Here is a 57,671-nt window from a genome sequence, read left to right as displayed (position 1 = left end):
ATCACCGGGATCATCGACTCGCTGTCCGAGCTCGGGATCGGTGAGACGGCCGCGGCGGGTAGGGGTTTCGCGATGCTGGCGCTGTCGCCGATGGAGGCGGGATCCGAGGCGGTTCAGAAGAGTCTCGAGGAGTACGCGGAGCGGTGGTCGTGGGGCGTGCGCAACCTCGTCCGGTCGGCGAACGAGATTGCCGAGCTGCTCGATCTCCAGGCCGGGCGCTATCACATGATGGACCAGCAGCTCTCCGACACCGTCAAGACCGCATGGACCCATGTCGCGGGAAATCCGCACCTCGGTGAGGAGGAGATCAGCGAGCGGTCCTGGTGCGAGACGTTGGCGGACAACCCGGTCAACAACGTGCTCCATCCCGACTACAGCGGGGAGTCGTTCGACGCCGCGATGGACACGATCCGGACCAACAACGAAGTGATCTCGGCGGTCGGCCCGCAGGCGTTTGCCAACGTGTCGCCGGTGGTCGCGGACGTTGTCGGTGTGGACGTTGCAAGCGGTTACCACACCGGCGCTGCCGAGCAGGCGGCGTCGGTCATGCATGACCAGACCTGACCGACGGCCAGGGCTGGGGCAGGGCGGGGGGGAGAACTGATGGGGCTATGGGTGGGACGACGTCATCGGAGGCCTGGACAAGGTCGGCGACTTCGTCGAGGACGCGGCCGAAGGAGTTGTCGAAAAGGCCGGCCAGGTGGCCGATGCCGGTCTCGACGCCCTGGCGGGTGTCGCCCGCGGCCTGGGCGCGGACGGGGTTGCCGACGTCCTCACGGACCTCGGCGACCGGGTTGCCAGCAGCACCGGTGGTGCGGTCGACGAGGTCGAACTCGGCCAGACCACCGATCCGCGGGAACTGATCCGTGGCGACGCCGGTGCGGTCAACGAGGCCGTCACCACGCTGACCGAGCTGGGCACGAACATCGGGTCCACCGGGACCTCCCTGCGCACGGTCGACGCCGCCGGCTGGACCGGCGACGCGGCCGATGCATTCCAGGCCGTCTACGACAGGCAGCCGGCGCTGTGGCAGGACGCTGCCGATGCGATGACGTCCGCCGCGCAGTCGCTGACCTGGTGGGCGAACACGATCGAGTCGGCGCAGGCGCGCGCAGCCGACGCGATCGCGCGATGGGAGCAGGCCGCGACAACGCCGCGTCACAGATCGCCGGTCAGTTGGCGGCCCTGACCGACTCGGCGCCCGAGGAACCGCCGTTCACGCAGCGGATGGCCGCGAACTTCGGAGACCTGACCGACGTGATCGAGCACGGCAGCGTCAACTTCACGTCCGGTCTCGTCACCGGCGTCACCGGAATCGTGCAGTTCGTCCGACAGGTCAACCCCGTCGATCCGTACAACCTCAGCCACCCGGCGGAGTACGTCGAAGGACTCAGCGACCTGACGACCGGCCTCGTGGTGGCGGCGGCGGATCCCGGGGCCGTGGTGGAGGCGTTCCTCGCCGACGCACGGGCCAACCCGTTCGAGTTCGCGGGAGCGCTCACCGGAGACGCGCTGCTGACGGCGGCGACGGGTGGCGCCGGCGCCGGAGTGGCCGGTGCGCGGACATCCATGCACGCGGTCGAGTTGGCGAGTGACCTGGGGAGCGGCCTGCGGACCGCCGACCATGTGGCCGACGCGACCCGCCACGTCCCGACGCCCGACGTCCCACGCATGGAGGCCCCAGGGCTCGACTCTCCGAGAATCGATGCGCCGGAAATCGATTCACCATCGTCGCTGCACGACACGGACCCAGGCACCCCGGACCAGTCCACCCCCGCGCACGACCAGGGCTCGACCGGCGCCGGCCACGACCCCGACTTCACCCGTCCACCCGAGGGCGAAAACCCGAACCCACAGCATCTCGCCGAATCCGACTCCGGCGCGGCGCGGACCGCGGAGGACAACGGCCCGGCGAGCGACCAGACGAGCAACCAGGTCACCGAGTGCCAGGACCCCGTCGATGCCGCCACCGGCGAGTTCCTGCTGCCCGAAACCGATCTGACGCTGCCCGGCGTGCTGCCGCTCGTGTTCGGGCGGCGACACCGCTCGAGCTACGGATTCGGCCGGTGGTTCGGCCCGAGTTGGTCGTCGACGATCGACATGCGGGTCGTGGTCGAGGAATCCGGTGTCACATTGCTCGCCGAGGACGGCGTGATGGTGGTCTATCCGCACCCGGCGGTGGGCGAACCCGTCCGTCCGAGACAGTCCCTGCAGCGCTGGACGCTCTCGCGGACCGAGACCGGCGGCTACGCGGTGCACGACCCGGACCGGTCGCTGACCTGGCACTTCGCCCCCAAAGCCGAACTCGGCGGGGTCGATTCGGCGCTGGGCAACATCGCCATCAGCGCGATCACGGACGGGTTCCGCAACCGCATCCGGTTCCACTACGGCCCGGACGGTGCACCGGTCGAGGTGTCCCACACGGGCGGTTACCGCGTGCTCGTCGACGCGCGCGGCGGACGGATCGGCGCGCTGTCGGTGATCGACCCGGAGACCGGTGCCGCCGTCGTGGTCCGCCGTTTCGGCTACGACGGCGGGCATCTGACCGCGGTCACCAACGGTTTCGGCGGTACGACCCGCTACGCGTACGACGCCGACGGTCGGATGCTGTCGTGGCAGGACACCAACGGCAACCGGATGGTCAACACCTACGACGCCGACGGACGGGTAGTGGTCCAGAACGGCACCGACGGCATCATGTCGGCCCGCTTCGACTACGTGCCGACGGCCGACGGGCCGGGGTCGGTCACGGTTGTCACCGACTCGCTCGGGGCCCAGACCGCGCACGGGTTCGACAGTGACCTGCGTCAACGGGACCTGATGTCGCCGAACGGCTCTCGCACGCACACGGACTACAACGAGCGCCGCGAGCCGCTGCGCGTGATCGGCCCGGACGGCGCCGTGACCCGGTATCGCTACACCGCCGACGGCGACGTCTCGCAGATCACCCGGCCGGACGGTCACTCGATCACCGTCGACTACGCCGGGCCGCGCAGGCCGGTCGCCGTCCACCAGGTCGACGGCACGGTCGTCCGCCAGGACTGGGATACCGCGAACAACCTGGTGGCCGTCACCGACGCCGGGGGAGCGCGGACCGAGTACACCTACCACTCGACCGGGGCGGTGTCCTCTGTCACCGAGCCGACCGGCGCCCGCACCATCGTGGAGTGTGACGACGCCGGACTGCCCGTCGCCGTCACCGACCCGATGGGGGCGACGACGCGCATCACGCGCGACGCGTTCGGGCGCACCGCCTCGGTGACCGACCCGACGGGTGCGGTGACGCGACTGCGGTGGTCGCCCGACGGCAGGCTCCTGGAGCGGACGCATCCGGACGCCGCAGTCGAGTCGTGGGAGTACGACGGCGAGGGAAACCTCGTGCGGCACACCGACCCCGTCGGCGCGACGACGTCGTACACGTACGGATCCTTCGATCTGATGGCCTCGCGGACCGACCCGGACGGCTCGGTCACCGCGTACACGTGGGACACCGAGCGGCGCCTGACGGCGGTCACGAACCCGCTGGGGCAGACCTGGTGGTACGAGTACGACGCGGACGGGCGTCTGGTCGCCGAATCCGATTTCAACGGTGCGCGAACCGCATACACGCACGATGTCGCGGGACGAGTCGCAACGGTGACGTCCGCGACCGGCGTGACGCGCCACCACTCGCACGACATCCTGGGCCGCCTGCTCGACGTCACCGCCGACACCGGCGAGTTCCGGCGCTACACCCACGATCTGGCCGGACGGACGCTGTCGGCAGTCAGTGGCATCGGCGGGGATCCGATCCATACGGTCGAGTTCGAGTACACGGCTGCGGGGCAGTTGGCGCGGCAGAGCGTCGACGGAGCGGGCGAACTGCGCTTCGACCACGATCCGTTCGGGCGGCGCGTCGAGCGGCGTTCGCACACCGGAGGTGTCACCGGGTGGCGCTGGAATGCGGCGGGCCTCGTCGCCTCGGTGGCGGTCGACGGGCACTCGATCGGTCTCACCTACGACGCGCGCGGCGCGGTCACCGGGTGGAGAGCGGGAGAGTTGGGGATTACCCGCGGCCACGATTCGCGCGGGCGGCTGACCATGCAGGAGGCGGTGGCGCATCCGGCGTCGTCGCTGAGCTTGAGTTTCGATTCCGGTCCGGCCTCCGCTTCGCGGGTGTTGCGGTCCGACGTGTTCGACTACCGTCCGGACGGCTATCTGGCCGGGCAGACGACGACGACCGATCGGGTGCTGCGCCGGCAGTTCGAGCTGGATGCGGCGGGCCGCATCACATCCGTGGTCGACGACGGCACCGCGGTGGAGCGGTACGCGTACGACGCGCTGAGCAACATAGTGACGCAGACGGCCACGGCGGATCTCGATGACGACGGCGGGCGCGAGTATCGCGGAACGCTGCTGGTGCGCGACGGCCGCACGCGGTACAGCTACGACGACGCCGGCAGGCTGATCCGCAAGGTCACGACCAGACTGTCGCGGAAACCGGATGTGTGGCAGTACCGGTACGACGCGTTCGACCAGATGGTCGAGGTGACGACGCCGGACGGGGTGCGGTGGAGGTACAGCTACGACGCCCTGGGCCGGCGCACCGTCAAGTCCCGTCTGGCCGAGGACGGGTCGGTGGCGGAGCGGACGGTGTTCACGTGGGATGCGACGACGTTGGTGGAGCAGTCCACGTCCCATCGCGTCACCCGGTGGACCTATCAGCCGGGGACGCACACGCCCCTGACGCAGGCCTCGGTGCCGGCGGTGGGCCCGGCGGATCAGGCCTCGGTGGATGCCGAGTTCTACGCGATCGTGTCCGACCTCGTCGGCACGCCGACCGAACTGGTCGATCCGGTGACGGCCGACGTCGCGGGGCGGTCGGCGATGTCGTTGTGGGGGAGCACGTCCTGGACCGGCGCTGCCGACACCCCGATCCGGTTCCCCGGCCAGTACTTCGACGACGAGACCGGCCTGCACTACAACCTGCATCGCTACTACGACCCCGTCACTGCGCGTTACGCGACGACGGATCCGCTCGGACTCGCGCCGTCGCCGAATCCGAACAGCTACCCGCACAACCCGACGGTGTGGTCGGATCCGCTGGGGTTGGTACCGTGCCCGGACAACCGTGAGTTCGAGAGTAGGGAATCTGCCCGTGATGCTGCCTTTGATCGGGCGGGAATTGCCCAGGGTGCGACGCCGGACGCCGCTTGGGAAGTTGGTGGAGATGTAACACGCCGCGGGTTCCCTGGGTACCTATACTCTGAGAACCAGGGTTCGTGGGGGAATTACGCACAGTTTGAAACTGCGAATGGTTCGAGGGTGGTAGTGGAGCACACATCCGATCCGATTCAACGTCCACATTTCCATGCGGGTCAACCAAAGCTGGATTCAGGGCGAAACTTCGTGAACTTCGGATGGGACTCCGGCTCCGAGTTGGAGCGGTATGCGCCAGTCGATAGGAAGCATCACTTCTACTATTAGGTGGGTCTGTTTTGAATCTGGAGCAACGCCAGAAGATTCGAAATTCTGGGCTGGAGATCGTCGCGGAAGGGGGAACGCCGGGTAGCCTGGATCCAGTGAAGGCGTGGAAGATGTCGATCAATCTGGACTCGAAGCCAGTCGCCATCGTTTCTGACGATAAGTCGGACGCTGCAGCCTTGGTTGATAGGGCCTGGCAGGGGGCAGCTAAAGATCATGGTCTCTTCAGTGGCGACGGTACTTTTCTGCTGAGCATTCCCGGTGATCCTTTTCATTCCACTAGATGGTATCGAGTCCGCATTAGAGGAGCCGTGAAGATGGCGGAGTTCTTTGTTGACGGAAACGGTTATCCGGAATTTGTCACAGCGTCCGTCGATGGGTATCCAGTCGTCGGTGTTTCTTCAGAAGAGGATGGAACATGGATTCTTGCATTCGATGGGCCAGATCGTTGAACTCCGCAACTTGGCATCTCTATCCATCTGACTCTTCTGGGATTAGATAACATCCTGGCGGGGGAAGGTGAGCGTTGCCCCGGGTATTCTGATACTGACCCCTGCGGTCTGTTCCTCGTGATGGCTGGACGGTGCTTCCAACGAGCCCGAACAACGAATTCGCGATTACCTGGCACCGATTCCCGCGGCACCGCCCGATCAGTCGGTCGCGCGCAGGCACGGATCCGATCCGGTGCATGTGCGCTGGAAGAGTGGCGGGTCCGCCGCACCCAGTGCTCACGGACGCATCTTGTCGACGACCCTCGCGGACCCACGCGCCACATCTCAACACACCGAACGGCGATCATTATGGCTATTAGCGAGAGAATCTCACTGAATCGGGAATCGGCCGAATCCGTCCCTATTCTCGCGGATCTCGCTCGTCGCGGTCCACGGATCGGTATTGTTGGTGTCGAGATTCGTCGCGAGGGAGCTCTGTCGATATCTCTGCCAACGCATTGAGCCACGTTGCTCCCTCTGTCTTGGCCGGTCGACTGGTCCTCGTCGGAGTGTCCCCGCCACTTGCTCCGCTCAATCGACGCGGCGCTCTCACGATGAAACGTGAATCTCTATGGAAGCGTTGGGAGAACGATCGAGCAGTGCTGCCGCCCGGAGATCGGCACGACTTCCAGTTCGATCGGAACGACGACCTGCTGCAGTTCGGTGGCTGGTTGACGACCGATACGGCCAACTTCGTTGCTGCCGTTGAAGTCAGTCGTGACCGCTCAGCCGTGTGTCTTCTCCTACCCCCAGAGTGCGCAATCGATGAACTCGAGCGCGTGATCGAAGGATTTCGCCGGGTGTCTGTCGACGGGAACTCGTTGGTCAGGCATTTCGTTCCGCTTGTTCTCGAGGGCGCGATGCTTGTTCGGGGGTTCGGGGGTTCGGGTCGTTCGACGACCGGGTCGTCGGCACGGATGTCTTTGCGGAGGAGGAGGTTCTCGACGCTATTCAATCGGGTGTCGAACACTGGATGTCCGACGGAGGGACGGCACCCTAGGTTGATCCGACGCCCGAGCGCCGGCACCGATCGGATCCGGTGCCGGCGCTCGGTTGACGATGTGCCGCTGGTCAGTTGAAGTCGCGGGGCGTTTCGCGACCTTGTTCGCCGCGTCCGTCAGCTGCGGGGTGAGCTGGTCGATAACCCACGGGGTTGCGAGGACGCTGGTCTGGCTCAGGCTGGCGATGATCTTGATAGGGCCACTGCGGTGCCGGGCTTGACCGCGCCGAGGGAGGTGCACAATGGGCGATTCGATGACTTCAAGTTCGCGCATGACCCATTGTTTCGATACGGAAGATGCTAGATTCTAATGCTCGAAAAGTGTGTCAACGTCGATACCGTCAAGATAGTGGACAACAGCATGGCGAACTGCAACGACCAATACAGGAGCATTATCCAATGGACAGGCTAGATCCTGCTGCAAGTATGACATCAAACGCGCGACCGTGGGTTTTTGCGGGTGAGTCAGACGAGCTCGACCCGTATGTCCAAGCTATTTCGGCGCTACCGGATTGTTTGGTCGTGCGTTTCGATGGCAAAGATATGCAAACCCTTGATGACCTCTTCGAAGTCTATGGGCGGGCCTTCGGTTTTCCGGCCTACTTCGGGAAGAACTGGCCAGCATTTGATGAGTGTATGTCAGATCTGAATGACACGCCATCGCCGGTGTATCTCGTGGTCGTCGAAGAGGCGGAGAGGTTGCTGGATGATGATTCTGATGAATTGTCAACATTCCTGAAGGTCTGTTCGGCGATTGGCCGATATTGGTCCAGCAGAATTGGACTGGGCTCGCTTTGGGGTGGCGGAGAAGTTGCATTCAATACGCTGATTCTATTCAGCCGACCGTCAGGTCCAGTGCTCGACACCATTAGATCAGATCATGAAATTCTGACACTACGTGATGGTTGAAGGCTCTCTGGTTGATCCTTCGCGAAAGTTGCGAAGGAAGTCTAATTTCTTTGGTTTATTGCCCGGTCGGACGCTTCGGAAGTGAGTGACAAATGGTTGGGTCGAAACTGGCGCTAAGTACAGGATACAGGATGTGGTGGTCGGCGCGTTGATGTGTTTGAGGCTCTCTGTGGACTGCATTGCTTCCGTTGTCACCATGATCGGGTAAGGGTCGGCCAGTCTCACCTCACTGAACATCTCGGATTGTCTCGCTCGAGATCTGAATGCTTGGAACGGTAGGCATCAGTCGAATGCCTAGTTGTCGATGGAGGCTAGGCGCGAACCCGATGTCGTCACTTCGATCCAGCGGTTGGCGGGGAAGGATCCTTTCCCCAAGGATCGCTGAAGAGTGGTCGGATGTATCAAAAGTTGAATACTGTAGCGAAGGATTCCTTCGGTTGATTCCGTGATTGATGACAGGCGCCCCGTCATAGCAATAGCGGGAGATTCTTACTGAATCGGGAATCGGCCGAACCCGTTCCTGTTCTCGAAGATCTCGCTCACCGTCGTGCATGAGTCGGTATTGAGGTTCGTGGAGAGGGGGCGCAGTCGATACCTGGTGCGGTTGCTGTCGCCGCTGACACGCTGAGCGTCGCCGACGACCTGTTGCGTAACCACCGACTCACCGTTTCGGAGGTCGCCCGGCGGGTCGGGTACACCAATACCGGAGCGTTTTCGGACGCATACCTCCGTGCCTGGGGTAGGCGTCCGAGCGCCATACGTACCTCGGCCAAAGGAGGAAACCGCGCAGGCGACAGATGATCCGGGGCAGCGAGGACCTTCCCCGCCGCCCCCTGATAGGCCGCCAGGTCGGGCGTGTGTCCTGGATTCCGGCAGCTCGGATCACTGCCGGCAAGCGTTCTGATTTCTGGAAAAGAGAACGCCGACGGGTTTCCTCGAGATTGATCAATGATGTGCGTGACGGTGATCGAATGGGGTCGCCGGGGGTGCGATGTTCTGAAATGGGGTAGTCATCCCATTTGTCGCTATCCAGGAGTTTTGGTGGGTCGTATCGACGATTTCCGATGATTCGAACCGGTCGGTAAGTATTGTCTGCGTAGATCGAGCATGTCGGGGTGGCCATTTCCGAGTGAGCCCTGGGGGGCGACATGAGTGCTGGATTGAAGGGGCGCTGGACCCTGCGCGCGTCCGTCGCGGGCGTGGTCGGGGTCCTGGTCGCGACGACCGTGGCGGTCGGGGGCGTGGCGTCGACACCGGCGGCGGCGTCCGAAACGGACGTCGACCACTATCTGAATCTGTCGATGAGCAATCGGGACGCGGCGCACGGCCCCGGCGGGGTCAATCCGGCGCTGCCCACCGACCGCGCCACGCTCAGCCGACTTCTGGGCGAGGCCCGCGCGAGCGGCGCCGCACCGCACGAGTATCAGGCATTGCTCTTCCAATACTGGCTGGTGGAGGCCACCGACACCGCGGGGATCGACCTGGCCGCGTGGGATCCGCGTGCCGGGGTGGCGGTGAACCGGGACAACCTGATCAGGTCGTACCGCCTCTACGAGGACTTGCAGCTGGAGCGCCGCGAACTGCAGTGGGCGGGCATGGGCGGCATGGTCGGCGCCGACTTCGGCGGCGGGCTGATCGACTTCGAACTCATGACGAACGCCTACGACCTCCCGCCGATTCAGCAGTCCGCCCGGGCCGTGGTCGCGGCCGCCACCGGCGTCGCCGGCCCGGACATCGTCGACTCGCTCTCGGACGGACTGCGGGCGCTGGCCGAGGCTGGAAGCGAAATCACCAGCGAGGACCTACATTTCATCCTCGGAATGATCATGGTGATGCAGAAGAACATCTTCTCCGACCTGATGCCCATGCATCGCGCCTACGTCACCGGTGGGCTCCCCGCCCTCGAAGAGATGCAACGTGCGGGGCTGTTCGGTGACGACATCATGACCGCGTGGCGTGATGTCGCGTCGCAGGATCCGGACCGGATCGCGCGCGGCAACGGTGCGCTGTTGCAGCGGGAACAAGGTGTGATCATCCGGGACCAGTGGGACACCGTTCGCAACTACAAGGACACCGTCGGCCAGGCGATCACGTACCTGTCCACCGTGGCGGGGTCGCCGTCGGTTGCCGGGGTACTGCCGCCACGCTCGTTCCGTCCCATCGAAGTCAGCTCGCGCCTGCCCGATGGGCGCACCGCTACCCTGACCAGTCCGCTCCCGGCGTGGAACTGGTCCGTCTACGACGAGCGATGGGACTACATCACCACCCAGCTCCTCCCGAAGTACAAGGACATGGTCGAGAACAACTGGCCGCAGCTCGAATCCGAGCTACGTGTGCCCTACGAGACGCAACTCGAAACGCATCGACCGCTGCTCAACATTCCCCAGATCATGCAGGCCGCCCTGCAGAACACGGAAGTGACGGTGTCCTGATGACAGTCAATGCGACTCGGGGCCACAGGCTCTCCGCAGCTACACGAATCCTGTCCTACGCGGCGGTGGCCACCGCCGCGATCATGGTCGCCCCGGTCGGCGCGTTCGCCCAATCGGCTGACGGGTCGTCGTCGGCTGACGGGTCGTCGTCGGGCGGCGGCCAGTCCGACGTGCGGACGCCGCGCCTCGACGAGGTGTTCAACGGATTCGTCGTCGGCGCGCTCGACGCCGGGACGGCTGCATCGCGAGTCGAGTCGTTCAAGGCGCTGACGTCGCGCGACTCCTTCTACGACGAACCACCACTGACCGGGGCGGAGCGCCCGGGCACCGTGCTCAAGATCAAGCCGGTCGACATGATGTTCCTCGGCTACAAGCCGGGCAGGATCGACGCCTACAAGATGATGTACGTGACGACCGGACTCGACGGAACCACACCCGAGGTCAGCACCGGCATCGTGATGATCCCCGTCGACGGCACGCCCGCAGCGGAGAAGAAGGTGATCAGCTACCAGGAGGCCAACGACAGCGTCGGCGCCTACTGTCATCCGAGCACCCAGTGGACCGGCGGGAATCCGCTCGACGGCGCCGCCTGGTCCGCGCTCGGACCGCTGGCATTGATGTTCGGCAAGGGCTACGCGGTGGTCATCTCCGACGTCGGCAACGACGGCGACCCCGACCCGCACGGCGTCTTCGCCGGAAAGTACGCCGGCCACGCCCAACTCGACGCCATTCGTGCCGCCGTGTCGGCCCCGAGCACGGGGCTCAGCGCACACGCCCCGATCTCTCTGTTCGGTATTGCGGGAGGCGGAGTCGGCGCAGGCTTCGCCGCCGAGGCGCAGGCGCAGTACGCCCCGGAGTTGGACATCCGGTCCACCGTCCTCGAGGGCATGGTGGTCAACACGCGGAACTTCATGCGCACCGCCGACGGTTCGATCGGCTCCGGGTTCGCCTTCGCCACGTTGCTCGGTCTGGAGCCGAAGTACCCCGAGATGCGGATCGACGAGAAGCTGAACCCCGTCGGCAGGGCGCTGGCCCACGTGTATCGAACGCAGTGCCAGACGCCCGCGTACTTCACGGCGCCGTTCGTTCCATTGGAGACGCTCTTCGTCGGTGGGCAGAACCCGGCCGACATTCCCGCGTTCCAGCACGTCTACGACGACAATCTGCTCGGGACCGAGGCTCCGAAGTCGAAGGTTCTCATCACGTCGTGCGCCAAGGACGACTCACCGATGTCCCTTGTGCCGGCAAAGGACTCACGGGAACTCGCCGACAAGTATCGGGCCGGGGGAACCGACGTGACGTACGCGCCGAGTGACTGCAGCATGGTGCGGATGCTCACGGACCTCTACGGGTGGGGCACTGACCTGTTCGGGATGCAGACCATCGACTGGATCGAACAGAACTTCGCCGAATGAGCAGCGCACGCCGCGAGAACGGGAGGAGGTGACCGACGTGATCGATGCCATGTTCACCGGGAGCAGCTACATGTTCTCCCTGGGGCCTGTCGCATTTCTCGAAGCCTTCGGACGCATCTTCGGTTCCTGACCGCGGTCGCGGACGAGCCCGGCTCCGAACGCGAAGTCGTCACGCAACCCGCTTCGCGGCCTCCGACAGCTGCGGGGCGATCCGGTCGATCACCCACGGTGTCGCGAGGACGCCCGTACGGCTGAGGCCCGCAACCACCTGGGTGTTGGGCAGGGGCACCGCGCTGCCGCGCTGGACGGCGCCGAGCGAGTTGTACGTGGGGTTCTTCGTGGCCTCTCCCTCGTCCGGCACGAACACGACCACGACGTCCGCGTCGACCTCGGTGATGCGTTCGGCGGAGATGGTGGCGAAGAAGCTGTCCGGATCGCTCTCGGCCGCGAGCTTCTCGACGCCCGGGGAGTTCACGAACCCGAGCTGGGTGAGGACCTGCACGCGCGGGTCGGTCGGCTTGTAGACGTTGACCTGACCGTTGGTGGTGTCGAGGTTGATCACCGACAGGGTCTTGCCGGCGAACTCGGGGTGCGCGGCGGCGGTGTCGGCGAGCATCGTGTTCATGCTGTCGATGAGCTTGGTCGCCTCGTCGGACTTGCCCATCGCCTGACCGATCAGCGTGGTCTGGTCCTGCCACGTGGTCTGCCACGCCTTGCCGGGATAGGCGACCGTCGGTGCGAGGGAGGACAGCTGGCCGTAGGTGGCCTGGTCGAAGCCCTCGTACGGTGCCATGATCGCGTCGGGTGCCAGCGCGGCGATTGCCTCGACGGGCGTGGAGGACGTGGCGTCGAGCAGGGTGGTCTCGCGGGGGTCGTACTTGTCCGACAGCCACGGCATGACACCGTTCTCGTCGGCGCCGTAGGAGTTCTTCGGCATGCCCACCGGGGTGCCGCCGAGCGCGTAGACGACGTCCTCGGCGTTCCAGCCGAGCGTGACGATCCGCTCGGGGGTCGACTCGATCGTGGTCTCTCCGAACGTGTTCGCGATCGTGACGGGGAAGGCACCGTCGGAGGCCGTGGTCGTGGAATCGCTGTCGGTCGACGACGAGCAGGACGCGAGCAGTGCCGTCGCGCTCAGGGTGGCGACGACCGTCGCAACCTTGCGGCGGGTGGTGAGAGCGAACACCGGGGAACTCCTTCGGGATCGACGAGATCGGAGAAGGTGAGCCTAACCTGTGTCTCGGAGGCTGTGTGGCGGGGTGGGTCGGTCCGGCCCGACGCGATCGCCTCGCGGCGAAATCGATCATGAACGTATGACGCCGTGGCGGCCCGTAATGTGAAGGCCTGTGCTCCACGGCGGCGACTGGTCACAGCCGCCGCCGTCCACTATCCGCGCTGCTCGTCGGGGGCTGAGGAGTCCAAAGGTGTTTGCTCGCTGGGGGGATCTGGTCTACCGGGCCCGTTTCACCGTCATTGCGGTGATGGTGGCCGGACTGTTGGCGCTGGGCGCCTATGGTTCCGGGCTGGGTGCGCACCTCAGTCAGAGCGGGCTGGACGATCCCGGCTCGGAGTCCGTGGCGGCGGCGAGACTGGCGGACGGCACGTTCGGCCGGGATGCCACCGGTGACGTCGTGGCGATGTACACCGCCCCCGACGGCAAGACGGTCGACGACCCGGCCTTCAGCGCGAAGGTCACCGACAGCCTGCAGCGACTGGTGCAGGACCACCCCGACCAGGTCGCGAAGATCAACGGCAGCTACTTCCCGGTACCGAACACGCCGCGGCTGCCGGCTTTTGCAACGACGGACCGCACCCATGCGCTCGCGAGCATCGCACTGAAGGGCGACAACGACACCGCGATCACCAACAACTTCCGTGAGATCAAGGACGCGTTCCAGATCGACGGGGTCGAGGTCCAACTCGCCGGCATGCAGCCGGTCGCGAGCGCGATCAACGACACGATCGCCAACGACATCCACCGCATGGAAATCCTCGCGATCCCGGCGGTCGGGGTGCTGCTGTTCTTCGTCTTCGGAGGCGCGGTCGCGGCGGCGTTGCCGCTGATCGTCGGTGGCCTGACAATCGTCGGCGCGAACGGGATCGTGCGGGTGATCACGCATTTCACCGAGGTCAATGCGTTCGTCGCGTCGGTGGTCTCACTGATCGGGTTGGGTCTGGCGATCGACTACGGCCTGTTCATCGTCAGCCGGTTCCGCGAGGAACTCGGCGACGGGCGCAGCACCAGGGATGCGGTGCGCCGCAGCGTCATGACCGCCGGTCGCACCGTGTTGTTCTCCGCGACGATGATCATCGCGAGTCTCGGTGGCCTGCTGTTGTTCCCACAGGGCTTCCTGAAGTCGATGGCCTACGGCGCGATCGCGACGGTGTTGCTGGCGGCGTTCACCTCGGTCACGGTGTTGCCGGCGATCCTGAGCATCCTGGGCCGGCGGATCGACAAGTTCGGCCTCAAGCGGTTCGGCCAGATCAAGTCGACCGAGGAGATCGAGTCCAGTGTCTGGGGTCGCCTGACGCGGTGGGTGATGCGTAACCCGCTCAAGGTGACGATCCCGATCGTGATCGGTCTGTTGATGCTGATGGTCCCGCTGACGGGTATCAAGTTCGGTGGCATCAACGAGGAGTATCTGCCGACCGACAACCCGACGCGGACGGCGCAGGAGCAGTTCGACGAGCTGTTCCCGGGCAATCGCACCGAACCGGTGAAACTGGTGATCACCGGCGCCGATGGCATGCAGGTGGGCCAGATCCTCAAGACCGCGAGCGGGGCGCCCGGCCTGGTCGAGAAGTTCTCGATCACCGGGCCCGCGAAGGACGGCGTGCAGGTCCTCAAGGCCGGTCTGGTCGACCGCAACGACTCGGCCCCGACCATCGACTATCTGCGGGCGATGGACGTCCCGGGCGGCGTGGACGTCCTCGTCGGCGGCACCCCGGCGATCGAGCAGGACAGCATCAGTGCACTGCTCGACAACCTGCCGCTCATGATCGTCACGGTCCTCACCGTCACGACTCTGCTGATGTTCCTGGCATTCGGCTCACTCGTGCTGCCCATCAAGGCCGTGTTGATGAGCGCGCTCGGTCTCGGCGCGACGCTCGGCATCCTCACCTGGGTGTTCGTCGACGGTCACGGCTCGGGCGTGCTGGGCTTCACGCCCGGACCGATCACGTCGCCGATGCTGGTGCTGATCGTCGCGATCGTCTACGGCCTGTCCATCGACTACGAGGTGTTCCTGCTCTCCCGCATGGTCGAGGCCAGATCGCAGGGTGCGAGTACCACCGAGGCCATCCGGATCGGTACCGCGCACACCGGCCGGATCATCACCGCGGCCGCACTGATCCTGATCGTCGTCACCGGCGCGTTCGGATTCTCCGAGCTGGTGATGATGAAGTACATCGCGTACGGCATGATCTCGGCGCTCGTCATCGACGCGACCCTGATCCGCATGTTCCTGGTGCCGGCGGTGATGAAGCTGCTCGGCGACGACTGCTGGTGGGCGCCTGCCTGGATGAAGCGCATCCAGGAGAAGGTCGGGCTGGGCGAACCGATCCTCGACAGCGAACTGGCCCGGGGCGACGTGCGCGATCTCGCGGACCCGGATACCTCCGTCGTTCCGGAGTCGCCGGAGCCGGAAACGATCCCGGCACGGGAGTCGCTTCCTGAGGATGCGATCTCCTGACCGGTACCCCGTCGATGCGAAGAGGAGCGCGCCCCAATCTCGGGGACGCGCTCCTCTCGTGACGGGTCGGGCTAGACGCTCGCGACACCCTTGGCCAGGAACGTCCTGCCGTTCGCGGCCTCCGACGTTCCGGTCCGGTCCAGGTACGGCGTGATGCCACCGTTCCAGAAGCCGAAGCCGCCGCCCAGGATCAGGCACAGGTCGATGTCCTCGGGACCGGCGACGACGCCCTCCTCGAGCATGATCCGGATCTCCTCGGCGAACGCGCGACGCGTGCGCTCGAGCACCTCGTCCGACGTGGACGGCTTGTCGCCCTGCTGCCACAGCGTCGCGACCTCAGGGTCGACGACCTGGCCCTTGTCGGTCCAGGACCACACGCCGGGCTTGCGGGCCTCGACGATGGCCTCGAGTCCGGGGGACGGCTTGAAGCGCTCCGGGTAGGCCGCGTTGAGGGTCTCGCCGGTGTGCAGTGCGATGGCCGGGCCGACGAGCGCGAGCAGCGTGAACGGCGTCATCGGCATGCCGAGTTCGGCGATCGCATTGTCGGCGACGTCGAACGGGGTGCCCTCGTCGACCGCGTTCATGACCTCGCCGAGCGCGCGGATCAGCAGGCGGTTGAAGACGAAGCCCGGCAGGTCGGCGGATCCGACGGCCGACTTCTTGAGCGCCTTGGCGGTGGCGAACGCCGTTGCGAGGGTGGCATCGTCGGTCTGCTCACCCTTGATGACCTCGAGCAGCGGCAGCACCGCGACCGGGTTGAAGAAGTGGAAGCCGACCACGCGCTCGGGATGCTTCAGGTCGGCAGCCATCTCCGTGATCGACAGCGACGAGGTGTTGGTCGCCAGGACCGTCTCGGGGGAGATGTGCTCCTCGAGTTCGGCGAACACCTTCTTCTTGACGTCCATGTTCTCGAAGACGGCCTCGATGACGAAGTCGGTCTTCGCGAACGCGGCCTTGTCGAGCGAGCCGGTCACCAGCGCCTTGAGGCGGTTCGCGCCGTCCGGCGACAGCCGGCCCTTGGCCAGCAGCTTGTCGATCTCGCCGTGGACGTAGCCGACGCCCTTGTCGATGCGCTCCTGGTCGATGTCGGTGAGGATGACCGGCACCTTGAGCTGCTTGACGAACAGCATTGCCAGCTGGCTCGCCATCAGGCCGGCACCGACGATGCCGACACCGGTGACCTTGCGTGCCAACGACTTGTCGGGCGCTCCGGCGGGGCGCTTGGCGCGCTTGTTCACCAGGTCGAACGCGTACAGGCCGGCGCGCAACTCGTCGGTCATGAGCAGGTCGGCGAGGGCGTTGTCCTCGGCGGCGAACCCGGCGTCGAGGGACTTCGAGTCGGTGAGGTCGGTGGTGCGGGCCAGCTCGAGCAGTTCGACCGTGCGCACCGCGCCGGGCGCGTTGTTCTTGGTCTTGCCCTCGACGATCGCCTTGGCGCGGGCGATGGCCTCGTCCCAGCCGGCGCCGCGGTCGATCTCCGGTCGCGCGGGCGTGATGTCGCCGGCGAGAACCTGTGCGGCCCACGCGAGGGACTGCTCGATGAAGTCGGCGGAGCCGAGCACGACGTCGGCGATGCCGAGCTCGAGGGCCTTCTTCGAGCCTATGACCTTGCCGTTGTTGAGCGGGTTCTCGACCGCGACGGTGACCGCATTCGACGGCCCGATCAGGTTGGGCAGCAACTGGGTTCCGCCCCAGCCGGGAACCAGGCCGAGCATCGCCTCGGGCAGCCCGAGCGCGCCGACGTTGTCGGCGAAGGTGCGGTAGTGGCAGTGCAGACCCACCTCGAGGCCGCCGCCGAGCGCGACGCCGTTCACGAACGCGAACGTCGGCACCGACGACTCGCGCAGACGACGGAACACACGGTGCCCCAGCTGGCCGAGCTCGACGCCCTGCTCGCGGGTGCTGATGCTCGGGACGCCCTTGAGATCCGCGCCGGCCGCGAAGATGAAGGGCTTACCGGTGACGGCGATGGCGGCCGGGTTGGCGGCGAAGGCCTCGTCGAGCGCCTTGTCGAACGCCAGCAGGCCCCGCGGGCCGAAGGAGTTCGGCTTGGTGTGATCGAAGCCGTTGTCGAGGGTGACCAGTGCGACCGGACCCTCGATGCCGGGCACCGAGATCAGCTTGGTGTAGGCGTTCGTGACGACTTCGTCGGCGAAAGCGGATGCAATGTCGGTCATTTACTTGGCTCCCGCTTCGTCGGCTGCGTAGTCCTTGTGATTGGGGTTCTCCCAGATGACGGTGCCGCCCATGCCGAGGCCGATGCACATCGTGGTCAGGCCGTAGCGGACGTCCGGGTTCTGCGCGAACTGGCGCGAGAGCTGGGTCATCAGGCGGACACCCGAGGAAGCCAGCGGGTGGCCGCACGCGATGGCACCGCCCCACTGGTTGACCCGCGGATCGTCGTCGGCGATACCGAAGTGCTCGAGGAAGGCGAGTACCTGCACGGCGAACGCCTCGTTGATCTCGAACAGACCGATGTCCTCGATCTTCATGCCGGTGCGGGCGAGCAGCTTCTCGGTCGCGGGGACGGGACCTATGCCCATGACGGCGGGGTCGACGCCCTGGAAGGCGAAGCCGACCATGCGCATGCCGACGGGCAGGCCCAGCTCGCGGGCGATGTCCTCACCGGCGAGGATCGCGGCGGTGGCGCCGTCGTTGAGGCCCGCCGCGTTACCGGCGGTGATGCGGCCGGCCGGCCGGAACGGGGTCTTGAGCTTGGCCAGGTCCTCGAGCGTCGTGCCCGGGCGCGGCGGCTCGTCCTCGGTGGCCAGGCCCCAGCCCGCCTCGGAACGGGTGGCGACCGGCACCAGGGTGTCGGCGATGAAACCAGCCTTCTTGGCGGCCTCGTACTTGTTCTGCGACGCGACGGCGTAGGCGTCGGTGCGTTCCTTGGTGATGCTCGGGAACCGGTCGTGCAGGTTCTCGGCGGTGTTGCCCATCACCAGTGCGCTCGGGTCGACCAGGCGGTCGGCGAGGAAGCGGGGGTTCGGGTCGGCGCCCTGCCCCATCGGGTGGCGGCCCATGTGCTCGACGCCGCCGGCGATCACGACGTCGTACTGGCCGAAGCCGATGCCCGACGCGGTGGTGGTGACGGCGGTCATCGCGCCGGCGCACATGCGGTCGATCGCGAAGCCCGGGACCGTCTCGGGTAGACCCGCGAGGATCGCGGACGTGCGGCCGATGGTCAGGCCCTGGTCGCCGGTCTGGGTGGTCGCGGCGATCGCCACCTCGTCGATCCGCGAAGGATCGAGCTGGGGGTTGCGGCGCAGCAGCTCACGGATGGCCTTGACGACCAGGTCGTCGGCCCGAGTTTCGGCGTAGATGCCCTTCGGGCCGGCCTTGCCGAACGGCGTGCGGATGCCGTCGACGAAGACGACGTTTCTCTGGGTAGCGGATGCAGCCACGCTGGATTCCTCCTGGCGGGAGTGGAGCGGTCACGCCGAGTCGAAGACCCGACACGCACCACTGTAGCGCTAATTACCCGCCGGTAACATACGGGGCGTAGCTGACCCCATCGACGCAGTTCAGGGCTGTGCCCGGACCGCTTCCGCGAGGATGGGCACGGTCAGTTCGCGCTGCCACGGACGCGCGCCGCCCACCGCGAGAGCCGCGTCGATCGCCGCCGAGGGATCCGACTCGTCGACCGGCGGCTCCCAGCAGATCCGACGCACCAGGTCGGGGCTGAGCAGGTTCTCGACAGGCACCTGCACTCGCTCGCTGAGTTCGGTGATGCCGGCCTTGGCGGCGTTCAGGCGTGCGGCCGCCTCGGGGTCGCGCTTGGCCCATCGGCTGGGCGGCGGCGGCCCGGTGAAGGGCTGATTGATCGGGGGCAGTTCCGTCTGCGGCAGCGCACGGGCGCGCTCGAGAGCGGACAGCCACAGCCGTGACGACCGGCGCTGGCGCGGTCCGCCGAAGACGGGCAGGGCCCGTAGCGTCTCCATGCTCTTGGGATCGGCGCTCGCCGCGGCGACGATCGCCGAGTCCGGCAGGATGCGACTGGGGGAGATGTCGCGCTTGCGGGCCACCTCGTCGCGCGCGGTCCACAACTCGCGGACCGCGGCGAGTTGGCGGGGGCTCTTGAGGCTGTGGATCTGTGACGTTCGCCGCCACCGCTCCGGCTTGGGCTGCGGCGGTCCGGCGAGCCGGACGTGCTCGAACTCCTGCCTCGCCCACTCCGTCTTGTTCTGGGATGCAAGCTCTTTCGCCATGGCGTCCTGGAGCTCGAGGAGCACCTCGACGTCGAGGGCTGCGTAGTTGAGCCACGCGTCGGGCAGCGGACGCGACGACCAGTCGGCCGCCCCGTGACCCTTGCGGAGCTCGAGCCCGAGCGTGCGTTCGACGATCGCGGCCAGGCCCACGCGTTCGAAGCCGGCGAGCCGTCCGGCCAGTTCGGTGTCGAACAGTGCGGCCGGTTCGAGGCCGAGCTCGGCGAGACACGGCAGATCCTGGTCGGCGGAGTGCAGCACCCACTCGAGGTCGTTGATCGCGTCACGAAGTGGTGCCAGATCCTCCGACGTCGGAATCGGATCGAGCAGGAACGTGCCGGCGCCGGCCCGCCGCAACTGCACCAGGTACGCGCGGGACGAGTAGCGGAATCCGGACGCGCGCTCCGCGTCGACGGCGAGGGGGCCGGTGCCCGCGGCGATGCGCTCGGCGGCGTCGCGGACGCCGTCGGCCGTCTCGATCACCGGCGGCACCCCGTTTGCCGGAACCAATAGTGGTACGGGGACGGGGGTGGGCTCGGTGGTATCTGGCATAGGGGGCAACTCTACGTGGCGAGGGCGCGATCTCACGTCGAGATCTGCGCGTCGCGCGGCAATTCTGTCAAAAAGTTGAACATGTGACCAAGACCACTCCGGCGGGTGACGGTGCCTGGTCGGCGCACCGACCGGCCCGTCGGTGCGCCCGGGCGGAATGTCGGAATCGCTCGCGGGCGGTGCGGCCCATGAGGTAGAACGAGTTTCAGTTTTGTCCGCTCGGCTTCTCCGGGCGGATCGAGGACACCTGATCGGAAGGCAGATCGATGCTCAACCTTGCGGCCGCCGTCGCTCCCGTCGGCGAGGTGCCGGCCGGGTCCATGGTGGAGTTACCGGGCCGGGGCAGCACCTACGTCATCGATACGGGTGCCACCCCGGAGAACCGTGGAAAGCCGACGCTGGTGCTGCTGCACGCGCTCGCGTGCACCGGCACGCTGACGTGGTACCCGGCCATCGCCAAGCTCGCGGCGAAGTCGCGGGTGGTGGTCCTCGATCAGCGTTGGCACGGGCGTGGCATCCGCTCGGAGCGATTCACGCTCGAGGACTGCGCCGACGACGTCGTCGCGCTCGCCGACACTCTGGAGCTCGACCGTGTCGTGCCGGTCGGGTACTCGATGGGTTCGTTGGTCTCGCAGCTCACGTGGAAGCGGCACCGCGACCGCGTCGCGGGTCTGGTGCTGTGCGCGGGCGCGGCGCACTTCAAGCGGAACTCGCGTGAACGGGTGGCGCTCGAATCGCTCAGTGCGGGGCTCGGTGCACTCAAGCCGCGTCCCGGTCCGGTCCCGGTCGGCGGGCCGCGGTTCGGCGGAGATCGGGTGTGGGCGTACTCCCAGTTCCGGGAGACCAGTTACGGCGCGATCGGTCGGGCCACCGCCGAGATCGGCAAGTTCGATTCGACGGCGTGGGTCGGCGACATCGACGTCCCCACCGCCGTCGTGGTGCCCACGAAGGACCTGATCATCCCCCCGCGGCGCCAGCGCTGGCTCGCTCGCCAGATCGCCGGCGCCGCCACGTACGAGGTGGACTGCGGTCACTCGTCGTGCGTCATGAACGCCGGGCCGTTCACCGAGGGACTGCTGGCTGCTTCTTCTTCCGTGCTTGCGCGCGTGCGGCCTTGACGAGTTCGGCCAGGGCCGCCGGGAACGCGTCCGCCAGATCCCACAGGTGCGGCGCGAGTTCCTTGCAGGAGACCAGGCCCACGTCGAGTCGGCCCTCGAGCGACATCACCGTCACGTTGAGGCCGGCGCCGTGGAAGACCGGTCCGAGCGGATACATCTGCTTGATGCGCGCGCCCAGGAAGTAGAGCGGCATCGGCGGGCCGGGGACGTTCGAGACCACGAGGTTGTGCACCACGGGGTGACGCTCGGCCAGCTTCAGCTTGGAGTACACCCGCATCGCGCTGCCGAACGTGGCCGGCGCCGCGAACTGCGCCCAGTCCTGCAGCAGGGTCGCGCCCAGCGCCTCGTTGTGGTGGTCCTTGTTGATCGCGTTGTGCTCGGCGATGAAGTGCAGCCGCTCGACCGGATCGGCGATGTCGGTCCCGAGCTGGGTGAACATGACCGAGATCTGGTTGGTGCCCGGACGGTCCGACTTGTCGTGGACGGAGACCGGTACCGTCGCGACCAGTGAGCTGTCGGGGAGTTCGTTGCGGTCCTCGAGGTACTTGCGCAGCGCGCCGGCGCACATCGTCAGCACGACGTCGTTGACCTTGACGCCGAAAGCGTTCTTGACGAGCTTGACGTCGTCGAGGCTCAGTTCGTTGTACGCGATGGTCCGGCGTCCGGTGATCGCGCCGTTGAACGACGTGCGCGGCGCGGTGAACGGCGTCGGCATCGCCTCGCCCTTGCGGGCCCGCCCGATCCAGTTCGGCAGCAGCGACACGCTGTCCGGGAGCAGCTTCGCCATCTTCAATGGTCGCGTGGCGAACGACAGCAGGCCGTTGACGGCGATGTCGAGTGAGCTCGCGCGACCGGCTCCCTCGGGAAGCTGATCGAACTCGGGCCTGGGGGCGTCGGGCTCGAGCCCGCAGAGCTGTGACATGAGGTTGGAGCCGGTGACACCGTCGACGTTGGCGTGGTGCATCTTCGACATCACGGCTACCGAGCCGTCTTCGAGGCCCTCGATGACGAACATTTCCCACAGCGGGCGGGTGCGGTCCATGGGCTGGCTGGCGATCGAACTGCACATTTCCGAAAGCTCGTCACGGCCGCCCGGCGCGGGTACCGCGATCCGGTGGAAGTGGCGATCGATGTCGAAGTCGGTGTCGTCGACCCACACGGGGTGGTCCAGGTTGAAGCGCGTGTCCTTGAGTCGACGCTTGAAGCTCGGCATCGATTTGACGCGAACGGCCAACTCGTCTCGCAGCTTTGCGAAAGAATAGCCACCCGGGATGGTGGACCCGTCGAGAATGATGAGGCCACACACGTGAAGCATCTGGGTCGGGGTTTCGAGATAGAGGAAGCTGGCATCCAATCCACTGAGTCTCTCCATGCAGCTAACGGTAGAACCTGTTCCATTTTTACGTGGGCGTTGTGACAAACATCATGGTTAAATAGGTTTATGAGGATTGATAACAGGTTCCTGTTACGTCAGGTGGCAAATGCTGCGCTGACGGCCAACGCGCTGCGACCGGTGCCGGGGATGCCGATGTCGGTGCCGACGTTCCTGTCCGGATGGCTGACCACGGAACTCGCTCCTCAGTTGCTTGCTGCGACCGCGGCCGATGCTGCTGTCCACGTCGCCCGCCACGGCGTCCGGAGTCGCGGCGACGCCGTCGGACTCGCCGCCGCCGGGGCTTCGATCGCGGGACTCGCAGCCGTGATCGCGACCGGACGTGGGGCGCGGGCCGAGGTGGAGTCGGCGCTCGAATCGGCGTTGGGACCCGACTATCGATCGGTGGGCGGCGCGGCGCGTCCGGTCCCGCAGACGCCGTGGCGGCAGTTGGCGTTCCCGTTCCGGATGCGCCGGGACGACGTCGTGCGGGTGAAGAACCTGGACTATGCGCCCGGCGGTCGACGATTCCGGATCGACATCTACCACCGCCGGGACACTCCGGCGAATGCGCCTGTCCTGCTGCAGATCCACGGTGGCGGGTGGGTCATCGGCACCAAGGATCATCAGGGCATCCCGCTGATGCTGGAGATGGCGTCGCGTGGGTGGGTGTGCGCCGCGATCAACTATCCGCTGTCGCCGAAGGCGGTGTGGCCGGAGCACCTCATCGCCATCAAGCGGGCGGTCTCGTGGTTGCGCGGCAATGTCGCCCGGTTCGGCGGGGATCCCGATTTCATCGCTGTCACCGGCGGTTCGGCCGGCGGCCACTTGGCAGCGATGTTGGCGTTGACGGGTGGCGACGCCGGCCTGCAACCCGGTTTCGAGGATGCGGACACCTCGGTCCAGGCGTGCGCCCCGCACTACGGCGTGTACGACTTCGCGGGGGAGACGGGGATCAAGGCGACACGTCAGCGGGTCGAATCCGCGCTCTCACCGATGGTGCTGGGCAAGAAGGCGCAGTTCCCGCGGGACTACCTCGCGGCGTCGCCGCGTGCGCACCTGCGCGAGGACGCGCCCCCGTTCTTCGTGGTGCACGGGACCAGCGACTCGTTCATTCCCGTCGCCGAGGCCCGCGAGTTCGTCGATCGTCTGCGTGAGGTGTCGGCGAATCCGGTGGCGTACGCCGAGCTGCGGGGCGCCCAGCACGCGTTCGACATCTTCCCGTCCATCCGGAGTTTCCGGGTGGCGCAGGGTGTCGCCGACTTCCTCGACTGGGCGCACGCCCGCCGGCTGTCGGCGGGCGTCCCGGGGCATGCCGGCACCCGAGCCGGCGCAGCGGACACCGTGGATGCGGACGATGTGGACGAGGAAGGGACGGGTTAGCGGATGGAGCGGCGTCGAGGTGTAGCGATCGGTGGCCGCTGCGGCTCAGGGCCGCCGACCCAGCCTCGCGATTCCGGCCGGCGGCAGGCCGGCGGCGTAGGCGAGGACCTCGCAGAAGGCCTCGACGTGGGAGGCCAGGGCGGTGGACGTCGCCGTCCACGACGCCCGGAGCTCGAGTTGATGGGCCCGCGGTGGCCCCGCGATGTCGCCGTACCGTACCGAGCTGGTCGCCGTCACCGTGCCGCCGAGCGCGACCACCTCGTCGGCCCGCTCGTCGAGGGCGTCGACCAGCCAGCTCCACGCAACCTCGGGGAGGAGGGGATCGGCGGCGAGGGCCGGCTCGAGGTCGGCCTGGATGTAGGCGACCAGCCGCATGGTGCCGTTCCACGCCTCGTCGCCGTCGGGATCGTGAAGCAGGATCAGGCGTCCGAATGCGTCCCCTTCGGACTGCTCCGCGACGGCCGCGTCGTCGGGGTGGCGGACCTCCGCGCCGATCGCGTAGCTGAACGGCGCGAGGCGCTGCGGGGGACGGATCGGGCCGAGCTCGATATCCGGGTGAACCTCGGCCGAGTTCATCGCGTCGACAGCGGCGCGGAACTGGGCTGGTTCGTTGGGTAATCCCGGGGTCGTCACACCAGCGGACGTTAGACGCCGCACCTGGTAGGGCGTCGGAGGCGCGCCGATTCCGCCCCGGCGCCGGGCCATGGCAGCATGGAGCCCGATGAGCGGCTTGGAAGATACGAATGCAGGTATGACCGGGCGTGCCGAGTACCCGTCTCGACGGGTCCTGGGCGACGCACCGTTGTTGGCGGCGGCCACCGGCCGTCCGGTGAAGCATCGACCCGTGTGGTTCATGCGTCAGGCCGGACGCTCGTTGCCGGAGTACCGGGAGATCCGGGCGGGAATCGGGATGCTCGAGTCCTGCTTCGATCCCGAGTTGGTCTGCGAGATCACGATGCAGCCCGTGCGGCGGCACAAGGTCGACGCGGCGATCCTGTTCTCCGACATCGTCGTTCCGCTGAAGGCTGCGGGCATCGACCTCGACATCGTGGCCGGTGTCGGACCCGTCGTCGCGAACCCCGTGCGGACCACCGCCGACGTCGCGGCGCTGCCCCGCCTGGTTCCCGACGAGGTCGGCGCCGTGTCGCAGGCTGTCCGGCTGCTCACCGCCGAGCTCGGCGAGACGCCGCTGATCGGTTTCGCCGGTGCCCCGTTCACGCTCGCGTCGTACCTGGTCGAGGGCGGCCCGAGTCGCAACCACGAGCGCACCAAGGCGCTCATGCACGCCGATCCCAAGACCTGGCACGCGCTCCTCGGCACCATCACCGACACCACCATCGCGTTCCTGCAGGCGCAGCTGCATGCCGGCGTCGACGCGGTCCAGTTGTTCGATTCGTGGGCGGGCGCGCTGTCGCTGGCCGAGTACCGCGAGTTCGTGCTGCCGCACTCGGAGCGGGTGTTCGCCGAGGTCGAGTCGGCCCAGGTGCCGCGCATCCACTTCGGTGTCGGGACCGGTGAACTCCTCGGTGCGATGGGCGAGGCCGGCGCCGACGTCGTCGGCGTCGACTGGCGGATCCCGCTGGACGTCGCCGCCCGCCGCGTCGGGCCAGGCAAGGGGCTGCAGGGCAACCTCGATCCCGCCGTCCTGTTCGCGGGCTGGCCCGCGATCGAGAAGCAGGTGCGGCGCATCGCCGCGGAGGCGGACGCCGCGATCGCGGCCGGCGCCACCGGGCACATCTTCAACCTCGGCCACGGCGTGCTGCCGGAGACCGATCCGGCCGTGCTCACCGACGTCGTGGAGCTGGTGCATTCGTTGTGACCGGTCGGCGCGTCTCGGTAGCGGTCGTCGGTGGCGGCGTCACCGGGCTCGTCGCGGCCTATCGGCTACGGCAGCGGCTCGGTGACGGCGCCCGGATCACCGTCGTCGAGGCGGGCTCACGGACCGGTGGCAAGCTGCGGACCGTCGATCTCGCGGGCGATCCCGTCGACGTGGGCGCCGAGGCGTTCATCGCGCGCCGCCCGGAGGTTGCGGACCTCATCGTCGAGCTGGGCCTGCAGGACCAGTTGGTCCATCCGGCGGGACGATCGCCGCTGATCTGGTCGCAGGGCTCGCTCCACCCGTTGCCCTCACGGACGCTGATGGGCATCCCGTCGGATCCGCAGTCGATGGCCGGACTTGTCGACGCGGACACCCTCGCGCGCATCGTCGCCGAGCCGACCGTGCCGTTCGAGTGGGATCCGGCGGCCGATGTGGACGTCGCGACCCTGGTCGGCGGCCGTTTCGGTGAGCAGGTGGTGCGCCGGTCGGTCGATCCGCTCCTCGGTGGCGTCTATTCGGGGTTGTCGGACTCGATCGGGGTCCGGGCCGCGCTGCCGACGCTGGCCGCCGCGCTCGACTCGGGTGCCCCGAGCCTGTCCGCGGCCGTGCGGGCGGCGCTGCCGACACCGTCCCCGGGGCCGGTGTTCGGCGCCCTGCGCGACGGCTACGGCGTCCTGCTCGCCGCGCTGCGCGACGCCGCCGCACCCGAGATGGTCCTGGACGCGTCCGCGACCGGCCTGCGCCGGGACGAGGACGGCTGGTGGATCGATCCCCTCGGCCACGTCGACGGGATCGTGCTCGCGGTGCCGGCGCCGCAGATGGTCGGCCTGGTCGCCGACGCCGCACCCCTGCTGGCCGAGGCGGCCCGCGGCATCGAACTCGCATCCTCCGCGGTCGTCGCGCTTGCCCTGCCCACCGACGCCGGTGTCCCGGAGAACTCCGGGGTCCTCGTCGCGACGGGGGAGTCGTTGGGCGCGAAGGCGTTCACGCTGTCGAGCCGCAAGTGGCCGCACCTGGCCGACCGGGACGTCACGCTGGTGCGGGCGTCGTACGGACGGTTCGGGGACGCCGCCGTCGTCGATTCCACCGACGAGCAGTTGATCGCGAAGGCCCGCGCCGATCTGGAGACCGTCACGGGCGTGCGCGCCGACCCGGTCGACGCGATCGTCGCGCGCTGGCACGGCGGGCTGCCGCAGTATGCACCCGGTCACCTGGATCGGGTGGCCGCGATCGAGGCCGCCGCGGCCGACGTGGACGGGCTCGAGATCGCGGGTGCGTACCTGCACGGAGTCGGCGTCCCGGCATGCGTGGCGTCCGCGACGACGGCGGCGACACGGCTCGCGGCCCGAGTGGCAGGATGAGCGGCATGGCACGCCTCGATTTCGACAAGCTCAATTCCACCCTTCGCTACGCGATGTTCTCCGTCTTCCAGGTGCAGCCCGGCGTCCTCGGTGACGACCGCGCCGCAGCCGTGAAGCAGGCGCAGGCGTTCTTCGACTCGTTCGAGGACACCGACGTCGTCGTGCGCGGCATCTACGACGTCGCCGGCGTCCGCGCCGACGCCGACTTCATGATCTGGACGCACGCGGAGCGCCTCGATGATCTGCAGAAGCTGTACAAGGACTTCCGCCGCACCACCGACCTCGGCCAGGTGAGCGACCCGGTGTGGTCCAACGTCGCGCTGCACCGTCCCGCCGAGTTCAACAAGAGCCACGTTCCGGCCTTCATCGCCGGCGAGGATGCGGGCGACTACATCTGCGTGTACCCGTTCGTCCGCTCGTACGAGTGGTACCTGCTGCCCGACGCCGACCGTCGCAAGATGCTCGCCGATCACGGCATGGCCGGCCGCACCTACCCGGATGTCCGCGCCAACACGATCCCGGCGTTCGCGCTCGGCGACTACGAGTGGATCCTCGCGTTCGAGGCCCCGGAGCTGGACCGCATCGTCGACCTGATGCGCGACCTGCGCGCTACCGAGGCCCGCATGCACGTGCGTGAGGAGACCCCGTTCTTCACCGGTCCGCGGGTCACCGTCGAGCAGCTGGTCAACTCGCTGCCCTGACCCGATACGACCACACCCCGCACCCGACAGGTGGCGGGGTGTTTCGTGTGTACCGCGGCGCGAGGTGGCTCGGCCCTCGTATCCTGAGCACATCAGCGGGCCCACGAGAGGGGCATGCGATGTGGAGTCCACGACGGTTCCTCGGTGCGGGTGTCCTGACGGTCGGCGTCGTGATTGGTGTCGCGATGTGTCCGATTCCCCAAGCATCGGCCACACCCACCATGAACACCTTTCAGGTTCCGTTCGTCACGAACTGCAGCACTTTCTTCAACCCCTGCTCGTTCAACCCGGTGGCGATCACCGGTGAGGTGCCGGGGACGGTGACGTTCCCCGCTCTGTATCCGACCGAGCCTGGGCAACCGAACGTCAAGGGCAGCTACTACATGCACTGGAGGAACCTCGGCACCGGAACCGCCGGGATGCTGGTGCTTCCCTACAGCGAGGCGGTCAGCGTGTTCACCGGGGCGGGACTCGTGACCGCATCGATGACGACGGGCTTCGAGTTCATCGCCGGAACAGGTGTCTTCTCCGTGCCCTGAGTCCGGCTGGAAGACTGAGGCCGTGACTTCGTCGGCGCGGTACCAGCACATGGCGCACTGGGGCATGTTCGAGGTCGAGTCCGCCGGCGGCGACGTGAGCGCGGTGAACCCGTTCTCCGGGGACGCTGATCCGTCACCCATTCTGGGTAACCTGCCCGGGTCGGTGCGCCACCGTTCACGCATCGCCGGCCCCGCGGTCCGCCGCGGCTGGCTCGAGCAGGGGCCCGGGCCGTCCGACGTCCGCGGCTCCGACGAGTTCGTGGCCGTGTCGTGGGACGAGTTGCTCGATCTGCTGGCGCACGAACTGCGTCGCGTCGTCGACACCCACGGCAATCGCGCGATCTTCGGCGGCTCGTACGGCTGGGCCAGCGCCGGACGATTCCATCATGCGCAGAGCCAGATCCACCGCTTCCTCAACATGCTCGGCGGCTACACCCGCTCGGTGCACAGCTATTCGCTCGGCGCTACCGGCGTCATCATGCCGCGCGTGGTGGGCACCCACTGGAAGCTGTTCGCCCGCTCCACCAACTGGGACGTGATCGCCGACCACACCGATCTGATGGTGTGCTTCGGCGGCGTGCCGCTCAAGAACACCGCCGTCAACAGCGGCGGCACCAGCGCACATCCCACGCGCGGTGCCCTCGACCGATTTCGGGATCGCGGCGGCGAGGTGGTCTCGATCAGCCCGCTGCGCGACGACCTGCACGGCCGGTGCGAGTGGATCGCACCGATCCCCGGCACCGACGTCGCGATCATGCTCGCGCTCGCGTACGTACTGGCGTCGGAGGGATTGCACGACAAGGCATTCCTGAGCCGCTACTGCGTGGGGTACGACCGATTCGAGGATTATCTCCTGGGACGCACCGACGGCGTGCCCAAGACGCCGGGCTGGGCGTCGGCACTCTCCGGCGTCCCGGCGGAGCAGATCGCCGCGCTGGCCCGACGGATGGCCGGCGGACGCACGATGGTGACGGTGACGTGGTCGCTGCAGCGCGTCCGGTTCGGCGAGCAGGCCCCGTGGATGGGCGTGACGCTCGCGGCGATGCTCGGCCAGATCGGGCTTCCCGGAGGCGGATTCGGGCACGGCTACGGATCGATGAACGAACCCGGGCTGGCGCCGGTGCCGTACCCGCTGCCGACGCTGTTCCAGGGCGCCAACCCCGTCCCGGACTTCATCCCCGTCGCGGCGATCTCGGACCTGCTGCTGCATCCGGGGGAGGAGTTCGACTACGACGGCCGACGCCTCACCTACCCGGACATCCGACTCGTGCACTGGGCCGGCGGCAATCCGTTCCACCATCATCAGGACCTGGCCCGGCTGCGGCGTGCGCTGGCCCGACCGGACACGATCGTCGTGCACGAGCCGTACTGGACGCCGATGGCCCGGCACGCTGACATAGTGGTGCCGTCGACCACATCGCTCGAACGCGACGATCTCGCGTGCACCCGCAACGATCCGCTGCTGGTCGCGATGCACCGCGCGGTGCCCCGGTACGCCGATGCGCGCGACGACTACGACACGTTCGCCGCGCTCGCGCACCGTCTCGGGTTCGGGGCCCGGTTCACCGAGGGCCGCACCGCACATCAGTGGATCGAGCACCTGTACGAGCAGTGGCGAGGATTCGTGCTCACGGACCCGGCGCACCTCGAAGCACCCCCGTTCGGCGAGTTCTGGCGGCGCGGGCACGTGCGGATGCGGACGGAGGACGGTCTGTCGCTGTTCTCCGAGTTCCGTGACGATCCCGAGCGCAACCCGCTCACCACCCCGAGCGGGAGGATCGAGATTTTCTCCGCCGACATCGACGGTTTCGGCTACGACGACTGTGCCGGGCACCCGCGCTGGTACGAACCGGACGAGTGGCTCGGCGGCGAGCGGGCGCAGCGTTTCCCGTTGCACCTGATCGCCAATCAGCCGAAGACCCGGTTGCACGGGCAGTTGGACCACGGTGCGGTCAGTCAGGCGTCGAAGATCCGTGGGCGGGAGCCGATCCGGATCCATCCGTCCGACGCGGCCGCGCGGGGACTCGGCGCCGGTGAGGTGGTGCGGGTGTTCAACGACCGCGGTGCGTGTCTCGCGGGTGTGGTGCTCGACGACCAGGTGCGGGCGGGAGTGGTGCAACTGGCCACCGGGGCCTGGTACGACCCGCTCGACCCGGCGGACCCCGACTCGATGTGCGTGCACGGCAATCCGAACGTGCTGACCGCGGACGTCGGCGCCTCGTGGCTGTCGCACGGCTGCTCCGGGCAGCACGCACTGGTGCAGGTCGAGCGGTTCGACGGGGTGCTCCCGCCGATCAAGGCGTTCGACCCGCCGCTCTGACTTGTTCTATTTGAACTAGAACAATATGGTGGGTGTGTGCTCATTCGCATCGATCAGTCGTCGTCCGTCCCGCTGTACGAGCAGTTCGCCGCGTCGGTGCGAGGCGCGATCGCCGACGGGTCCGTCGTCGCGGGGGAGCGGTTGCCCTCCGCCCGGGATCTGGCGTCGTCCCTCGACCTCAACGTGCACACCGTGCTGCGCGGCTACCAGATGCTGCGGGACGAGGGGTTGATCGAACTGCGCCGCGGTCGCGGTGCCGTCGTCTCGGCAGATGCCTCGGTGCGGGGCCGGCTGCAGGAGGCGGTCCGCGGTCTCGTCGCGGAGGCGCGGCGGCACGGCATGAGCGCGGCAGACCTGCTCGACCTGGTGAAGAAGGAGATGACATGACCGACTCGACTGCGGTGCAAAACGTTTCGTGGGTTCGGGGGCTGGGTGGTGCGTTACTCGCCCCGGTCGCCGCGGCGACCGCCGCGATCGCCGTCCTGGCGGCATGGTCCGGTGACCTGCCCGACCCGGTCGCCGTCCACTTCGGTCCCGGCGGCGCCGCCGACGGCTTCGCCTCCCGCGCGGCCGCGCAGTGGTCGCCGGTGCTCGGTCTCGCCTTCGCCGTGCTGCTCGGGGGAATCCTGTTGGCGCTCACCCGTCGTGACGTGCGTGCCGCGCGGACGGGTGCGGCGGTGTCGGCGGGAACGGGCACCGCGGTCGCGATCCTGCCCGTCGCCCTGTTGTCCTCGCAGCGAGGCCTCGCCGACGCGGCGGATGCGTCGTTCGGTGGATGGTGGCTCCTGCCGGTTGCCGCGGTGGGCGTCGTCGCCGCATTCGCCGGCCTGGCGCTGATCGGGCGACCGGCGCCGGCGGCGGCGGCCTCGGCCCCGCCGGCGGACGCGGCTCGCCTCGATCTGGCCGATACCGAGACCGTCGTGTGGACCGGGTCGGCCGCGATGTCCTGGTGGCTCGGGGCGGCGCTGGCGCTGCTGCCGACTGCGCTGATCGCCTGGTCGGCCGCGACCGCGTCGAGCGGAGCCGTCCTGATGCTGCTCGGTGCGGCCGTGCTGGGCGCGGTGTTGATGGGCCTCACGCTCGCGCCGGTGTACGTCGTCGTGGACGGGCGTGGACTCGAGACGCGCTACGTGCTCACCGGCGGTCGTCGGCGGATCCCGCTCGACGAGATCGCCCGCGCCGATGTCGTACACATCGGGCTGATCAACCGGTACGGCGGCATCGGCTACCGTGTCGGCCCGGACGGCGTCGGCCTGCTGGTCCGGCCCGGTGCCGCGTTGCGCGTCACGCGCGGTGACGGCTCCAAGTTCACCGTTACCGTCGACGGCGCCGACCAGGCCGCGGCCGTGCTGAACTCGCTCGCCGCGCGGGGGCGTGTCGCCAGGTAGCGGGACCGACGGCGGACCAGGCGGTCTCGGGGTTCTGTACAGTCGTGTCCGATGGCCGGCGGATTTCCCGTGTTTCGCTTGTACCGAGACTCGGACAGCTCCCACGTATTGTGTTGCGCACGTTTCCCGGAGTTCGCCGGGTGGGCTGCGGACGAGGAAGTCTGTGCCCAGCGAGCTTTCGACGATGCGGTCGCGAGCATCCTTCTCGACGCCGACCTCGCACCGGAAGCGCTCACGCTGGTCGGCGAGCAGCAGGGGTATCCCGTCGGCGATCGACTGTTCGCTACGACGATTCCCCGCATCGGAACGGTCTCGTACGCGTACCAGCAAGCCGGGTCGCCGTGGATCGTTCTGGGCCTCGATGTCTCGGCGGACGAGTTCTGGGCCGAGATCGAGGACGACGAGGATCTCCGGGAACTCGACCCGATCCCGCCGCTGAGGGCGGTGCCGGCCGTGGTCTTGACTCAACCCGGCTGGCCGGACCGCCCGTAGGCGGTTGTCCGGCCGGCTGTGGCGCCCGGCTGCCCCCGACAGCCCGGGTTGCCGGGGGCAGCGTCGTTCTACGAGCCGTCGGCCGGCTGCAGCCGCAACGAGATGCTGTTGATGCAGTACCGCTGGTCGGTCGGGGTGGGGTAGCCCTCGCCCTCGAAGACGTGCCCGAGGTGGCTGTGGCAGTTGCTGCACAGCACCTCGACGCGGTGCATGCCGAGCGTGTTGTCGGCTCGCAGGATGACGGCGTCCGAGTCCGCGGGGTCGAAGAACGACGGCCATCCGCAGTGCGACTCGAACTTCTCGGTGCTGCGGAACAACTCGGCACCGCACGCGCGGCACGAGTACACACCCTCGGTGGTCGTGTCGGTGTACTCGCCGACGTGGGGACGCTCGGTCCCCGCCTGGCGGAGCACCTGGTACTCCTCGGGTGTCAGATGTGCGCGCCATTCGGCGTCACTGCGCCGGAACGTGGGTGCGGGCAGGCCGGAATCCTGTGTGGAACTCATGGCCTCACGCTAATACGATCCGCGAACCCGTGCGTCAGACCTTGGCCGGCACCGGGGTGTCGGCGCTCTGTTCGGCGACGAGGAAGTCCGGATCGATACCCGAGTCCAGCCGTCCCTCGCGCTTCGACGTCAGGTAGCGGTTCGCGAGCACCGCGAAGATGACGATCAGCAGCAGGCTCCAGCCCATCGTCGGCTTCAGGTATTCGGCTGCGCGGCCGGTCTCGATGAACCGGTTCGAGAACCAGGCGTCCGCACTGAGGAACCCGTACACCGCGAGCCACGCCGGCCAGTTACGCATCACGGAGTTGCGCAGCACCACCGTCATGATCAGCGGGAACAGCAGCATCGAGTAGTACATCTGGCCCAGCGACAGCAGCAGGAACGACGCTCCCATGATCACGCCCGAGGCGGTCGCGACGAAGAACAGTTCGTCGTGCCGGTAGTACCGGTACAGCAGCCACAGCGACACCAGGACCATCGCCGTGAAAGCGATACGCAGAGCCCAGATCAGCGCGACGGGCAGGCCGAAGTAGGTGCCATTTCCGACGATCGCGCTGTTGAAGTAGTCGCGGGACTCCGACAGGTACGGCAGCGTGTGCTCGATGAACGCCATCGGATCCGCCGACAGCGGCCAGGCCACGGCCATCAGGACCACCGGGATGCCGATCGCGGTGACGAACACCTTCCACTGACCCCGCACCAGCGGCAGCAGCAGCAGGGGCGCGAGGATCGGTTTGACCGCGAGCGTCAGTCCGATCGCGGCGCCGGACCACAGGTCCCGCCGTCGCAGGAGCAGGAACAGGAACGCCACCTCGCCCAGCAGGATGATGCCGTTGATGTTCGAGAAGACGAGCGTGTTCGTGACGGTTTCCGTCGAGAACGCTGCGAACAGCAGGATCGGTGCGGCCACCGAGTTCAGTGCCAGGTCGAACATCTTCAGCAACAGATACAGCGCGATGATCACGGCGATCGCGTTGGCGAGGATGAACAGCCAGCGCGACTTCTCGGGATCGATGAGCGCGAGCGGCGACATCAACAACGTGCCGCTGGGCTGGTAGAGGTAGTGCGGATCCACCGAGTTGAAATCGGCGGTGTAGACCTCACGGCGATTGAGGAACGCCAGGGTCGCTCGGTACACCGGGGCGAAGTCGTCGGTGTGGGATCCGTTGACCGCCAACACGAACACTCGATGCAGCACAGTCATCACTGCGATAGGCCACAGAGCGAAGTTGATGACCTCGGCGGTGGTGCGGCCGGTACGCGGCTCGAATCGTCGAAGGAACACTACGGCACGGTACACCGCCGCGGCCTCGGTCAGCCGCGGCAACCCCCGCGCGTCACGCCGGGCACGCGCTGCCGTCGGTCGGGAGCTCGGCCGAAGCGAGGTAGCGGGTCAGGGATTGACGCGCGCAGTCCGAATGCGTCGTCACCGGGTGGCCGTAGCCCGCCCACGTCATGCTCGACCACTCGGCGCCGGCGCTCGCGAGGGAGCCGGTCACGGTGGGCAGGCCCGCATTGCCGACGACGGGGTCCGCCGCGCCGCTGAACACCAGGACCGGTACGTCGAGGCGTCCGGGGAGCGGGGGCGGCGACATGGTCGGCCACGCCGAGCAGCGCATCAGCCCGACAGCGGCGTCGGCGCCGAACATCGGATACTTCACGCCCCACGCCTCCTGCAGTTCGCGGGCTCGTCCCGGGCCCGGCCACTGCTGGCCGTCGCTGCATCGTGCGACGAACTGTCCGTCGGTGCCGATCGCGGCGTCGGTCGTGCCGATCAGTCCGAGCAACGGGCCGGTATCGCCGCGTCCCGCGGCCGAGAGCACGTCCGCCAGTTCGCGCACGCGCGCAGGTTGGTCGCCGCGCGGGGATCCCAGGAATGCGGAGACCGTCGCCAGCAGTGCGCTCGACGACACCGTCGCCAGCTCGCCGGCGGCGGCGCGGTCTCGCAGCGCCGTGATCGCGGCCGTCGGATCCGGTCCGAGCGAGCAGTTCAGGGCGGCGCAGCGCCGGCTGAAGTCGGCGAGTGCCGCTTCCTGGCCCTGCACCCGGTGTTCGGCCGCCGTTGCGGCATCGACGGTCGTGGCGGCCGGCGCGTCGAGCACCAGCCGGCCCACCTGGTCGGGGTACCGAGCCGCGTACGCCAGGGCGACCGACGCGCCGTTGCCGGTGCCGAGGATGCCCAGGCGCTCGACCTGCCAGATGCGCCGCAGCTGTTCGAGATCGTCGGCGGCGTTCGCGGTGTCGTACGCCAGCTCGGACGGCTGCAGGGCATCGGTGCACGCCACCGTCGCGTCCCGGGCCAGCGTCGCCACCTCGTCCACACCCTGCGAAGCGGCCGGATCAGCGGGACCGAACTGTCCCAGATCGGCGAGGGCGCGTCGGTCCATCGACCGGCCGCAATCGATCGGCGTCGACGACCCGATCCCGCGTCGATCGATCGCGACGATCGGCTGCCGCTCGAGCAGCGTGGAACTCGGGCCGGTCGCGAGCGCCGCGAGGGTGGTCGAGGACGCGACGTCGGACCCGGACGTCAGCACCACGGGCGCGGCATCGGCGGGCGTCTGCGGCAGACGCGCGCGCAGTGCGCCCACCTCGACGGGGCCCATCGCCGACCCGGTGGCGTCGAGGGGTGCGGCGTAATCGGCGCATTCCAGCGACAGCCCGGCCGGGCCGGGCCCGAGGCCGGCGGCGGCGAGCGTGGCGTCCTTGCAGTCGACCCAGTTCAGATCCTTCACCGGTGTCTGCAGTTTCGGCGCCGGTGCGTCGGTCTCCGTGGTCGTCGGGTTGCCGCCGCCCTGCTCGACAACGGCGACGTCGGGCCGAACCGACGGGCCCGCGCCGCAAGCGGTGCAGACGGCCAGAACGGCCCCGGCGATCGCGGCGACCCCGATCCTGCTCACAAGCGACTGCATGCGGGACAGCCTGCCAGGTGCGTCACACACCGCGGGCGCGTACCCATCGCGTGAGCAGTGTGCCGTCGTCGTCGCCGAGCACGTGCGCTCGGCTCATCGGCGTGGGGTTCGCCGCAGGGGACATCGCGATGCGGCCCGCGCCGCCGGCAACCAGTTGCGGAGACGTCGTCAGACACAACTCGTCGACGACGCCGTCGGCGACCAGGGTGCCGAACAGGCCGGGTCCGCCCTCGCACAGCACCCGTCGCAGCCCGCGACGCTCGAGAGTGGCGACCACGTCGGGCCCGGTGACGTCCCGATCGGTGACGATCTCGACGTCGGCTCCGGCGTCGCGGAGCCGGGCCAGGCGGTCCGGGGCCGCGGAGGCAGAGGTCAGGACGAGCGGTGGGACGGCCGTGTCGGTGAACAGTCGCGATTCGGGATCGAGGTTCGCGCTCGCGGTCACCACCGCGATCGGAGGCACCGCCGCCAGGCCCGCGTCCCGTCGCCGCCGGGCCAATTCGGGGGAGGTGCGGGCGCCGCCGTAGTTCTCCGCGCGGACGGTGCCGGCGCCGACGACGATCACCTCGGCGAGCTCACGCAAAACGGTGAACACCCGCTTGTCCGCGAGGGTCCCGAGCCCCGCGGAGGCGTCGTCGACGGTCACGGCGCCGTCGACGCTGGCGACGAAGTTGACGCGAACCCACGGTCTGTCGAGACCCGCCGGATATCCGTACAGTGAGCGCAGGTCGTCGTCGCTCAGCTCGGACGGCCGGTCGCTGCTGTCTGCTTCTCGTGTGAGGTAGGTCGCAATATCCAGACGGTGCACGTGTTCGATCACAGCACGTCGATACGCTCAGTGCATGCATGCACGTCTTGTCGATCGCAATCCGGTGGTGCCGGCCGATCAATTGGTTGCTCAAATGGTGCCCCCGGCGATGTTCGACGAGGTCAGTTTCGCGTCCTACATCCCCGATCCCAAGGAGCCGAGCCAGGCCGCCGCGGTCGCCAAGGCCGAGGAGTTCGCGGGCAAGGTCGCGAAGATCCGTGGCGGCGGACGCCGCGGCCTGTTCGGCAAGAAGGCGCCGTCCACGGGCGCCGGTCTGTACCTCGACGGCGGCTTCGGCGTCGGTAAGACCCACCTGCTCGCATCGATCTTCCACAGCTCGCCCTCGCCCAAGGCGTTCGGCACGTTCGTCGAGCTGACGCACGTCGTCGGCGCGCTCGGCTTCAACCGGGCGGTCGAGGAACTGTCGTCCCACAGCGTGCTCTGCATCGACGAGTTCGAACTCGACGATCCGGGCGACACCATGCTGGTCTCGCGTCTGCTGACCGAGCTGTCGGCGCGCGGCGTCTCGATCGTCGCGACGTCGAACACGCTGCCCGGCCAGCTCGGTGAGGGGCGCTTCGCGGCGCAGGACTTCCTGCGCGAGATCAAGAAGCTCGGTTCGATCTTCGAGACCATCCGCGTCGACGGACCCGACTACCGCCACCGGGACCTGCCGCCCGCCCCCGACCCCACCGACGACGCCGATCTGCTCGAGCGCGCCGACGCGATCGAGGGCGCCACGCTCGACGACTTCGACGAGCTGTGCGCGCACCTGAGCACGCTGCACCCGTCGCGCTACGGGAAGCTCGTCGCGGGTGTCCCGGCCGTGTTCATCAAGGGCGTCCACCCGGCAGCGGACCAGTCCGTCGCCCTGCGACTGGTGGTTCTCGCCGACCGCCTCTACGACGCCAGCATCCCGGTGACGGTGTCGGGCGCGAAGCTCGACGAGATCTTCACCCCGGAGATGGTCGCCGGTGGCTACCGCAAGAAGTACCTGCGTGCCACGTCGCGCCTGCTCGCGCTGTCGCGCTTCGAGGTCGCTGCCTGATCCACGCCTCGTGATGCGGCGCAGCGGTCAGACGCTGCGCTGCATCACGAAGTCGTGGTGGGTCTGGGCGCCCACCTGGAACGTCTTGGTGCCGACCTTCTCGAAGCCGTTCTTGACATAGAACCGCTGCGCCCGCTCGTTCTCCTGGTTGACGCCCAGCCACACCCCGGCGCAGTTCGCGTTCCGTGCATGATCGACCGCCGCGTCCATCAGCGCCGCCGAGACGCCGGTGCCGTGCCGACCGGGCAGCACGTACAGCTTGCTGATCTCGGTAGTGGGGTGCAGGGACACCGCGGACCGCACCGAATCGTCGTCAGGGGTTCCGTCGATCAGCATCACGTAGCCGACGATCTCCCCGTTGCTGGTGGCCTTGAGCACTGTGCGGGTCGAGTCGGTGAGGTATTCGCTGAACTTCTCCGCGGAGAGCACGTTGTCGATGAACGCCGCGATGTCCTCCCGCGTCGCATGCGGCGGGCACGCGAGCGGGAACGTCACCGCGGCGACGTCGGCCAATGCCTCGGCATCCCAGAGTCCGGCCCGGTCGACGGAAATCGTCACAGCTCCACCTCGTGTACGTCGTGTGTGTCCCGGGTAAGTACACCACTGTCCGGGACGGACTCGAAGACTCGGTCCGGGACGGACTCGAAGACTCGGTCTTGGACGGACCGGATGACTCGGTCCGGGACACACACGGTCAGGCGCCGGTGGGAGCGGATTCGCTCGCGGTGGTGCCGGACGGCACGCGGCGCGGCGCGAATGCGGGCGCGAGCAGGAACAATGCCACCGCGAACAGCAGCGGGGCGACGAATCCGACCCGCAGGTCCGACACCGCCGCGATACCGCCGATGACGGCACCGGCAATCACGGTCCCGGCGTAGTTGAACAGGTTGATGCGGGCGACGACCACGTCGGTCTGGTCCGGGGGCGCGAGCCGGCCCGCGGCACTGAAGCTCAGGGGCGCGATGACGGGGGCGCCGAGGCCGACCACGAAGAATCCGGCGATCGCGAACGCCGGTGCCTGCGCGACGACCACCATCAGAAGACCGATCACGCTGATGATCGCCCCGACCCGCACCACGGCGATCTCGCCGAACTTCCGGACCCAGAGGTCGCCGGTCAGCCGCGAGATCAGCGCGGTCACCTGGTAGGCCGCCATCGCGAGGGCTGCGGTACCGGCATCGGACAGCAGTACCTCCTTGAGATACAGCGGTGAGTAGGTGCCGACGCCGAAGTCGATCGCGTAGAACAGCATCATCGCGATCCCGAGTGCGAGGAACGGTCGTAGCGGGATCGCGACCGGGACGGCGGCAGCGGTCGCGGACCGCTGGTGGCCGGTGTGCAGCAGGCGCGGGCCGATCCATGCACAGATCGCCGCGACCAGTACGGCTGCGACGAGCACGGACGCCATGACCGACAGCTCGAGCGTCGAGAAGACCGCGACGAACCCGGCACCGACGATCGCGCCGACGCTCCACGATGCGTGGAACGACGAGAGGATGACGCGGCCGTACGCGTGCTGAATCGACACCGCCTGCATGTTGGCCGACGCGTCGACGATGCCGAGTCCGATTCCGTAGAACGCGAAGGCGGCCAGGAACGCCGGTGTCGATGTCGCGAGCGCGATCACCACCGCACCGGCCGCAATGACGAACAGGCCCACGCGGAGCGTGGTGCGACTGGAGGTGGCCTTCGCGAGTTGCTCGGCGACGACGCTGCCGACACCCGCGACGACCGAGACACCCACGACCGTCACGGCCACGAGGGTGTCGCTGAACCCGAGGTCCTCCTTGAACTGGGGGAGCTGGGTGAGCAGTACGGCCAGCATGAACCCCTGCAGGCCGAAGGCGACGGAGGCCGAGACGCGCGCGCCGCTAAGGGTTTTCGTGTTTCGAATCACTGGACGAGTGTCCAATATTTCGCTCCGTTTCGTGGGGTTCTCTGCTTCACTGCTCATCATGGCGGTACAACGAACAATTCCCGAATTCCCCGACGATTTCGTCTTCGGTGTCGCGGCAGCGGCGTACCAGATCGAAGGGGCGGTGACCGAGGACGGGCGTGGCCGTTCGATCTGGGACGAATTCTGCTCTGTCCCTGGAGCAATCGTGCGCGGCGAAACCGGCGACATCGCGATCGACCACTATCACCGCTACCGCGACGACGTGCGCCTGATGCGCGAGCTCGGCACCGACTCGTACCGGCTGTCCGTGTCGTGGCCGCGGATCCAGCCCGACGGCAAGGGCGAAGTCAATCCCGCCGGCCTCGACTTCTACGACCGGCTCGTCGACGAACTGTGTGCGGCCGGAATCACGCCGGCGGTCACGCTGTTCCACTGGGATCTGCCGCAGGCCCTCCAGGACGACGGGGGATGGCTGAACCGGGCGACGGCGCAGCGCCTGGCCGAGTACGCCGCCATCGTGGGGGAGCGACTCGGTGACCGGGTCGGAATGTGGATGCCGCTCAACGAGCCCGTCGTACATACGCTCTACGGTCACGCCCTCGGAGTCCACGCGCCCGGGCTGTCGCTCGGCTTCGGCGCACTGCAGGCCGCGCACCATCAGCTGCTCGGCCACGGCCTGTCGGTGCAGGCACTGCGTTCGGCGGGCTGCGGCAACATCGGAATCGCGTCCAACCACGCGCCCGTCCATGCAGCGAGCGACTCCGAGGCCGACATCGAGGCCGCCGACATCTACGACCACATCGTCAACTGGACGTTCGCCGACCCGGTCCTGCTCGGCAAGTATCCGGCCGACGAACTCGCGGCCCTGCTCACCGGACCCGTCGACGACGACCTGGCGATCATCGCCCAGCCACTCGACTGGTTCGGTATCAACTACTACGAGCCCACGATCATCGCCGCGCCCCGGGACGGCGAGGGAACGGAGGGGGTGCTCGAGGTCGATCTGCCGCCAGGGATGCCGTTCGCGCCGGTGCCGCTGGAAGGCTATCCGAAGACCGACTTCGGCTGGCCGATCGTCCCGGACGGCCTGCGGGAGATCCTCACGATCTTCCGGGACCGGTTCGGAGCGGCTTTGCCGCCGGTGTACATCACCGAGAGCGGGTGCTCGTTCCACGACCCGGATCCGGACTCGTCGGGTCGTGTGCGCGACGATCGTCGAATCGCGTATCACGCGGACCACCTGGCCGCAGTTCGCGAGGCGATGGATGCCGGCGTGGACGTCCGTGGCTATTTCCTGTGGTCGATCCTCGACAACTTCGAATGGGCCGCCGGGTACCGCGAACGCTTCGGGCTCGTTCATGTGGACTACGACACTTTGGAGCGGACGCCCAAGGATTCGTACTACTGGTTCCGCGATCTGCTCGCGAAGCGGCACGGCGGGTAGGCGCGACGGGCGGGTGGCGGAGGCTGCCCGCCCGGAAATGAGTGAGCCCCAGCCGTGGATGGGGGGTCAGGGCTGGGGCTCCGCACCATCGGGGGGGATGGCACGCCCGACGATACATGAGGAATCCCTCAGGTTCGAATCGAGCGGGCGCCCCGGAACTCGATGGGGATCGAACGCAAGAAGGGCACCTCCAGTGGAGGTGCCCTTCTCGGTGGTGCGCGATACTGGGATTGAACCAGTGACCTCTTCCGTGTCAGGGAAGCGCTCTCCCGCTGAGCTAATCGCGCGGGTCAAAGATCGGAAGCCCGGAAAACCGGGCTCCCTTGGCCGGCCACCAGGGCCGACCGTGGAGCGGATGACGGGATTCGAACCCGCGACCCTCACCTTGGCAAGGTGATGCGCTACCAGCTGCGCTACATCCGCATGTTGTAACACTCAAGATTCTCAGCAGCATACTGCCTCGAAACTTGGTGCGCGATACTGGGATTGAACCAGTGACCTCTTCCGTGTCAGGGAAGCGCTCTCCCGCTGAGCTAATCGCGCGAGGTGGAGACGGGAATCGAACCCGTGTGCACGGCTTTGCAGGCCGTTGCCTCACCACTCGGCCACTCCACCATAAAAGGTCGAGTCCAACCTCTCGAGCGGATGACGGGATTCGAACCCGCGACCCTCACCTTGGCAAGGTGATGCGCTACCAGCTGCGCTACATCCGCATTCGCACCGGCGGGGCGTTTCCGCTTCCCCGGTGCGGTGAGAACATTAGCGGACCATTCAAGAAAGGCACAAATCAGCAGGTCAGCGGCGAAATATGGCAGACCTTCGGGTCGATTGCGCTGGTGAACGCCCGATGAATACCGGACCGACAGGCACGAACGGTTCTTTCCGGCGTCGGCGAAGCGGGCGGAAGCGAGGCGAAGTGGCGGGGCCGGCGGGGCTGGCGGCGGCGCGCCCATCGAGGCGCTCCTGGAAGTGATTCACCCACGTGCGCGCGTGCGCGCGAGCGCATGCCTGGGAGCGTGGCTGCTAGCGCCGTCCTGAGGACCTGGGTCGCGCGGTGACCGGCGCGCGGTCGGGTGCGATCGGTGAGCTTCGGTACTACGTCGAGGCGTCGCGGGCCCGGAAACGAATAACAACCAGGGGATTCGTGTTCGCGACAAGTGCGTGTTAGTGTTTCGTCTCGTTCGACCGCGAGTGGTTAGCGCGGTTCGGTCCCGTGGCTCAGTGGAAGAGCGTCCCGTTCACACCGGGAAGGTCGCTGGTTCGATCCCAGCCGGGACCACAGAAGATAACCAAGGTCGGGGTTCGCCACGGCTGATTGCAGAATCGCCCCTCTCCGAGGGGCGATTTTTGCGTTCGGGCGGAAATCGTGGATCTGGTCACCGCTACACCCATGTCGTGGGTCTGATTGCGTTCGCCAGGTCGACCAGCGTGTATCGGTGTGTGCGCTCGGCGGTGTTCCGGGCGAGCGTTCGCAGCGCCTCCTCGGCGCCGGCGCGCAGGCTGCGCTGGGTGAACTGGGCCCCCAGGATCAGAGGCAGCGCCGCCGACCGGCCGGACTCGAGCCAGTCCACTGCCACGCCGAGCACGTGCGCGCGCATCTGCAGTGCGCGAGGTTCCGTCTCCGGTAGCCGCTCGACCCGATCGGCCGCTTCCTTGAGATCCCGTTCGCTGATCTCGGCCACCGGTAGGCGACCGACCAGGACCAATACGGTCGTCAGCCGGGCCTCGCCGAAGTGTCGGGAGTCGGGCGGTACCTGGTCGAGTATCCGTACTGCGCCCTGCCGATCGCCGCGGGCCTCGAGCTGCCGCGCGAGACCGAACGCGGCACTGACCAGGCTGTGGTCCGTCTGCCATACGGTCCCGTAGTACCGCTCGGCCACCGCGCGCCACTGCTCGTCGACCACAGCCGGGGAGTCGGTGGACAGGCGGTTGTCGGTACGTCGGTCCAGGATCAGTTCGACGGTCCCGGCCAGTGCCAGCTTCGGTGCCAATTCGCCGGGCAACGCCGAGAGCACCGTGTCGAAACGGGAGAACGCCGCCTCGTACTCCCCGCGGAGCAGGTCGCACAGGCCCTGATACCAGCTGATCCGCCAGCGGCGCGGGTGTTCCCGGGCGAGCTCGGCCAGCCGATCAGCGGCCCGTTGCGCGTCGCCCAGATCGAGGTGGGCGCGAACCTCCATCAGGGGCAGTTCCAGGCTGCCCTCGAGTCGGCTGCGGGGAGCGGCGGCACTGCGTTCACGCGCCACGCGGAGGGTGCCGAGGAGTTCGCGCGGCGTGCTGTGCATCGCTGCGGTGAGTAGCGCGGCCCCGGGATCGGCGGGATCTGCCAGCGGAACGGGCAACGCTCGACCCATTGCGAGCGCGCTCGGGCGCCCGTGGTGGGGCCGGCCGTCGACGAACACATCCGTCCGACGGATAGTCAGGTCGGTGCCGAAGCTCCCGCGTGGGGGGCTGAATTGCTGCGACAGTCCCGGTCGTGGCCGGCCGGACTCCCTGGACGTTATCTCGCGCAGGAGCGCGGTCAACTGGGTGGACATCTCGTCGATCGACGAGAAGCGTTGGGCCGGGTCCGGATTCGTGGCCCGCCGCAGCATGCGGTAGTACGCCTCGTACTGCTGGAACAGTGGTTCGTGGGCTGGATCGGGCAGGCCGTCGAGGTAGCGGCCCTGCTTCGTCGGCAGCGCAACGGTGAGCGACGCGAGGGTGCGCCCGACGGTGTAGATGTCGCTCGCCACGGTGGGCCCGGTCGCCACGATCTCGGGCGCCTGGAAGCCGGGGGTTCCATAGATGAATCCGCAGTCCTCGAACCCGGCGACGGCGCCCATGTCGATCAGTTTGACCTGCCCCTCGCTGACCATGATGTTGTCGGGCTTGAGGTCGTTGTAGATCAGCCCGATCGAGTGCAGGTAGCTCAATGCCGGCAGGATCTCCAGGATGTAGCCGAGGGTCAGGTCGAGCGGCAGCATCCGTGTCGGTCCGACCTCGTCCGCGCTGGTGCGGAGCAGGTCCTTGAGTGTGGTGCCGCCGATGTACTCCATCACGATGTACCCGACGGGGGAGCCGTCCGCGTCGGGATGCTCGACGAAATTGAAGATCTTGACGATGCTCGGATGGGTGACCTCGGCGAGGAAGCGCCGTTCGGCGACCGTCACCGCCTGGGCCTTCGGATCGGCCGCATGCAGCAGTCCTTTGAGTACCACCCAGCGATCGTCGACATTTCGGTCGATGGCGATATAGATCCAGCCGACACCGCCGTGGGCGATGCAGCCCTGCACCTCGTACTGTCCGGCCACCAATTCGCCTGGTTCGAGCCGCGGACCGAACGAGAAACCGGTGCCGCAATTCGCGCACACACCCCGGGTCGGCGCCGTAGCGTCTGCCTGCGTGCGTCCGACAGGGTTGCGGCACTTGGTGCAGTAGCGTTTGTCCTCCGCCAGCACCGGATTGCTGAGCACCGCGGACGAGGGATCGAGCGCCGCGATGACGGGGATCTCGACCAGTCCGTCGCCGATGGTTCGGTGACCCGAGGTGACGCGGGGCCCGCCACGTTGTCCGGCTCGTCTCGACCTGGGGGGCGGCGGCACAGCACCTGTCGCGCCAGCGGTGGTGGCGGCGTCACGGGCGGTCGCCGCAGTGTCGGGAGTGGTCGCAGCAGTATCGGCGGCGGTGGTGTCCGGGGGTTCGGCGCGATCGGTGGCGGCGCTGTCGGCTGTGCCTTCCGTTGGCGGAGTCATCCGGTCAGTCCTGATAGTGGGGTGCGGGGGGACCGGGCGACGGCCCGAGCGCAGTGAGCCAACGGTTGTAGATCTGCGTCCACGTTCCGTCCTTCCTGATGCGCTCGAGCGTGCCGTTGACAGAGCGCACCAGGTCGTCGTCGTTCTTGTTCATGCCGATGCCGTACGGCGCGACCTCCATGACGGGGCCGACGATCTCCAGCGTCGGATCCTGCACCGCCATACCGAGCAGGAGGCCGTCGTCGGTGCTCACCGCATCTACCTGCCCTTGCTGGATGGCGACCAGGCAGTCACCCCAGTCGACCACGCTGACGATTTCGACGTCGGGCACTTCCCGCTGCACGGCGTACACCGCGGGGGTGTCGGCCACGGAACACACCCGCTTGCCCGCCAGGTCCGCCGGTTCGCTGATCGCGGAGTTCCGCGGCACGAGCAACCGCTGATGGGCCTCGAAATACTGGGTGGAGAAGGCGATCTGTTCAGCCCTGGCACAGGTCATCGTCGTGGACATGATGAACATGTCGACATCGGAAGTCTGTACCGACTTGATCCGGTCGGCCGGGTTGATCAGCCGGAACTCGACCTTCGCGGGGTCGCCGAGCAGATCACGGGCGACTTCGTGTGCAATGTCCACGTCGAAGCCCTCGAGCGTGCCGGTGGCGGGGTCGCGGTTGCTGAACAGGTAGTTGCGCTGGTCGACTCCGATGATCACCTTCCCCCGCGCGACGATCTCAGACACGGTGCCTCCGGGAGGAATGACGCCGGGCGGACTCGGGCGCAGGCTGGCGGTGGCATCGCAGTCCGCGACCCCGGGGACGGTCGTCGTCGGGGGAGGGACGATCGTCGCCGCGCTCGGCAGGGGCAGCGTGGTGTAGGTGCCGACAGGCGTCGGCGGCGGGGGGTGGGCGTCGGCGCATCCGACCAGCACACTTGCGCCGACCGCGCAGGCAACCGTCAACCAGCGACGTCCTTTCGGCCGCCGCGCGATGTTCGCGATGCTTCGTGCCGTCATGCTCATCATGTGGCCCCTGAAACCGTGGCCTTCTTCATCAGTTGTACTCGCTTTGTCACTGGTACTCGCTCAAACGGGGCCAGATGCCGGCGCCGACGGCGAATCCGCACAGCACGCCGAGCGTCGCACCGCCGACGTCGAGGTGGCTCAGCGACGAGGAGGAGCGCGCGATGTACTCGCTGGACTGCCCCCGCAGGCTCGCAATCCCACTTTCCAACGTGTCGTCGAGCCGGGTGAACTGCGCCGCCGCATCGTGCGGCCCGCCGCCCACTGCGACGTCGACCGCGCCGACGTAGTCTCCCGCGCCGAGTCGTTGGCGCTGGTCCCGGTGGGCGCTCTCCCAGCCGTCGAGCGCGGCGATGGCGTCGTTCAGCTGGGCATCCGCCGCATCGTTCTGTGCGGTCGTGGCCCGGAAACCGTCGAGTATCCGGGCGAGTTCCGCGGTGTGTTGGGCATATTCCTGTTCGCTCTGAGTGTCGGAATCCCGACGGAGCAGACCCAAGGTCTCGTCGGCGCGGGCCTGCTGGGCCAGGATTCGCGCCCGAACGAGCGCGTCCATCGACTCGGCGGACGCCATCTCGTTTGCGCTGGCGTTGGCCGAGAGCAGTCCGGCGATCGACAGCCAGATCGCCAGCAGGGCCATCAACGCCGAGGCCACGATCAGGCCCGGATTGAAACGGCGATGGCTGAGCCTGGTCAAATACATCTGGGCGCCGATCAGCGCGACCAGCGTGAACATACACAGCGCGATCGCGGTCCACGGCGGCCGAGCAAGGCTCTGTTGGGTGTTCGCTTGGGCGTCGGCCTGTTTGGTGTACAGATGCTGCGCCGCCGGCAGCATGGTGTCGTGCATCAGCGCGGAAGACTCGTTGATGTACGAGACCCCGACCGCGTTTCCGACCCGGCTGTTCGCACGTGCAGTAGAGGCGATTCCGGTGTACGTGGACAGGCCTCTGGAGATCTCCGCGAGCAACTCCTGCGACTGCGTGTCGTTCGCCGAGATGCCGTTCGCCGCCGAGATCAGTGCGGTCGACGCCTCGCCGATCGCCTGACGGTAGCGGTATCGGATGGCCTGCGGTGCCACTCTGCCCGAGAGGAACCCTGCCGTGGCGGCCGCATCCGCGATCGACAGCGAGCTGTAGAGCTCCTGGGCGGAGTTGGTGAGTGGCCCTGTCTCCAGATGCAGGGTGTCGATCCGCTTCTCGCGGGCGACGATCGCGACGGAAGTCAGGGCGCCCGCGAGGAGCACGATCGTGATCAACCCCACCCCGATGAGCGCCAGCTTGCCGGGCGTGGAGGAGACCAACCCGCGCGCCGACCGAGGACTGGGCTCGGGATCGATGAGACGCGTTTCGTCGAGAGTTGGGCCTGGACCGGCCGTGCCGGAACCGCGGCGGAGAAACACCGGCGTCACTCCTCCCGGGCGGTGAGGGTTCGACTTCCGACGGTGGCGATCCAATCCGCGTGATTCACCGCCGACGGTCGGGAGATGCGACAACGAATACGTGGCCGGGTCTGCCCGTACCCATCTTCCTACCGTCGGCGCCGTGGCGGGTGGATCCGGTCGACCATCGCCGTCGGTACGCTGGATCTGTCGGTAGGTCGACTGGCAGAAAACTCGAAGCGACGGTGGGTGTGGACGTGTGGGTGACCGAACTGTGAACGACCGAACGGTCGGCGGGAAGGCCGGCGCCGGGTCGGGCCACGACGGCTTCCATCCGATCGAGGCACTCGAAGAAGTCGAGAACCGCTGGCGCCGTCGACGCCGGCGGATCGCCGCGAACACCTCACTGAATCTCGCCTACCGGATCGGTGTCGGGATCGTCGGTCTCCTCGTTCTCTCGGCCGGAATCGTGGCAATTCCGTACCCCGGGCCGGGTTGGCTGATCGTCTTCGCCGGGCTGGGCATCCTCGCGTCCGAATTCGCGTGGGCGCACCGATTGCTGCACTGGGTACGCGCTCGCTACGACCGCTTCATGGTGTGGTTCTCGCGCCAGTCCGTCGTCATCAAGGCACTCGGCGTGCTCTTCACCACGATCGTCGTCATCGCGACTCTGTGGGTGCTCGGCACGTTCGGCCTGATCGGAACGTGGGTGGGGCTCGATCAGTCGTGGTTGGAGAGCCCCCTGTAGCCGTCTGTCGGCGCGACGGCGGGACGGTGCCACTGATGGCGACGCGGTGCCGATAACATGGGATCGCCCCTCATCCCGGGGCACACCCTCATACCTAGGAGCGCATCGCCGTGACCACGCCCGCATCCGCCACCCCAGCCGCACGCGTCCGAGTGCCCGCCGGGACGACCGCGGGCACGGCGGTGCGCGAGGCCGGACTGCCCGGTAAGGGCTCCGACGCCGTCGTCGTCGTCCGCGATGCCGAGGGTCAGCTCAAGGACCTGTCCTGGATTCCCGACGTCGACGTCGAGGTCGAGGCGGTTGCCGCCGACACCGAGGACGGCCGCAGCGTGATCCGGCACTCGGCCGCGCACGTCCTCGCGCAGGCCGTGCAGCAGGAGTTCCCCGAGGCCAAGCTCGGCATCGGCCCGCCGATCAAGGACGGCTTCTACTACGACTTCCAGGTGGACCGCCCGTTCACGCCGGAGGATCTGGCGAAGCTCGAGAAGCGGATGAAGAAGATCATCAAGGATGCGCAGCGCTTCTCCCGCCGCGTCGTCGACGACATCGAGGACGCCCGCACCGAACTCGCGAACGAGCCGTTCAAGCTCGAGCTCATCAGCGACAAGTCGGGCATCGACGACCCCGAGGTCATGGAGGTCGGCGGCAACGAGCTGACGATCTACGACAACCTCAATCCGCGCACCGGCGAGGTGATCTGGAAGGACCTGTGCCGCGGCCCGCACATCCCGACCACGAAGTACATCCCGGCGTTCAAGATCACCCGCAGCTCGGCCGCGTACTGGCGCGGTGATCAGAGCCGTGAGGACCTGCAGCGCGTCTACGGCACGGCGTGGGAGTCGACCGAAGCGCTCGACAAGCACCTCGAGCTGCTCGCCGAGGCCGAGCGTCGCGACCACCGCAAGCTCGGTGCCGAGCTGGACCTGTTCTCCTTCCCCGACGAGCTGGGCTCCGGCCTGCCGGTGTTCCACCCCAAGGGCGGCATCATCCGTCAGGAGATGGAGAACTACTCCCGCCAGCGCCACGTGCAGGAGGGCTACGAGTTCGTCTACTCGCCGCACATCACCAAGGGACATCTGTACGAGGTCTCCGGTCACCTCGACTGGTACCGCGACGGCATGTTCCCGGCGATGCACATCGACGAGGAACTCAACGAGGACGGCACGGTGCGCAAGCCGGGCCAGGACTACTACCTCAAGCCGATGAACTGCCCGATGCACAACCTGGTCTTCGGGTCGCGTGGCCGTTCGTACCGCGAGCTGCCGCTGCGGCTGTTCGAGTTCGGTTCGGTGTACCGCTACGAGAAGTCCGGCGTCGTGCACGGCCTCACTCGCGTCCGCGGCATGACGCAGGACGACGCGCACATCTACTGCACCAAGGAGCAGATGCGCGACGAGCTGACCACGACGCTGAAGTTCGTGCTGGGCCTGCTCAAGGACTACGGCCTCGACGACTTCTACCTGGAGCTGTCGACCAAGAACCCCGACAAGTTCGTGGGCGACGACGCGCTGTGGGAAGAGGCGACCGAGACGCTGCGCGAGGTCGGTGAGGCGTCCGGGCTGAACCTGGTGCCGGATCCGGGCGGAGCCGCGTTCTACGGCCCCAAGATCTCCGTGCAGGTGCAGGACGCACTGGGCCGCAGCTGGCAGATGTCGACCATTCAGCTCGACTTCAACCTGCCCGAGCGGTTCGACCTCGAGTTCACCGGTTCGGACGGCACCAAGCAGCGACCGGTGATGATCCACCGCGCGCTGTTCGGCTCGATCGAGCGGTTCTTCGGCGTGCTCACCGAGCACTACGCGGGCGCGTTCCCGGCGTGGCTCGCGCCCGTCCAGGTGGTCGGTATCCCGGTCGCCGAGGCGTTCGAGGATCACCTGTTCGACGTCGTCAAGCAGCTCAAGGCCGCCGGCGTTCGGGCCGACGTGGACGTCAGCGACGACCGCATGCAGAAGAAGATCCGGAACCACACCACCCAGAAGGTGCCGTTCATGCTGCTCGCGGGCGAGCGGGACGTCGAGGCGGGCGCGGTCAGCTTCCGCTTCCGTGACGGCACCCAGGTCAACGGCGTACCGGTCGCGGATGCGGTCGAGACGATCGTGTCGTGGATCGGCCGTCGCGAGAACGCCTCGCCCACAGCCGAACTCGTCGGCGGTGCCCAGTGACCGAGCAGTCGAACGGCACCAACGAAGCCGGTGCGCTCGTCGACACGGGTCCGGGTGACCCGGATCGGCTGCAGCGGCTGTGGTCGCCGCACCGCATGTCGTACATCGCGGAGGCGCCCAAGACGTCCAGCACGAGCGAGGGCCCGTTCAGCGAGATCCCGAAGATGAGCGACGAAGAGGGGCTCATCGTCGCTCGTGGCGAGTCGGTGTACGCGGTGCTCAACCTGTACCCGTACAACCCCGGTCACCTGATGGTGGTGCCGTACCGGCGGGTCGCGGCGATCGAGGATCTGACGCCGGAGGAGAGCGCCGAGCTGATGGCGTTCACGCAGAAGGCGATCCGGGTCATCAAGCGGGTCTCGCGTCCGGACGGCTTCAACGTAGGACTCAATCTCGGGGCGGCGGCCGGAGGTTCGCTGGCCGAGCACCTGCACCAGCACATCGTTCCGCGCTGGGGTGGGGACGCGAACTTCATCACCATCCTCGGGGGTGCGAAGGTGATGCCGCAGTTGCTGCGCGAGACGCGTGCGCTGCTCGCGGGGGCCTGGAGCGAGTGATCGACAGAGTCGGCCGGGTCCCTCGGGGATTCGGAATGGCAGGATCGGAAGCCGGGTCCGACAGGGCCCGGCACCTCTACCGGTGGCGAGAGGGGGGAGCGGAATGCTGAGTTTCTTCGGCCGTGCGTCGGTGTCCAAGGTGACGGCGCCGATGGGTCAGGCACTGGTGAAGACCGGGCTGACGCCGGACACGGTGACGGTGATCGGCACCGTCGCGAGTATCGCGGGTGCGCTCACGCTCTTCCCGTCCGGTCATTTGTTCTGGGGAACCATCTTCATCTGGTTCTTCGTGATGTTCGACATGCTCGACGGTGCCATGGCGCGTGCCCGAGGGGGCGGCACGCGCTACGGGGCGGTGCTCGATGCCACGTGCGACCGGATCGCCGACGGCGCGATCTTCGCCGGTCTGGCGTGGTGGGCCGTCTACCACGAGAACAGCAAGAGCCTGCTGATCGCGACATTGATCTGCCTCGTGAGCTCGCAGGTGATCTCGTACGCGAAGGCGCGGGCGGAGGCCAGCGGCCTGTCCGCGGACGGTGGGCTCATCGAGCGTCCGGACCGGTTGATCATCGTGCTCGTCGGTGCCGGACTCACCGGTATCGCAGGACATTTCGACATCGGCTGGTTGCACTGGGCGGTCTACGTCGCGATGTGGATCCTCGCCGTCGCGAGCATCATCACCGTCTTCCAGCGTGTCCTCGCGGTACGTAATTCGGCGGGTGCGCGGGATCTGCTGCCGATCGCACCGAAGGGTGTCGACGAGAAGCCCGGTGGCGGAGAGGAATCCGCGTCGTGAGTTTCTCGGAACGGGTGACGGATCTCGGCTACGCGACGGGGTGGCGCGTCGTCCGAGCCCTGCCCGAGCGGGTGGCAACGGCATTGTTCGACGTGGGTGCCGACTTCGCGGCACGCCGGAACGGTGGCCCGCAGCAGTTGCGCCGGAACCTCGCTCGGGTGCTGGGTGTGCCAGCCGAGGACGTGCCGGACGAGGTGATCCGGGACTCCCTCCGGTCGTACGCCCGCTACTGGCGGGAAGCGTTCCGCCTGCCGTCGATGGATCTGGAGGCGACCGCGGCGGCGATCGATTCGAGTGTCGAGGGTCAGGAGTACCTCGAACACGCGATGGCCCAGGGCCGCGGTGCGGTACTGGCCTTGCCACACACCGGCAACTGGGACATGGCCGGCGTGTGGTGCACCCAGAACTGGGGTGGTCTGTCGACCGTGGCCGAACGCCTGAAGCCGGAGTCGCTGTACCAGCGCTTCGTCGACTACCGCGAGGGGCTCGGATTCGAGATCTTCCCACTCAGCGGTGGCGAGACCCCGCCGTTCGGCGAGCTCGCGGCACGCCTGCGGGACAACAAGATCGTGTGCCTGCTCGGCGAGCGGGACCTGGCCGCCAGGGGAGTTCCGGTCACGTTCTTCGGTGAACCGACCCGGATGCCCGCCGGGCCGGCGAAGCTCGCGATCGAAACCGGTGCGGCCCTGTTGCCCGTGCACTGCTGGTTCACGGACGACGGTTGGGGTTTCTCGGTCGATCCGCCGATCGACGTCTCGGGCGGGCTGAGCGCCGCCACCCAGGCGTTGGCGTCGCGTTTCGAGACGAACATCGCGGCGCACCCGGCAGACTGGCACATGCTCCAACCGCTGTGGTTGGACGACCTGTCGGCAGCCCGCCGGGCCCGGATGGAGTCGCGATGAAGATCGGCATGGTCTGCCCGTACTCCTTCGACGTTCCGGGCGGTGTGCAGGCGCACGTCGTCGAACTGGCACAGGTGCTGATCGAACGCGGTCACAAGGTGAGCGTCCTCGCGCCGGCGTCCGAGGGCACCGAACTCCCGGATTTCGTGGTCTCGGCCGGTCGGGCCGTCGCGATTCCCTACAACGGTTCGGTGGCCCGACTGACGTTCGGCCCCGTCTCCTATGCGCGGGTGCGCCGCTGGATCGCCGACAACGATTTCGACGTGCTCCACATCCACGAACCCAACGCGCCGAGCCTGTCGATGCTCGCAATGAAGATCGCGGAGGGGCCGATCGTCGCGACGTTCCACACGTCCACCACGAAATCGTTGGTGCTCAGCACTTTCCAGGGCGTCCTACAGCCCTATCTCGAGAAGATCAGCGGCCGGATCGCGGTGTCGGAACTGGCGCGTCGCTGGCAGGTCGAGTCGCTCGGCTCCGATGCGGTGGAGATCCCGAACGGCGTGGATGTGCCGGCGTTCGCGAACGCCGTACCGCTGCCCGGCTATCCGCGCCCCGGCAAGACGGTCCTGTTCCTCGGACGCTACGACGAATCCCGCAAGGGCATGGCGGTGTTGTTGGGGGCGCTGCCGACGCTCGCCGAGAAGTACCCGGACATCGAGATTCTCGTGGTGGGTCGCGGCGACGAGGACAAACTCCGCAAGGAAGCCGGACGGTACGCCCGGCACCTGCGCCTGCTCGGGCAGGTGAGCGACGCGGAGAAGGCGTCGGCGCTGCGCAGCGCCGACGTGTACTGCGCGCCCAACCTCGGCGGCGAGAGCTTCGGCATCGTGCTGGTGGAGGCGATGGCCGCCGGGACCCCGGTCGTGGCCAGCGAACTGGACGCGTTCCGCCGGGTGCTGCGCGACGGCACCGCGGGCCTGTTGGTGCCGGTCGGCGACTCGGTGTCGCTCGCCGCCGCGATCGACGGCGTCCTCGGCGACGACGGCCGCCGTCGCGCGCTCACCGACGTGGCGAGTGTGGTGGTGGCCGAGTACGACTGGCCGGTGGTCGCCGAGCAGATCCTGCGGGTCTACGAGACGGTCACCGTCGGCGGCAGCGGCGTCCGTGAGGTTCGCTCGTGACATTCTCCGCGATGACGATCCTGATCCTCGCGCTGGTTGCCGCGGTGATCGTGACGGTCGGGGCGTGGGCCTATGCGACCGCCAATCGGCTCGACCGGTTGCACGTGCGCTCCGATCTGTCCTGGCAGGCCCTCGATGCCGCGCTCGCGCGCCGGGCCGTCGTGGTCCGCGCGATCGCGTCGGCGATGACGTCCACCTCGGTCGAGGGCAAGCGACTGTCGGCGTTGGCGGACCAGGCCGAACGGGCGGACCGGGCGCATCGAGAGGTCGCCGAGAACGCGCTGTCCGGCGCTCTGACGGCGCTCGACACCCATCGTCTGCGACCCCAGCTGGTCGCCGAGCTGGCCGACGCCGAGGCGCGGGTACTGATCGCGCGGCGCTTCCACAACGACGCCGTGCGCGACACCCTCGCCCTGCGCACGCGCCGACCGGTGCGGTGGCTCCACCTGGGCGGTACCGCACCGCTGCCGACGTACTTCGAGATCGCCGAACGGTCCGAGCCGTCGGGGCTCGAGCTCGCCGAGGTCCGGACCTCGGCGCGGGTGGTGCTGCTCGACCGCAACGGTCGGGTCCTGCTCATGCGGGGCCACGATCCCGCGACCCCCGAGGTGTCGTTCTGGTTCACGATCGGCGGTGCCGTGGAGACGGGGGAGACCCTCCGTGCGGCGGCGGTGCGGGAGATCGAGGAGGAGACCGGTCGTGTGGTCCCGCCGGACGCCCTGCGCGGTCCGTTGTGGCGGCGCGTCGCGATCTTCCCGTTCGCGGGTGAACTGATCCGGTCCGAGGAACTGTTCTTCGCCGCGCAGACTGACGAGTTCGTCCCGCACCGAGGCGGATTCACCGAACTGGAACAGCGCACGATCAGCGAACACCGGTGGTGCACCGGGGCCGAGATCCGCGCGATCCAGAACGGTGGGGAGGCGGTGTATCCGCAGGATCTGCCCGATCTGCTGGAGGAGGCGAACATGGCGGTTATCCGGATCGAGGAACCCGAGGTTCGCGCGATCCGGTGATGTGACCGACGCCACAGCAAGCCAGCTATCGGGCACTGGATATGGGTGGTTCCGCGACGGCGTCCTAGAATTGCCAATGCGCTGCGGTGCCGCGACGGCCCGTCAGCGTCAGAAGTGTCAGATCTTCATCCGAAGCCGGCGAGAACCCAGGAGTTTGCTGTGAGCACCCCCGACACCACCCCCACTACCGGCACTGCACGCGTCAAGCGGGGCATGGCCGAGATGCTCAAGGGCGGCGTCATCATGGACGTGGTCACCGCCGAGCAGGCCAAGATCGCCGAGGACGCCGGCGCTGTCGCGGTCATGGCGCTCGAGCGTGTGCCCGCCGACATCCGCGCGCAGGGCGGCGTCTCGCGCATGTCGGACCCGGACATGATCGACGGCATCATCGAGGCCGTCTCCATCCCCGTGATGGCCAAGGCCCGCATCGGCCACTTCGTCGAGGCGCAGATCCTGCAGTCCCTCGGCGTGGACTACATCGACGAGTCCGAGGTCCTCACCCCGGCCGACTACGAGAACCACATCGACAAGTTCTCGTTCACCGTCCCGTTCGTGTGTGGCGCCACCAACCTCGGTGAGGCCCTGCGTCGCATCAACGAGGGCGCGGCGATGATCCGCTCCAAGGGCGAGGCCGGCACCGGCGACGTCTCCAACGCCACCACCCACATGCGCAAGATCCGCCAGGAGATCCGCCGCCTGACCTCGCTGCCCGAGGACGAACTGTACGTCGCGGCCAAGGAACTGCAGGCCCCCTACGACCTCGTCGTCGAGGTCGCCAAGGCCGGCAAGCTGCCCGTCACCCTGTTCACTGCCGGCGGCATCGCGACCCCCGCGGACGCGGCGATGATGATGCAGCTCGGCGCCGAGGGCGTGTTCGTCGGCTCCGGCATCTTCAAGTCCGGCAACCCCGCCGAGCGCGCCGCCGCGATCGTCAAGGCCACCACCTTCCACGACGACCCCGACGTGCTCGCCAAGGTCTCCCGCGGACTCGGCGAGGCCATGGTCGGCATCAACGTCGACGACATCCCGCAGCCGCACCGCCTCGCCGAGCGCGGCTGGTGATCTGACTTCGGTCGATCGAGATCTCTGACGCGGTGAGGGCCCGAAGCGGCCCTCACCGCGTTTCTCTTTGCGCGTTGCTAGCCTGATCCATCGGCGAAAGGGACCGTCATGGCGAAGATCGAACAGATCCTGGAACTCGAGCGACTCGAGAAGGACATCTTCCGCGGTATCGCAACCGAGACGATGCTCCCGCGGACCTTCGGCGGCCAGGTGGCCGGCCAGGCGCTGGTGTCCGCGGTGCGCACCGTGGACGAACAGTTCCACGTCCATTCGCTGCACGGGTACTTCCTGCGCCCGGGCAACCCGGTGATGCCGATCGTCTACCTGGTGGACCGGATCCGGGACGGCCGCTCGTTCGTGACGCGGCGGGTCACAGCAGTTCAGGACGGCCAGGCGATCTTCACGATGTCCGCCTCGTTCCACGTCCTCGACGAGGGAATCGAGCACCGGGACGAGATGCCGCCGGTGCCCGATCCGGAGGACCTGCCGGACGCGTCGACCCTCACGTCGGAGGAGCAGTCGTGGGAGTTCCGCGAGTGGGCCGATTGGGACCTGCGGTACGTGCCGGCCGAGCAGATCCAGCGCCGTCGCGGGGTGCCGGTGCAGCAGCAGGTGTGGTTCCGGTCCCGCGAGGCGCTCCCGGACGACCCCGTCTTCCACATCTGCACCCTCGCGTACATGAGTGACATGACGCTGCTGGCCTCGGCGAGCACCACCCATCCGGACGCGCAGATCCAGAGCGCGTCACTCGATCACGCGTTGTGGTTCATGCGGCCGTTCCGGGCCGACGATTGGCTCCTCTACGACCAGTCGTCGCCGTCGGCGGGCTTCGGGCGCGCGCTCACCCAGGGCCGCATCTTCAACCGCGAAGGTGTTCTGGTGGCCGCGGTGGTTCAGGAAGGGCTCACCCGGTTCCTGCGGCGGGACTGATCGCGGGCGTCCGGCGCGTGCACCGGCGTCCTCGCGCGGCTGATAGCGTTTCCGGGGTCAATAGCCTCGAATAGTGCAGGAATTTCACTCGTGACAAATCAACCGACGATCGGCGTGCTCGCACTACAGGGCGACGTTCGCGAACACCTCGCGGCACTCGAATCGAGTGGGGCGCGAGCGATCGGTGTGCGCAGGCTCGCGGAACTCGAATCCGTGGACGGACTGGTCATTCCGGGCGGTGAGTCGACGACCATGAGTCGGTTGCTGACGGTCTTCGAACTGCTCGAGCCGCTCCGTGCCCGACTCAAGGCCGGCATGCCCGCCTACGGTTCGTGCGCGGGCATGATCCTGCTCGCCAGTGAAGTCCTCGACACGCGGCCCGACGCCGAGCACCTCAACGGTCTCGATATGACGGTGCGGCGCAACGCTTTCGGTCGCCAGGTGGATTCGTTCGAGGCCGATCTCGATTTCGACGGTATCGATGGCGACCCGGTACGCGCCGTGTTCATCCGCGCCCCGTGGGTGGAGCGGGTCGGTCCCGGCGTCGACGTGCTGGCGCGGGTACCGGAAGGCCCTGCCGCCGGACACATCGTCGCGGTGCGGCAGGGCACCGTCCTGGCCACGTCGTTCCATCCCGAGGTCACCGGGGACCGGCGTGTGCACGGGCTGTTCGTGGACATGGTGCGGGGGAACTGACCCCCCGCACCGGGTCACCGGCGGGCGACCGTCACCACGCGTTCAGGGTGTCCAGGATCTGGGGACGGGACTTCCACAGTTCCTCCGACCAGTACCCCCACGCGTGGGTGCCGCGGGGGGTGAAGTCGTACGTCGCGGGAATACCGAGGCTGTCCAACCGAACCTGGAATGAGCGCGTGTTCGCCAAGGCGATCGTCTCGAGTCCCATGGCGTTGGACGTGTTGAACGAGGTCACCGAGCCGGACGAGCCCAGCGATCCCGACAGGTCGGACGATCCCAGTGAG

47 protein-coding genes and 6 tRNA genes (2 of these 53 running past the window's edge) are annotated in these 57,671 nt (G+C 67.7%); 32 read left to right on the top strand and 21 right to left on the bottom strand.

Translation table 11 applies throughout. The features are described from left to right. From J2X34_RS06945 to J2X34_RS06915, 7 genes are all read left to right on the top strand, one after another. Positions 1-564 carry the 3' portion of a hypothetical protein gene (locus J2X34_RS06945; protein ID WP_429516417.1) on the top strand. Its footprint begins 54 nt before the window's first position, so the window shows 564 of its 618 coding nt (coding positions 55-618); its start codon lies beyond the left edge, outside the window; its stop codon occupies positions 562-564. Between the two features lie 136 nt (positions 565-700). Then, a complete protein-coding gene (locus J2X34_RS06940; RefSeq protein ID WP_429516416.1) occupies positions 701-1,189 on the top strand; it encodes a putative T7SS-secreted protein in 489 nt (162 codons plus the stop codon). After that, complete coding sequence (locus J2X34_RS06935; protein WP_429516415.1) at positions 1,132-5,466, top strand: DUF6531 domain-containing protein; 4,335 nt, start codon at positions 1,132-1,134, stop codon at positions 5,464-5,466. Before J2X34_RS06940 ends, J2X34_RS06935 begins: the two co-directional genes overlap by 58 nt. Positions 5,467-5,477: 11 nt before the next feature. Next, the gene (locus J2X34_RS06930; protein WP_429516414.1) at positions 5,478-5,915 is read left to right on the top strand and encodes a hypothetical protein; all 438 of its coding nucleotides are present in this window, start codon (positions 5,478-5,480) and stop codon (positions 5,913-5,915) included. Between the two features lie 1,438 nt (positions 5,916-7,353). Next, the gene (locus J2X34_RS06925; RefSeq protein WP_429516413.1) at positions 7,354-7,863 is read left to right on the top strand and encodes a barstar family protein; all 510 of its coding nucleotides are present in this window, start codon (positions 7,354-7,356) and stop codon (positions 7,861-7,863) included. Between the two features lie 1,148 nt (positions 7,864-9,011). Then, positions 9,012-10,295, top strand: a complete 1,284-nt coding sequence (locus J2X34_RS06920) for a hypothetical protein (protein ID WP_429516412.1) — start codon at positions 9,012-9,014, stop codon at positions 10,293-10,295. Then, a complete protein-coding gene (locus J2X34_RS06915; protein ID WP_429516411.1) occupies positions 10,295-11,710 on the top strand; it encodes a lipase family protein in 1,416 nt (471 codons plus the stop codon). The genes J2X34_RS06920 and J2X34_RS06915 overlap by 1 nt, the downstream gene beginning before the upstream one ends. 169 nt (positions 11,711-11,879) lie before the next feature. Here J2X34_RS06915 and J2X34_RS06910 read toward each other — a convergent pair whose 3' ends face one another. After that, entirely contained in the window at positions 11,880-12,896 is a 1,017-nt protein-coding gene (locus J2X34_RS06910) for an iron-siderophore ABC transporter substrate-binding protein (protein WP_429516410.1), read from the bottom strand. Between the two features lie 238 nt (positions 12,897-13,134). On the opposite strand from J2X34_RS06910, the gene J2X34_RS06905 reads away from it, so the two are divergent. Continuing rightward, on the top strand, positions 13,135-15,402 hold the full coding sequence (locus J2X34_RS06905) for an MMPL family transporter (RefSeq protein ID WP_429516409.1): 2,268 nt from the start codon (positions 13,135-13,137) through the stop codon (positions 15,400-15,402). Positions 15,403-15,473: 71 nt separating this feature from the next. On the opposite strand, the gene J2X34_RS06900 is transcribed toward J2X34_RS06905, so the two are convergent. The 3 genes from J2X34_RS06900 to J2X34_RS06890 form a co-directional block, all read right to left on the bottom strand. After that, a complete protein-coding gene (locus J2X34_RS06900; protein ID WP_429516408.1) occupies positions 15,474-17,579 on the bottom strand; it encodes a 3-hydroxyacyl-CoA dehydrogenase NAD-binding domain-containing protein in 2,106 nt (701 codons plus the stop codon). Then, the gene (locus J2X34_RS06895) at positions 17,580-18,806 is read right to left on the bottom strand and encodes a thiolase family protein (protein ID WP_429516407.1); all 1,227 of its coding nucleotides are present in this window, start codon (positions 18,804-18,806) and stop codon (positions 17,580-17,582) included. A 120-nt stretch (positions 18,807-18,926) separates the two neighbouring features. Beyond that, positions 18,927-20,159, bottom strand: coding sequence for an HRDC domain-containing protein (locus J2X34_RS06890; protein WP_114724193.1), 1,233 nt, complete (start codon positions 20,157-20,159; stop codon positions 18,927-18,929). A gap of 266 nt (positions 20,160-20,425) precedes the next feature. Between J2X34_RS06890 and J2X34_RS06885 the strand changes: the two genes are divergently transcribed. After that, positions 20,426-21,277: an alpha/beta fold hydrolase gene (locus tag J2X34_RS06885; protein ID WP_114724192.1), complete on the top strand. Its 852-nt coding sequence runs from the start codon at positions 20,426-20,428 to the stop codon at positions 21,275-21,277. Here the strand turns inward: J2X34_RS06885 and J2X34_RS06880 are convergent. Further along, positions 21,222-22,649, bottom strand: a complete 1,428-nt coding sequence (locus tag J2X34_RS06880; protein ID WP_174909832.1) for a WS/DGAT/MGAT family O-acyltransferase — start codon at positions 22,647-22,649, stop codon at positions 21,222-21,224. The genes J2X34_RS06885 and J2X34_RS06880 overlap by 56 nt on opposite strands. Positions 22,650-22,751: 102 nt before the next feature. Between J2X34_RS06880 and J2X34_RS06875 the strand changes: the two genes are divergently transcribed. Then, complete coding sequence (locus tag J2X34_RS06875; RefSeq protein WP_429516406.1) at positions 22,752-24,032, top strand: alpha/beta hydrolase fold domain-containing protein; 1,281 nt, start codon at positions 22,752-22,754, stop codon at positions 24,030-24,032. Between the two features lie 45 nt (positions 24,033-24,077). Here J2X34_RS06875 and J2X34_RS06870 read toward each other — a convergent pair whose 3' ends face one another. Next, positions 24,078-24,665 carry a DUF3000 domain-containing protein gene (locus J2X34_RS06870; protein WP_114724190.1) on the bottom strand — a complete coding sequence of 196 codons (588 nt, stop codon included), beginning with the start codon at positions 24,663-24,665 and terminating at the stop codon, positions 24,078-24,080. A gap of 118 nt (positions 24,666-24,783) precedes the next feature. Between J2X34_RS06870 and hemE the strand changes: the two genes are divergently transcribed. From hemE to J2X34_RS06830, 8 genes are all read left to right on the top strand, one after another. Beyond that, the gene (hemE, locus tag J2X34_RS06865; RefSeq protein ID WP_174909834.1) at positions 24,784-25,851 is read left to right on the top strand and encodes a uroporphyrinogen decarboxylase; all 1,068 of its coding nucleotides are present in this window, start codon (positions 24,784-24,786) and stop codon (positions 25,849-25,851) included. Continuing rightward, entirely contained in the window at positions 25,848-27,212 is a 1,365-nt protein-coding gene (locus J2X34_RS06860; protein ID WP_429516405.1) for a protoporphyrinogen oxidase, read from the top strand. The genes hemE and J2X34_RS06860 overlap by 4 nt, the downstream gene beginning before the upstream one ends. 5 nt (positions 27,213-27,217) lie before the next feature. After that, complete coding sequence (gene hemQ, locus J2X34_RS06855) at positions 27,218-27,913, top strand: hydrogen peroxide-dependent heme synthase (protein ID WP_429516404.1); 696 nt, start codon at positions 27,218-27,220, stop codon at positions 27,911-27,913. A 119-nt stretch (positions 27,914-28,032) separates the two neighbouring features. Then, positions 28,033-28,452, top strand: a complete 420-nt coding sequence (locus J2X34_RS06850; protein ID WP_174909836.1) for a hypothetical protein — start codon at positions 28,033-28,035, stop codon at positions 28,450-28,452. Between the two features lie 49 nt (positions 28,453-28,501). Beyond that, entirely contained in the window at positions 28,502-30,772 is a 2,271-nt protein-coding gene (locus tag J2X34_RS06845; RefSeq protein WP_429516434.1) for a molybdopterin-dependent oxidoreductase, read from the top strand. Positions 30,773-30,808: 36 nt separating this feature from the next. Next, positions 30,809-31,159 (top strand): GntR family transcriptional regulator, encoded by a 351-nt coding sequence (locus J2X34_RS06840; RefSeq protein ID WP_174909838.1) that lies wholly within the window; start codon positions 30,809-30,811, stop codon positions 31,157-31,159. After that, positions 31,156-32,160, top strand: coding sequence for a DUF1648 domain-containing protein (locus J2X34_RS06835; RefSeq protein WP_114724185.1), 1,005 nt, complete (start codon positions 31,156-31,158; stop codon positions 32,158-32,160). Before J2X34_RS06840 ends, J2X34_RS06835 begins: the two co-directional genes overlap by 4 nt. 108 nt (positions 32,161-32,268) lie before the next feature. Then, on the top strand, positions 32,269-32,652 hold the full coding sequence (locus J2X34_RS06830) for a hypothetical protein (RefSeq protein WP_429516403.1): 384 nt from the start codon (positions 32,269-32,271) through the stop codon (positions 32,650-32,652). Positions 32,653-32,720: 68 nt separating this feature from the next. On the opposite strand, the gene msrB is transcribed toward J2X34_RS06830, so the two are convergent. From msrB to J2X34_RS06810, 4 genes are read right to left on the bottom strand one after another with little or no spacing between them, the layout of a single operon-like run. Continuing rightward, entirely contained in the window at positions 32,721-33,158 is a 438-nt protein-coding gene (gene msrB, locus J2X34_RS06825; RefSeq protein WP_114724184.1) for a peptide-methionine (R)-S-oxide reductase MsrB, read from the bottom strand. A 34-nt stretch (positions 33,159-33,192) separates the two neighbouring features. Then, positions 33,193-34,443, bottom strand: a complete 1,251-nt coding sequence (locus tag J2X34_RS06820) for a glycosyltransferase family 87 protein (protein WP_254622906.1) — start codon at positions 34,441-34,443, stop codon at positions 33,193-33,195. A 52-nt stretch (positions 34,444-34,495) separates the two neighbouring features. Then, positions 34,496-36,070 carry an alpha/beta hydrolase gene (locus J2X34_RS06815; RefSeq protein ID WP_429516402.1) on the bottom strand — a complete coding sequence of 525 codons (1,575 nt, stop codon included), beginning with the start codon at positions 36,068-36,070 and terminating at the stop codon, positions 34,496-34,498. A gap of 22 nt (positions 36,071-36,092) precedes the next feature. Further along, on the bottom strand, positions 36,093-36,890 hold the full coding sequence (locus J2X34_RS06810; protein WP_114724182.1) for a pyrimidine reductase family protein: 798 nt from the start codon (positions 36,888-36,890) through the stop codon (positions 36,093-36,095). A 22-nt stretch (positions 36,891-36,912) separates the two neighbouring features. Here J2X34_RS06810 and zapE point away from each other — a divergent pair, with 22 nt between their 5' ends. Beyond that, positions 36,913-37,926 carry a cell division protein ZapE gene (gene zapE / locus J2X34_RS06805; protein ID WP_114724181.1) on the top strand — a complete coding sequence of 338 codons (1,014 nt, stop codon included), beginning with the start codon at positions 36,913-36,915 and terminating at the stop codon, positions 37,924-37,926. Between the two features lie 27 nt (positions 37,927-37,953). Here zapE and J2X34_RS06800 read toward each other — a convergent pair whose 3' ends face one another. Together J2X34_RS06800 and J2X34_RS06795 are read right to left on the bottom strand one after the other, a co-directional pair. Beyond that, on the bottom strand, positions 37,954-38,484 hold the full coding sequence (locus J2X34_RS06800) for a GNAT family N-acetyltransferase (RefSeq protein ID WP_114724180.1): 531 nt from the start codon (positions 38,482-38,484) through the stop codon (positions 37,954-37,956). Positions 38,485-38,620: 136 nt separating this feature from the next. Continuing rightward, a complete protein-coding gene (locus tag J2X34_RS06795) occupies positions 38,621-39,823 on the bottom strand; it encodes an MFS transporter (RefSeq protein ID WP_114724179.1) in 1,203 nt (400 codons plus the stop codon). A gap of 58 nt (positions 39,824-39,881) precedes the next feature. Between J2X34_RS06795 and J2X34_RS06790 the strand changes: the two genes are divergently transcribed. Next, complete coding sequence (locus tag J2X34_RS06790) at positions 39,882-41,267, top strand: GH1 family beta-glucosidase (protein ID WP_429516401.1); 1,386 nt, start codon at positions 39,882-39,884, stop codon at positions 41,265-41,267. A gap of 212 nt (positions 41,268-41,479) precedes the next feature. Here J2X34_RS06790 and J2X34_RS06785 read toward each other — a convergent pair. The 5 genes from J2X34_RS06785 to J2X34_RS06765 form a co-directional block, all read right to left on the bottom strand. Continuing rightward, a tRNA-Val gene (locus J2X34_RS06785) sits at positions 41,480-41,554 on the bottom strand. Positions 41,555-41,614: 60 nt separating this feature from the next. Continuing rightward, positions 41,615-41,690, bottom strand: a tRNA-Gly gene (locus tag J2X34_RS06780). A 45-nt stretch (positions 41,691-41,735) separates the two neighbouring features. Continuing rightward, positions 41,736-41,810, bottom strand: a tRNA-Val gene (locus J2X34_RS06775). 1 nt (position 41,811) lies between these two features. Beyond that, a tRNA-Cys gene (locus tag J2X34_RS06770) sits at positions 41,812-41,882 on the bottom strand. Positions 41,883-41,907: 25 nt separating this feature from the next. Further along, positions 41,908-41,980: transfer RNA gene (locus J2X34_RS06765), tRNA-Gly, on the bottom strand. Here J2X34_RS06765 and J2X34_RS06760 point away from each other — a divergent pair. Together J2X34_RS06760 and J2X34_RS06755 are read left to right on the top strand one after the other, a co-directional pair. Next, positions 41,951-42,118 (top strand): hypothetical protein, encoded by a 168-nt coding sequence (locus J2X34_RS06760; RefSeq protein ID WP_429516400.1) that lies wholly within the window; start codon positions 41,951-41,953, stop codon positions 42,116-42,118. The two genes, J2X34_RS06765 and J2X34_RS06760, sit on opposite strands and share 30 nt — an antisense overlap. A gap of 356 nt (positions 42,119-42,474) precedes the next feature. After that, positions 42,475-42,546 (top strand) — tRNA-Val (locus tag J2X34_RS06755). A gap of 103 nt (positions 42,547-42,649) precedes the next feature. On the opposite strand, the gene J2X34_RS06750 is transcribed toward J2X34_RS06755, so the two are convergent. From J2X34_RS06750 to J2X34_RS06740, 3 genes are read right to left on the bottom strand one after another with little or no spacing between them, the layout of a single operon-like run. Next, the gene (locus tag J2X34_RS06750; RefSeq protein WP_114724177.1) at positions 42,650-45,001 is read right to left on the bottom strand and encodes a serine/threonine-protein kinase; all 2,352 of its coding nucleotides are present in this window, start codon (positions 44,999-45,001) and stop codon (positions 42,650-42,652) included. Positions 45,002-45,005: 4 nt separating this feature from the next. Then, positions 45,006-46,013 (bottom strand): glutamate ABC transporter substrate-binding protein, encoded by a 1,008-nt coding sequence (locus J2X34_RS06745; RefSeq protein WP_258558161.1) that lies wholly within the window; start codon positions 46,011-46,013, stop codon positions 45,006-45,008. 55 nt (positions 46,014-46,068) lie between these two features. Next, on the bottom strand, positions 46,069-47,319 hold the full coding sequence (locus J2X34_RS06740; RefSeq protein ID WP_258558160.1) for a hypothetical protein: 1,251 nt from the start codon (positions 47,317-47,319) through the stop codon (positions 46,069-46,071). Between the two features lie 415 nt (positions 47,320-47,734). Here J2X34_RS06740 and J2X34_RS06735 point away from each other — a divergent pair, with 415 nt between their 5' ends. The 10 genes from J2X34_RS06735 to pdxT all read left to right on the top strand — a co-directional run bounded on the left by J2X34_RS06735 (position 47,735) and on the right by pdxT (position 57,387). Further along, positions 47,735-48,145 carry a TIGR02611 family protein gene (locus tag J2X34_RS06735; protein WP_174914651.1) on the top strand — a complete coding sequence of 137 codons (411 nt, stop codon included), beginning with the start codon at positions 47,735-47,737 and terminating at the stop codon, positions 48,143-48,145. 110 nt (positions 48,146-48,255) lie between these two features. Continuing rightward, entirely contained in the window at positions 48,256-50,307 is a 2,052-nt protein-coding gene (gene thrS / locus J2X34_RS06730) for a threonine--tRNA ligase (RefSeq protein ID WP_114724174.1), read from the top strand. Continuing rightward, positions 50,304-50,864, top strand: a complete 561-nt coding sequence (locus J2X34_RS06725; protein WP_114724173.1) for an HIT family protein — start codon at positions 50,304-50,306, stop codon at positions 50,862-50,864. The genes thrS and J2X34_RS06725 overlap by 4 nt, the downstream gene beginning before the upstream one ends. Positions 50,865-50,967: 103 nt before the next feature. Beyond that, on the top strand, positions 50,968-51,660 hold the full coding sequence (gene pgsA / locus J2X34_RS06720) for a phosphatidylinositol phosphate synthase (RefSeq protein ID WP_114724172.1): 693 nt from the start codon (positions 50,968-50,970) through the stop codon (positions 51,658-51,660). After that, positions 51,657-52,562 carry a phosphatidylinositol mannoside acyltransferase gene (locus J2X34_RS06715; protein ID WP_429516399.1) on the top strand — a complete coding sequence of 302 codons (906 nt, stop codon included), beginning with the start codon at positions 51,657-51,659 and terminating at the stop codon, positions 52,560-52,562. The genes pgsA and J2X34_RS06715 overlap by 4 nt, the downstream gene beginning before the upstream one ends. After that, a complete protein-coding gene (locus J2X34_RS06710) occupies positions 52,559-53,686 on the top strand; it encodes a glycosyltransferase family 4 protein (RefSeq protein WP_114724170.1) in 1,128 nt (375 codons plus the stop codon). The genes J2X34_RS06715 and J2X34_RS06710 overlap by 4 nt, the downstream gene beginning before the upstream one ends. Next, complete coding sequence (locus tag J2X34_RS06705) at positions 53,683-54,699, top strand: NUDIX hydrolase (protein WP_114724169.1); 1,017 nt, start codon at positions 53,683-53,685, stop codon at positions 54,697-54,699. The genes J2X34_RS06710 and J2X34_RS06705 overlap by 4 nt, the downstream gene beginning before the upstream one ends. A gap of 159 nt (positions 54,700-54,858) precedes the next feature. Further along, the gene (gene pdxS, locus J2X34_RS06700; protein WP_174909860.1) at positions 54,859-55,761 is read left to right on the top strand and encodes a pyridoxal 5'-phosphate synthase lyase subunit PdxS; all 903 of its coding nucleotides are present in this window, start codon (positions 54,859-54,861) and stop codon (positions 55,759-55,761) included. Positions 55,762-55,869: 108 nt separating this feature from the next. Next, positions 55,870-56,691 carry an acyl-CoA thioesterase gene (locus J2X34_RS06695; RefSeq protein WP_114722623.1) on the top strand — a complete coding sequence of 274 codons (822 nt, stop codon included), beginning with the start codon at positions 55,870-55,872 and terminating at the stop codon, positions 56,689-56,691. 90 nt (positions 56,692-56,781) lie between these two features. After that, the gene (gene pdxT, locus J2X34_RS06690; protein WP_114722624.1) at positions 56,782-57,387 is read left to right on the top strand and encodes a pyridoxal 5'-phosphate synthase glutaminase subunit PdxT; all 606 of its coding nucleotides are present in this window, start codon (positions 56,782-56,784) and stop codon (positions 57,385-57,387) included. Between the two features lie 31 nt (positions 57,388-57,418). Here pdxT and J2X34_RS06685 read toward each other — a convergent pair whose 3' ends face one another. Beyond that, on the bottom strand, positions 57,419-57,671 hold the end of the coding sequence (locus tag J2X34_RS06685) for an alpha/beta hydrolase (protein WP_114722625.1). 782 nt of this gene lie beyond the right edge of the window; only the last 253 of its 1,035 coding nucleotides appear in the window; the start codon falls outside the window, past its right edge; it ends in the stop codon at positions 57,419-57,421.

The sequence above is a fragment of the Rhodococcus sp. BE178 genome, from assembly GCF_050433545.1.
Taxonomy (GTDB): domain Bacteria; phylum Actinomycetota; class Actinomycetes; order Mycobacteriales; family Mycobacteriaceae; genus Prescottella.
This window is presented reverse-complemented; position numbering and strand designations above follow the sequence as displayed.

What these genes read in the sequence shown, in the direction of transcription:
- J2X34_RS06935 (WP_429516415.1), top strand. Translation starts at nt 1,132, where the DNA reads ATGGGAGCAGGCCGCGACAACGCCGCGTCACAGATCGCCGGTCAGTTG.
- J2X34_RS06925 (WP_429516413.1), top strand. Translation starts at nt 7,354, where the DNA reads ATGGACAGGCTAGATCCTGCTGCAAGTATGACATCAAACGCGCGACCG.
- J2X34_RS06920 (WP_429516412.1), top strand. Translation starts at nt 9,012, where the DNA reads ATGAGTGCTGGATTGAAGGGGCGCTGGACCCTGCGCGCGTCCGTCGCG.
- J2X34_RS06915 (WP_429516411.1), top strand. Translation starts at nt 10,295, where the DNA reads ATGACAGTCAATGCGACTCGGGGCCACAGGCTCTCCGCAGCTACACGA.
- J2X34_RS06900 (WP_429516408.1), bottom strand. Translation starts at nt 17,579, where the DNA reads ATGACCGACATTGCATCCGCTTTCGCCGACGAAGTCGTCACGAACGCC.
- J2X34_RS06890 (WP_114724193.1), bottom strand. Translation starts at nt 20,159, where the DNA reads ATGCCAGATACCACCGAGCCCACCCCCGTCCCCGTACCACTATTGGTT.
- J2X34_RS06885 (WP_114724192.1), top strand. Translation starts at nt 20,426, where the DNA reads ATGCTCAACCTTGCGGCCGCCGTCGCTCCCGTCGGCGAGGTGCCGGCC.
- J2X34_RS06880 (WP_174909832.1), bottom strand. Translation starts at nt 22,649, where the DNA reads ATGGAGAGACTCAGTGGATTGGATGCCAGCTTCCTCTATCTCGAAACC.
- hemE (WP_174909834.1), top strand. Translation starts at nt 24,784, where the DNA reads ATGACCGGGCGTGCCGAGTACCCGTCTCGACGGGTCCTGGGCGACGCA.
- hemQ (WP_429516404.1), top strand. Translation starts at nt 27,218, where the DNA reads ATGGCACGCCTCGATTTCGACAAGCTCAATTCCACCCTTCGCTACGCG.
- J2X34_RS06850 (WP_174909836.1), top strand. Translation starts at nt 28,033, where the DNA reads ATGTGGAGTCCACGACGGTTCCTCGGTGCGGGTGTCCTGACGGTCGGC.
- J2X34_RS06845 (WP_429516434.1), top strand. Translation starts at nt 28,502, where the DNA reads ATGGCGCACTGGGGCATGTTCGAGGTCGAGTCCGCCGGCGGCGACGTG.
- J2X34_RS06835 (WP_114724185.1), top strand. Translation starts at nt 31,156, where the DNA reads ATGACCGACTCGACTGCGGTGCAAAACGTTTCGTGGGTTCGGGGGCTG.
- msrB (WP_114724184.1), bottom strand. Translation starts at nt 33,158, where the DNA reads ATGAGTTCCACACAGGATTCCGGCCTGCCCGCACCCACGTTCCGGCGC.
- J2X34_RS06815 (WP_429516402.1), bottom strand. Translation starts at nt 36,070, where the DNA reads ATGCAGTCGCTTGTGAGCAGGATCGGGGTCGCCGCGATCGCCGGGGCC.
- zapE (WP_114724181.1), top strand. Translation starts at nt 36,913, where the DNA reads ATGCATGCACGTCTTGTCGATCGCAATCCGGTGGTGCCGGCCGATCAA.
- J2X34_RS06790 (WP_429516401.1), top strand. Translation starts at nt 39,882, where the DNA reads ATGGCGGTACAACGAACAATTCCCGAATTCCCCGACGATTTCGTCTTC.
- J2X34_RS06750 (WP_114724177.1), bottom strand. Translation starts at nt 45,001, where the DNA reads ATGACTCCGCCAACGGAAGGCACAGCCGACAGCGCCGCCACCGATCGC.
- J2X34_RS06745 (WP_258558161.1), bottom strand. Translation starts at nt 46,013, where the DNA reads ATGACGGCACGAAGCATCGCGAACATCGCGCGGCGGCCGAAAGGACGT.
- pgsA (WP_114724172.1), top strand. Translation starts at nt 50,968, where the DNA reads ATGCTGAGTTTCTTCGGCCGTGCGTCGGTGTCCAAGGTGACGGCGCCG.
- J2X34_RS06710 (WP_114724170.1), top strand. Translation starts at nt 52,559, where the DNA reads ATGAAGATCGGCATGGTCTGCCCGTACTCCTTCGACGTTCCGGGCGGT.
- J2X34_RS06695 (WP_114722623.1), top strand. Translation starts at nt 55,870, where the DNA reads ATGGCGAAGATCGAACAGATCCTGGAACTCGAGCGACTCGAGAAGGAC.